53 protein-coding genes and 1 other RNA gene (2 of these 54 running past the window's edge) are annotated in these 57,671 nt (G+C 57.2%); 28 read left to right on the top strand and 26 right to left on the bottom strand.

What is annotated here, in order from left to right:
• From M2305_RS11285 to M2305_RS11355, 15 genes are all read left to right on the top strand, one after another.
• A protein-coding gene (locus tag M2305_RS11285) for a hypothetical protein (protein WP_202208726.1) crosses the window boundary here: on the top strand, positions 1–204 show its 3' portion. The gene continues 96 nt to the left of window position 1, outside the view; only the last 204 of its 300 coding nucleotides appear in the window; the start codon falls outside the window, past its left edge; it ends in the stop codon at positions 202–204.
• A gap of 7 nt (positions 205–211) precedes the next feature.
• Positions 212–1,948, top strand: coding sequence for a terminase large subunit (locus tag M2305_RS11290; RefSeq protein ID WP_264649394.1), 1,737 nt, complete (start codon positions 212–214; stop codon positions 1,946–1,948).
• Positions 1,945–3,267 carry a phage portal protein gene (locus M2305_RS11295; RefSeq protein WP_264649395.1) on the top strand — a complete coding sequence of 441 codons (1,323 nt, stop codon included), beginning with the start codon at positions 1,945–1,947 and terminating at the stop codon, positions 3,265–3,267. Before M2305_RS11290 ends, M2305_RS11295 begins: the two co-directional genes overlap by 4 nt.
• The gene (locus M2305_RS11300) at positions 3,260–4,078 is read left to right on the top strand and encodes an HK97 family phage prohead protease (RefSeq protein WP_264649396.1); all 819 of its coding nucleotides are present in this window, start codon (positions 3,260–3,262) and stop codon (positions 4,076–4,078) included. The genes M2305_RS11295 and M2305_RS11300 overlap by 8 nt, the downstream gene beginning before the upstream one ends.
• A gap of 65 nt (positions 4,079–4,143) precedes the next feature.
• A complete protein-coding gene (locus M2305_RS11305; protein ID WP_264649397.1) occupies positions 4,144–5,361 on the top strand; it encodes a phage major capsid protein in 1,218 nt (405 codons plus the stop codon).
• 20 nt (positions 5,362–5,381) lie between these two features.
• Complete coding sequence (locus tag M2305_RS11310) at positions 5,382–6,032, top strand: phage head-tail connector protein (RefSeq protein ID WP_264649398.1); 651 nt, start codon at positions 5,382–5,384, stop codon at positions 6,030–6,032.
• 53 nt (positions 6,033–6,085) lie between these two features.
• On the top strand, positions 6,086–6,361 hold the full coding sequence (locus M2305_RS11315; protein WP_264649399.1) for a hypothetical protein: 276 nt from the start codon (positions 6,086–6,088) through the stop codon (positions 6,359–6,361).
• Positions 6,358–6,771: a hypothetical protein gene (locus tag M2305_RS11320; RefSeq protein WP_264649400.1), complete on the top strand. Its 414-nt coding sequence runs from the start codon at positions 6,358–6,360 to the stop codon at positions 6,769–6,771. Before M2305_RS11315 ends, M2305_RS11320 begins: the two co-directional genes overlap by 4 nt.
• Before the next feature lie 24 nt (positions 6,772–6,795).
• Positions 6,796–7,800: a phage tail tube protein gene (locus tag M2305_RS11325; RefSeq protein ID WP_264649401.1), complete on the top strand. Its 1,005-nt coding sequence runs from the start codon at positions 6,796–6,798 to the stop codon at positions 7,798–7,800.
• A 12-nt stretch (positions 7,801–7,812) separates the two neighbouring features.
• Entirely contained in the window at positions 7,813–10,128 is a 2,316-nt protein-coding gene (locus M2305_RS16310) for an SGNH/GDSL hydrolase family protein (RefSeq protein WP_264649402.1), read from the top strand.
• On the top strand, positions 10,125–10,898 hold the full coding sequence (locus M2305_RS11335) for a hypothetical protein (protein WP_264649403.1): 774 nt from the start codon (positions 10,125–10,127) through the stop codon (positions 10,896–10,898). Before M2305_RS16310 ends, M2305_RS11335 begins: the two co-directional genes overlap by 4 nt.
• Positions 10,899–10,962: 64 nt before the next feature.
• Positions 10,963–11,919 carry a phage tail tube protein gene (locus M2305_RS11340; protein ID WP_264649404.1) on the top strand — a complete coding sequence of 319 codons (957 nt, stop codon included), beginning with the start codon at positions 10,963–10,965 and terminating at the stop codon, positions 11,917–11,919.
• Positions 11,920–12,014: 95 nt separating this feature from the next.
• A complete protein-coding gene (locus M2305_RS11345; protein ID WP_264649405.1) occupies positions 12,015–12,455 on the top strand; it encodes a hypothetical protein in 441 nt (146 codons plus the stop codon).
• Positions 12,456–12,637: 182 nt separating this feature from the next.
• Entirely contained in the window at positions 12,638–12,832 is a 195-nt protein-coding gene (locus M2305_RS11350; protein WP_143412277.1) for a hypothetical protein, read from the top strand.
• A 2-nt stretch (positions 12,833–12,834) separates the two neighbouring features.
• Positions 12,835–13,479, top strand: coding sequence for a hypothetical protein (locus M2305_RS11355; protein WP_264649406.1), 645 nt, complete (start codon positions 12,835–12,837; stop codon positions 13,477–13,479).
• Here the strand turns inward: M2305_RS11355 and M2305_RS11360 are convergent, their stop codons facing one another.
• The gene (locus M2305_RS11360; protein WP_211497107.1) at positions 13,480–13,710 is read right to left on the bottom strand and encodes a hypothetical protein; all 231 of its coding nucleotides are present in this window, start codon (positions 13,708–13,710) and stop codon (positions 13,480–13,482) included. It lies immediately after the preceding gene.
• 36 nt (positions 13,711–13,746) lie between these two features.
• On the opposite strand from M2305_RS11360, the gene M2305_RS11365 reads away from it, so the two are divergent.
• The 10 genes from M2305_RS11365 (at position 13,747) to M2305_RS11410 (ending at position 26,422) form a co-directional block, all read left to right on the top strand.
• Entirely contained in the window at positions 13,747–18,846 is a 5,100-nt protein-coding gene (locus M2305_RS11365) for a phage tail length tape measure family protein (RefSeq protein ID WP_264649407.1), read from the top strand.
• A complete protein-coding gene (locus M2305_RS11370; protein ID WP_264649408.1) occupies positions 18,846–20,468 on the top strand; it encodes a hypothetical protein in 1,623 nt (540 codons plus the stop codon). Before M2305_RS11365 ends, M2305_RS11370 begins: the two co-directional genes overlap by 1 nt.
• 4 nt (positions 20,469–20,472) lie before the next feature.
• Entirely contained in the window at positions 20,473–21,237 is a 765-nt protein-coding gene (locus M2305_RS11375; RefSeq protein WP_264649409.1) for a hypothetical protein, read from the top strand.
• Between the two features lies 1 nt (position 21,238).
• Positions 21,239–22,333, top strand: coding sequence for a hypothetical protein (locus M2305_RS11380; RefSeq protein ID WP_264649410.1), 1,095 nt, complete (start codon positions 21,239–21,241; stop codon positions 22,331–22,333).
• Positions 22,334–22,990: a hypothetical protein gene (locus M2305_RS11385; protein ID WP_264649411.1), complete on the top strand. Its 657-nt coding sequence runs from the start codon at positions 22,334–22,336 to the stop codon at positions 22,988–22,990.
• 66 nt (positions 22,991–23,056) lie between these two features.
• Complete coding sequence (locus M2305_RS11390) at positions 23,057–23,395, top strand: hypothetical protein (RefSeq protein WP_264649412.1); 339 nt, start codon at positions 23,057–23,059, stop codon at positions 23,393–23,395.
• 165 nt (positions 23,396–23,560) lie between these two features.
• A complete protein-coding gene (locus M2305_RS11395; protein ID WP_264649413.1) occupies positions 23,561–25,084 on the top strand; it encodes a P-loop ATPase, Sll1717 family in 1,524 nt (507 codons plus the stop codon).
• 101 nt (positions 25,085–25,185) lie between these two features.
• Positions 25,186–25,689, top strand: coding sequence for a lysozyme (locus M2305_RS11400; RefSeq protein ID WP_264649414.1), 504 nt, complete (start codon positions 25,186–25,188; stop codon positions 25,687–25,689).
• Positions 25,676–26,002: a hypothetical protein gene (locus M2305_RS11405; protein ID WP_264649415.1), complete on the top strand. Its 327-nt coding sequence runs from the start codon at positions 25,676–25,678 to the stop codon at positions 26,000–26,002. Before M2305_RS11400 ends, M2305_RS11405 begins: the two co-directional genes overlap by 14 nt.
• A 132-nt stretch (positions 26,003–26,134) precedes the next feature.
• Positions 26,135–26,422 (top strand): hypothetical protein, encoded by a 288-nt coding sequence (locus M2305_RS11410; protein WP_264649416.1) that lies wholly within the window; start codon positions 26,135–26,137, stop codon positions 26,420–26,422.
• On the opposite strand, the gene M2305_RS11415 is transcribed toward M2305_RS11410, so the two are convergent.
• Positions 26,407–26,550, bottom strand: a complete 144-nt coding sequence (locus M2305_RS11415; RefSeq protein ID WP_264649417.1) for a hypothetical protein — start codon at positions 26,548–26,550, stop codon at positions 26,407–26,409. The two genes, M2305_RS11410 and M2305_RS11415, sit on opposite strands and share 16 nt — an antisense overlap.
• Positions 26,551–26,932: 382 nt before the next feature.
• Here M2305_RS11415 and M2305_RS16395 point away from each other — a divergent pair, with 382 nt between their 5' ends.
• Positions 26,933–27,586 (top strand): hypothetical protein, encoded by a 654-nt coding sequence (locus M2305_RS16395; protein WP_264649418.1) that lies wholly within the window; start codon positions 26,933–26,935, stop codon positions 27,584–27,586.
• On the top strand, positions 27,583–28,653 hold the full coding sequence (locus M2305_RS16315; protein ID WP_264649419.1) for an ImmA/IrrE family metallo-endopeptidase: 1,071 nt from the start codon (positions 27,583–27,585) through the stop codon (positions 28,651–28,653). Before M2305_RS16395 ends, M2305_RS16315 begins: the two co-directional genes overlap by 4 nt.
• A gap of 327 nt (positions 28,654–28,980) precedes the next feature.
• On the opposite strand, the gene M2305_RS11430 is transcribed toward M2305_RS16315, so the two are convergent.
• The 24 genes from M2305_RS11430 to rnpB form a co-directional block, all read right to left on the bottom strand.
• Positions 28,981–29,391: an Ivy family c-type lysozyme inhibitor gene (locus M2305_RS11430; protein WP_211503927.1), complete on the bottom strand. Its 411-nt coding sequence runs from the start codon at positions 29,389–29,391 to the stop codon at positions 28,981–28,983.
• A 28-nt stretch (positions 29,392–29,419) separates the two neighbouring features.
• Positions 29,420–29,980 (bottom strand): isochorismatase family protein, encoded by a 561-nt coding sequence (locus M2305_RS11435; protein ID WP_264649420.1) that lies wholly within the window; start codon positions 29,978–29,980, stop codon positions 29,420–29,422.
• A gap of 95 nt (positions 29,981–30,075) precedes the next feature.
• A complete protein-coding gene (locus tag M2305_RS11440) occupies positions 30,076–31,419 on the bottom strand; it encodes a hemolysin family protein (RefSeq protein ID WP_046902044.1) in 1,344 nt (447 codons plus the stop codon).
• A gap of 86 nt (positions 31,420–31,505) precedes the next feature.
• A complete protein-coding gene (gene ligA / locus M2305_RS11445) occupies positions 31,506–33,542 on the bottom strand; it encodes an NAD-dependent DNA ligase LigA (protein WP_264649421.1) in 2,037 nt (678 codons plus the stop codon).
• On the bottom strand, positions 33,539–35,257 hold the full coding sequence (gene recN / locus M2305_RS11450; protein WP_211500632.1) for a DNA repair protein RecN: 1,719 nt from the start codon (positions 35,255–35,257) through the stop codon (positions 33,539–33,541). Before recN ends, ligA begins: the two co-directional genes overlap by 4 nt.
• A 45-nt stretch (positions 35,258–35,302) precedes the next feature.
• On the bottom strand, positions 35,303–36,196 hold the full coding sequence (locus M2305_RS11455; protein ID WP_046901363.1) for an outer membrane protein assembly factor BamD: 894 nt from the start codon (positions 36,194–36,196) through the stop codon (positions 35,303–35,305).
• 68 nt (positions 36,197–36,264) lie between these two features.
• A complete protein-coding gene (gene lpxC / locus M2305_RS11460; RefSeq protein ID WP_211497263.1) occupies positions 36,265–37,302 on the bottom strand; it encodes a UDP-3-O-acyl-N-acetylglucosamine deacetylase in 1,038 nt (345 codons plus the stop codon).
• 135 nt (positions 37,303–37,437) lie between these two features.
• Positions 37,438–38,982 carry a cell division protein FtsZ gene (ftsZ, locus tag M2305_RS11465; protein ID WP_264649422.1) on the bottom strand — a complete coding sequence of 515 codons (1,545 nt, stop codon included), beginning with the start codon at positions 38,980–38,982 and terminating at the stop codon, positions 37,438–37,440.
• A gap of 58 nt (positions 38,983–39,040) precedes the next feature.
• Positions 39,041–40,438: a cell division protein FtsA gene (ftsA, locus tag M2305_RS11470; protein WP_264649423.1), complete on the bottom strand. Its 1,398-nt coding sequence runs from the start codon at positions 40,436–40,438 to the stop codon at positions 39,041–39,043.
• Positions 40,435–41,379, bottom strand: coding sequence for a cell division protein FtsQ/DivIB (locus M2305_RS11475; protein WP_080951485.1), 945 nt, complete (start codon positions 41,377–41,379; stop codon positions 40,435–40,437). Before M2305_RS11475 ends, ftsA begins: the two co-directional genes overlap by 4 nt.
• Positions 41,379–42,290, bottom strand: a complete 912-nt coding sequence (locus M2305_RS11480; RefSeq protein ID WP_264649424.1) for a D-alanine--D-alanine ligase — start codon at positions 42,288–42,290, stop codon at positions 41,379–41,381. The genes M2305_RS11475 and M2305_RS11480 overlap by 1 nt, the downstream gene beginning before the upstream one ends.
• Positions 42,287–43,201: a UDP-N-acetylmuramate dehydrogenase gene (gene murB / locus M2305_RS11485; RefSeq protein WP_264649425.1), complete on the bottom strand. Its 915-nt coding sequence runs from the start codon at positions 43,199–43,201 to the stop codon at positions 42,287–42,289. Before murB ends, M2305_RS11480 begins: the two co-directional genes overlap by 4 nt.
• The gene (gene murC, locus M2305_RS11490; protein ID WP_046901369.1) at positions 43,198–44,634 is read right to left on the bottom strand and encodes a UDP-N-acetylmuramate--L-alanine ligase; all 1,437 of its coding nucleotides are present in this window, start codon (positions 44,632–44,634) and stop codon (positions 43,198–43,200) included. Before murC ends, murB begins: the two co-directional genes overlap by 4 nt.
• Before the next feature lie 40 nt (positions 44,635–44,674).
• A complete protein-coding gene (murG, locus tag M2305_RS11495; protein ID WP_264649426.1) occupies positions 44,675–45,772 on the bottom strand; it encodes an undecaprenyldiphospho-muramoylpentapeptide beta-N-acetylglucosaminyltransferase in 1,098 nt (365 codons plus the stop codon).
• The gene (locus tag M2305_RS11500) at positions 45,769–46,962 is read right to left on the bottom strand and encodes an FtsW/RodA/SpoVE family cell cycle protein (RefSeq protein WP_086633620.1); all 1,194 of its coding nucleotides are present in this window, start codon (positions 46,960–46,962) and stop codon (positions 45,769–45,771) included. Before M2305_RS11500 ends, murG begins: the two co-directional genes overlap by 4 nt.
• A 5-nt stretch (positions 46,963–46,967) precedes the next feature.
• Entirely contained in the window at positions 46,968–48,314 is a 1,347-nt protein-coding gene (gene murD / locus M2305_RS11505) for a UDP-N-acetylmuramoyl-L-alanine--D-glutamate ligase (RefSeq protein WP_046901372.1), read from the bottom strand.
• Complete coding sequence (mraY, locus tag M2305_RS11510; protein WP_264649427.1) at positions 48,311–49,402, bottom strand: phospho-N-acetylmuramoyl-pentapeptide-transferase; 1,092 nt, start codon at positions 49,400–49,402, stop codon at positions 48,311–48,313. Before mraY ends, murD begins: the two co-directional genes overlap by 4 nt.
• Positions 49,402–50,778 carry a UDP-N-acetylmuramoyl-tripeptide--D-alanyl-D-alanine ligase gene (locus M2305_RS11515; RefSeq protein WP_264649428.1) on the bottom strand — a complete coding sequence of 459 codons (1,377 nt, stop codon included), beginning with the start codon at positions 50,776–50,778 and terminating at the stop codon, positions 49,402–49,404. Before M2305_RS11515 ends, mraY begins: the two co-directional genes overlap by 1 nt.
• On the bottom strand, positions 50,775–52,226 hold the full coding sequence (locus M2305_RS11520; RefSeq protein ID WP_264649429.1) for a UDP-N-acetylmuramoyl-L-alanyl-D-glutamate--2,6-diaminopimelate ligase: 1,452 nt from the start codon (positions 52,224–52,226) through the stop codon (positions 50,775–50,777). Before M2305_RS11520 ends, M2305_RS11515 begins: the two co-directional genes overlap by 4 nt.
• A gap of 8 nt (positions 52,227–52,234) precedes the next feature.
• Positions 52,235–54,202, bottom strand: coding sequence for a peptidoglycan D,D-transpeptidase FtsI family protein (locus M2305_RS11525; RefSeq protein WP_264649430.1), 1,968 nt, complete (start codon positions 54,200–54,202; stop codon positions 52,235–52,237).
• A gap of 85 nt (positions 54,203–54,287) precedes the next feature.
• Positions 54,288–55,088: a cell division protein FtsL gene (gene ftsL / locus M2305_RS11530; RefSeq protein ID WP_264649431.1), complete on the bottom strand. Its 801-nt coding sequence runs from the start codon at positions 55,086–55,088 to the stop codon at positions 54,288–54,290.
• Entirely contained in the window at positions 55,085–56,056 is a 972-nt protein-coding gene (gene rsmH / locus M2305_RS11535; protein ID WP_264649432.1) for a 16S rRNA (cytosine(1402)-N(4))-methyltransferase RsmH, read from the bottom strand. The genes ftsL and rsmH overlap by 4 nt, the downstream gene beginning before the upstream one ends.
• Positions 56,053–56,523 carry a division/cell wall cluster transcriptional repressor MraZ gene (mraZ, locus tag M2305_RS11540; protein WP_046901379.1) on the bottom strand — a complete coding sequence of 157 codons (471 nt, stop codon included), beginning with the start codon at positions 56,521–56,523 and terminating at the stop codon, positions 56,053–56,055. The genes rsmH and mraZ overlap by 4 nt, the downstream gene beginning before the upstream one ends.
• 286 nt (positions 56,524–56,809) lie before the next feature.
• Positions 56,810–57,213, bottom strand: an RNA gene (rnpB, locus tag M2305_RS11545) — RNase P RNA component class A.
• Between the two features lie 75 nt (positions 57,214–57,288).
• Between rnpB and M2305_RS11550 the strand changes: the two genes are divergently transcribed.
• Positions 57,289–57,671, top strand: partial view of an alpha/beta hydrolase gene (locus M2305_RS11550; protein WP_264649433.1) — the 5' portion only. It continues 610 nt past the right edge of the window; the window shows 383 of its 993 coding nt (coding positions 1–383); it begins with the start codon at positions 57,289–57,291; the stop codon falls past the right edge of the window.

Here is a 57,671-nt window from a genome sequence, read left to right on the forward strand (position 1 = left end):
TTGAAGCCTCTCGATTTTTGGCTGGCTATCCTGCGTGATCCTAATGCGCCGTATGAAATGCGTGCCATGGCAGCCGATAAGGCAGGCCCCTTCATTCATGCAAAGCCAGCCCCTCGTCGTGATGATCAGGGCGACTTCGGCGATATGGCCTCTTCCGGCGATGACTGGTCGGGGGTCGTGCCTAGCGCGCCTATGAGGAACTAGAACCGTCATGCTGAACCTGAGCAGGCCTGACTGGGAACAGCGGATCCGCGCTGGCCAGTCACTGCTCCCTGACGTTCAACCCATCAATCCCGAGCTTGCCGCGAAAGCTGTCACGATCTTCGACAAGTTGAGGATCCCGGACGTCATCGGCCAACCGACTTTTGGTGAGGCTGCGGGCGACTGGTTCCGCGATATCGTCTCGCTCCTGCTTGGGTCTCTGGATCCAGCCACGAATGAGCGCCGGATCCGTGAGTTGTTCCTTCTGGTTCCCAAGAAGAACTCGAAGACGACGAACGGCGCGGGCCTGATGATGACGGCGGTCATGCTCAATAAGCGACCGAATGCCGAGTTTCTGATTGTCGCGCCAACGAAAGACATTGCGGATCTCGCCTTCAAACAGGCGTCCGGCATGGTCCGTGCGGACAGGGGTCTCCAGCGTCGGTTTCACATTCAGGATCATATCAAGTGCCTGACGTTCCGGCCTACCGGGGCAACCCTGCGGGTCAAGGCGTTCAGCCCAGACGTCATGACAGGCGTGAAGCCTGCCGGCGTGCTGGTCGACGAAGAACACATCATTGCCCTGAAGTCGGACGCCGAAAGCGTCATGGGTCAGATCCGGGGTGGCATGATCAGCCAGCCGGAAGCATTTCTGGCAATTATCACCACGCAAAGCGACAAGCCGCCGCGCGGTGTGTTTCGTGAAGACCTGCTCCAGGCGAGGGCCATCCGTGATGGAAAATCCCATCGTGAGGCAGACGATGGAACGCTGATTCCGGTTGGCAATGGTATCCTGCCGGTACTTTACGAGTTTCCGGACAAGATCCAGCAGCCTGCGAAGCTTCCGGGCGAACAGGCCCCATGGGAGCATGTTGATCTTTGGGGGATGGTTCTGCCCAACGCGGGCCGCTCTATCACGGTCAAGCGGCTTCAGGAAGAATACGAAAATGCCCGGTCAAAGGGCATTCAGGAACTGGCCCGGTGGGCATCGCAGCATCTGAATGTGGAAATCGGCCTAGCGCTCCGGAGTGACCGCTGGGTCGGTGCCGATTTCTGGCAAGGGGCAGGTGATCCCGATCTGACGCTCGCTGCTCTCATTGACCGGTCAGACGTTATCGCGGCCGGCATCGATGGCGGCGGTCTGGATGATCTTCTCTCGCTCGGCGTCGTGGGGCGTGACCGCGTGACACAGCAGTGGCTGCACTGGGGGAAAAACTGGGTCTTTGAGGGCATTCTTGAGCTTCGGAAGCGTGAAGCCTCCCAGCTCAAGGATTTTGAAGCTCAGGGCGATCTGGTTATCGTCAGCACGCCTGGCGATGACATCGAGCAGTTGGCGGATGTGCTGGAAACGGTGGATCTATCCGGCAAGCTTGCCCTGGTCGGTCTCGATCCGATGGGTGTGGGCTCTATCGTGGATGCCCTGGCGGTTCGTGGAATTGAAGCCCCGCGTGTCGTGGGTGTTTCCCAGGGCTGGACATTGTCTGGCTCTATCAAGACAGCAGAACGAAAGCTGGCGGACGGCACGCTGGTGCATGGCGCTCGTCCGATCATGGGCTGGGCCATCAGCAATGCCAAAATCGAGCCTCGCGGCAATGCCCAGATCATTACAAAACAGGCTGCCGGTTATCTCAAAATTGACCCCCTCATGGCGCTTCTGAACGCCGTGACGCTCATGTCCAAAAATCCCAGCCCTCCCGAAGGGGGGCGTATTGATGACTTCCTGAAAGGCGGAATGCTCAGCGCATGACACTGCGAACAGCCTTCACTGGTCTGCTGACCAAGGCAGCCAACGCCATGGCGCTGTCTGTCACAGGTGTCAGCCTGACAGATCTGCGGCTGGGCGCTTTCATGGCGGGTGGTCCCAGTCACTCCGGTCAGCTGGTCACGGTCGACAGTGCCATCCAGCTGGACACGGTCTGGGCCTGTATCCGGCTTCTGTCGGAAACCATCGCGTCGCTTCCTCTCAAGCTCTACCAACGTGAGACAGAAAACACGTCCAATGCGGCCAGATCGCATCCCTTGTTCTCGATCCTGTACGATAAACCCAATGCAGATATGACGGGTGTGGAATTCTGGGGCTGCATGATTGCCAGTCTGTTGGCCTGGGGAAACTGCTTTGCCCAGATCCAGCGAAATGTGGCAGGACAGATCATTGCCCTGAACCCCTTACGACCTGATCGGATAACAGTCCGTCGCGATCCAGAAACGGGCGGTCTGATCTACACTTACGCCTGGCAACAGCAATATCTGACGCTCGCGGAAGACCAGGTCTTTCACATCAAGGGGTTTTCGTTCGATGGTCTGATGGGTCTGTCGCCTATTACCGTAGGCCGGCAGAGCCTCGGGTCTGCCATGGCCGCAGAAGAAACTGCCGGTAAAACTTACCGAAATGGGCTTCTGACCCAGACATACATCAAGGCTCCAGCCTATCTGACCGACGAGCAGCGCCGTATGGCAAAGGCGTCCCTGCAGGACTATGCGGGAGCGATTAATGCCGGGAAAACGCCCCTTCTTGAAGGTGGCTGGAGCGTTGAAAATATCGGTCTAGACCCGGAAGATGCGCAGTTGCTTCAGACGCGTGCCTTCAACGTTCAGACCATTTGTCGGTGGTTTGGCGTCCAGCCAGTCATGATCGGCAGCATGGAGAAATCGACGGCCTGGGGATCTGGCCTGGAGCAGATGAACCTCTGGTTTCTGCAATATGGCCTGATGCCTTGGTTGGTCCGGATCGAACAGGCCATCTCCCGCTGTCTTCTTAGTCCAGGTGATCGCCTGACCTACTTTGCCAAGCACAATGTCGATGCCCTGCTGCGGGCTGATACGGCTGGCAGAACGGCGTTCTACATTGCCGGACGGCAGAACGGTTGGTTTACGGCTAATGAGGTCCGCGAAAAGGAAGAAATGGCTCCGATGCCAGGTGGTGATGTTCTGACCGTTCAGGCGCAGATGATCCCGCTGACCGACGTCGGAAAAAGCGCCATTCAGCCTACGCTGAAGCCCGTTCCGGGTGGTCAGCCGTCACTAGATCCGGCCGCGTCCGGCACAACAGGAGATCCAGATGTTTGATGGTGATTTCCTCGCCGCCCCATTCGAGGTCAAATTTGCCTCTTCGGGTGAGCCGGGGACATTCGAGGGGTACGGCAGCGTCTTTGGGAATGTTGATTCCCATGGCGATATCGTCATGCCGGGCGCATTCAGTCAGACACTGGCCGAACGCAAGGTGCAGGGTCGCACCATCGCCATGCACGTCATGCACGGGCTTTTCGGTGGTGATGGTCTGCCTGCTGGCGTCTGGACCGATGCGTCCGAAGACAGCAAGGGGCTGCACCTCAAAGGCAAGCTCTCCGGCATGGACACCGATTACGGCAAGCGTCTGCACGGTCTGGTCAAAGATGGTGCGCTTGGCGGCCTGTCTATTGGCTTCAGTGTTCCCCAAGGCGGGGCCGTCAAGGCTGCCCAGGGCAGCGGTGCCTCTCGCCAGATCAACCGGGTCAACCTTCATGAGGTGAGTCTGGTGGATGACCCATCCAACGCCGCGTCTCGGGTCACGGACATGAAGCGCCGCTTTGAACGGTGGGGACTGAAAACGGCCATGATCCCGGACAAGGCCACGGCATCAATCGCTGCTGCCATCGGGTTGCATCAGGCCAGCCTGAAAGGCGGTCATCCGCCAAGGCAGGAAGAATGCGACGCCATGCTTCAGCATCTTCAGGAAGCGCATGAAGCGCTGACGGGAGCGCCGCTGGCACTGACGAAGAAAGCACCGTTCTCGGATGATTTCCGGCGAGTGCTGGACACGCTGTCGGGGCTGGGGATGTCGTCTCCGTCTCTGGCTGGCTTTTCGCTTCCGGATCTAACCGGGGCTGCTGGTCTCTGACCAGAACCAACCGACCACTCTCCAATGCAAGGCACCTTCGGGTGCCTTTTTTATGGGCAAAATCGATGAACGAGAACGAATACAAGCAGGCTGTTTCTGATCTTACGAAGGCCACTGAACAGGTCAAATCCTTTGCCGAGACGGCCAAGACTGAACTGAAAAACCTCGGGGAGGTCACTAAGGAGACCAAGGCTAGCGCTGATAAGGCGCTGACCGAGATGAACGTTCTGGCAGCGCGCCTGACAGACCTGGAGCAGAAAGGCTCTCGGGGCCGTGGGAATGAAGGCGAGCAGGTTCTTTCCATCGGACAGCGCTTCGTCCAGTCCGATGAAGTCAAAGCCGCAATGGCGCGGTCTTCGAACTGGAAGGGGACTGTCCAGATCGAAGTGAAGAATATCACGTCTGCTAGCTCGACTGGTGCTTCTGGAACGACAGGTCTGGTCGTTGCGGATCGTCAGCCCCAGATCATCCAGGTTCCGAACCGTCAGCTTGTCATTCGTGACCTGTTGATGCCTGGGAATACCTCATCCGGTTCGATCGACTATGTTCAGGAAACCGGCTTTACGAATAATGCGGGCTTCGTAGCGGAAAATCCTTCCGCACCGAAACCTCAGTCCGACATCGCATTTGCTCTGCTAAATCTTCCGATCCGGACGGTTGCTCACTGGGTCATGGCCTCCAAGCAGATTCTGGCTGATGCTCCGATGCTTCAGAGCTATATTGATGGGCGGCTGCGGTACGGTCTCGCCTTCAAGGAAGACGATGCCCTCCTGAATGGTGACGGTTCGGGTGTCAGCATCAAGGGGCTAATGGCGTCTTCGACTGCCTACAAGCAGCCAGCGGGTGTCTTGGTGAAGAATGAGACGATGATTGATCGTCTGCGTCTGGCCATGCTTCAGACCACTCTGGCCGAATACCCTGCCACAGGTCACATCCTGAACCCGACGGATTGGGCCAGCATCACGCTGACGAAGGACGCGCAGCTTCGGTATGTGTTTGCCAATCCTCTCGGTCTGAACGGCGCCGTTCTCTGGGGGCTTCCGGTCGCGGAAAGCCTTGCCATGGGGCAGGGCAAGTTCATGACTGGTGCGTTCCGTCTTGCGGCGCAGATCTTTGATCGTGAAGACGCAACAGTGACGATTTCCACGGAAGACCGGGACAACTTCGTCAAGAACATGGTCACGGTTCTGGCCGAAGAGCGTCTTGCGCTGGCCATCTATCGTCCGGAAGCCCTGATTAACGGCAGTTTTTCTGATCTGACAGCAGCACCTGCTGGCGGCTGATCTGGCGACTGGAGACGATCATGACGACACTCCAGACGGATGGAGCAGCGGATCCGCTGCCATTCATAGCGCTGTCTGATTTCAAGGCGGCGTTATCCATCGCAGACAGTGACACATCTCAGGACAGCGCTCTGACCAATATGCTCCTGGCAGCGTCATCCGCTGTACAGAGTTATATTGGTCGCCAGATTACGGTGGCTGACTGGACTGATCGTATTCGGATCCAGCATGGGGACAGGCAACTGTCCCTTATTCTGGGCGTCCATCCAGTCCTGTCTGTCGCAGAGGTCTTTCTGGACGGACAGTCGCTGCCAGCTCCAACTGAGGGATGGGATTTCGATCCTCTTTGCGGGATCCTGTATCCTCCAGTCGGTCCGTGGTGGTGGCCTGGACGTTATTCTGTGTCTTACCGGGCAGGCTGGACCGTGCCGGGCATGAAAGGCGCAGACGATCAGCCGCTTCCGGTCACCATGCCGCCTGATATTCGGCAGGCTGTCCTGACTGCGGCACGCTCGTTCTACAGCGCGAAAGACCGTGACCCGCTTTTAAAGTCGGAAAGCGAGCAGGGGGTAGGTTCCACGTCCTGGGCGACGCCGGATGTATCGTCAGGTGGTCTGCCCCCTGATGCTGCAGCATTCCTCTCGCGTTATCTGCCATCGGGGTTTTCGTGATGGGCTATCAGACAGATCGCCGCCGTCGTCAGATCCGGCATAAGGGGCGGAGCATGACCCTGTCCCAGGGCGGTAGTCATGGCATGACTGTGGGTCTGATTGCCTATTCCGCGCCGCCGGCTACGGCTGCACTGGAAGCCGGTGTGTCGGTCATGCCGTTTGTGGCGGAAATCACGAACGATGAACTGGCCTCTGTCCAGTTCGGGAGACCTAAGAACGGCGATCGTCTCATGGATGGCGGTCGTACCTACACGCTGACAGATGCAACGGCCGTTTATGACGGCTCTGCAATCTGCGGCTGGAAACTCTTCGCATCGGGTGGAACATGACCAGTCCTGTCGTCTTCGACGATGCTTTCGCACGCGCAAAGGCCGCGGCTGCACCTCTTGGTCTGGAAGTCCTGGATATCTTTGATCAGGATCGGGAAGACCATATCCAGCCATGGGTCTATTTCGAAATTGCCAGCGCATCTGCCGATCGTCTTGGGCTAGGTGAAATCGTCGATGAGGAAACAGGGCAAGTCTGGCTGCATCTGATGGTTCCGCGTCTCAGTGGCTCGCGGGATGCCATCACCCTGCGCAAGGCGCTTTCTGTGGCCTTCCGTGTTCCGGTCTCTCCGCTGCCGATCGGTCTTTATTACGACGGCCAGGGGTTTGATCCCCCCAACGCTGACGACAAAGGCAACTGGTTCCGGTTCTCGCTGATGGTCGATTACCGATACCAGGACCGCGTCCTGTAACGCTTTCAGATCCAGAGGTCAGATATGGCATACACGGGACAGACGGCGGGCGTTCATGCCGGCGTCCAGTCCAACGACGTTGAGCTGTCGCTGGCTCTGGAGCTGGATTACGGACAATATTCCGGCGGAGCGTTCCAGCAGCTCCGTTTTACAAACGAAACCCTCCGGGAACAGAGTCAGCGGATCCGTCCACCAGAAATCATGGGACGCGGTGAAGTCTGTCCGGCTTTCACGTCGCAGATCTCAATTTCAGGAACCCTGACAGGCGCGTTCTCAATCGGGGGATATGACAGGCTGTTCGCTGCCATTCTCGGCTCAACCCCTCAGAACGGCAGCATGCTGAATGACAGACAGGTCCGCTCCTGGACGCTCTGTGCGCGGTATGGCGCGGGCTGGATCGTCCGTTACGGATGTGTCTGCACCAAAGTCCAGCTGACCCTGTCGCAGGGATCTTACGCGCAGGTCGCGTTTGATTTCACCTGTGCGGAACAGACCTACGTGACGCAGGATCCAGCCACATTGCGGCTGGAAGCGCCGGTGGGGGCTGTTCTCGATACGGCGGGAAACTTTGACGGCCTTCTGATCGACGGAATGCCAGTGGACGGAGCCGTGCGCAGCTTCAGTCTCACACTGGGGCGCGATGGATCCACGCCTGAATATGGCCTGGGTAAAGCTGGTCCCTGCGGTCAGAAGCCTGACGATTTAACGGCAACAGGCAGCGTCCAGATCTTCTTCAGGAGCTTTGACCTGTATCGCCGCTATCAGCGCGGGCTCTCTGGTCCTGTGGTGATCAGCGTCAATGACGGCAATGGAAATGCCTATGTGTTTTCGTTCCTGAACGCGACGCTTCAGAACCCCAGAATCAACGCGGGCGGCCGCAATACCTCAATTCTTGCCACCTTCGACATCGAGGGAAATCCGCTGCCAGGCGGCGGAACTTTTGCCCTGTCCCGACACACTGACCCGATCAGAAACATCAGTGTTTCAGGCGCGCCAGTGACATTTAATGGAACGGCTCTGAGGCCGTAGGAGTGATTGACCGTGGTTGAAATATCCACGTTGCCAGAAGAGCGGCTTCAGGCGGGAGACGCCATCCTCTTCGTGCGGATTGTTGGGGGTGTCGCGCAGGCTTACAAGCTCGATGGCGAATATGTTTCCAGCTTTTCAGATGTTGCCGGGCTTCGCGGCGTGGCTCAGGAAGCCATAGCGTCTTCTGAGGCGGCCCTGAATACGCTGGCAGGACTGACGGTTGACGGAAATTCCGCCAAAGTCCTGCTGACAGATGCACTCAAGGGAAATGCGCCTCTCAACTGGCGCGGCTATTGGGATGCCGCCCGAAACAGTCCGTCCCTGACCAGCGGCCAGGGCGCAGAAGGCGACCTTTATATCGTCTCCAGTGCCGGCACGACGGATCTGGATGGGCACGCGGCGTGGACGGCCGGGGATGCGGCATGGTTCACCAGCGGACAGTGGCAGTATTTCGCCCGTGCGGGCTGGGCTGCCGTCGCGCAGACCCTGACGGGCCTGTCCTCGGTCGCTGCGGGCCAGAGCACAATCCGCACTCCGGGGTCATCGCGGTGGTCCATTGCCTGGCTGGATGATCTCGGCGGAATCATCGCGGGCATTCTCGCAGACGGCTCCCCCCAGTTTCCAGGCACGTCTGCCCTGATCGGCCCCTCTGAGATTGTCACGTCCTCGCTGCCGGGTTCGGGTGTCCTGACCCTCGATCAAACCGGGGGCGTGGTGGATAACCGCTCCACTCTCGCATTCCCTGGCATTGTTGCAGATACGCGTGGGCCTGTTGCAGCGAACGTCACATGCCGTGCGCCTGGACATCTCGATGATGCGCGCGTCGGGTACGTTGCGAATGACCGCTGGCAGTTCCGTGGGCGGCATTACACCTGCCTGCGCAATGGTGCGGGCGGCGCGGTCTGGGATCTGACACCTGACGTTGCACCTGCCTGCCCTGGGGATGTGTTCGGAACCGACCTTGCCGGTGCCTGGGGCGTGGATGCGGTTGTTGCTGGCTTTACGGGGCCAGCCTTCGATGTCACCACGACAGCCGGGGGCGCTTCGGTTGTCACGACGGTGCCGATTGTCGCAGGCGGCAAACATGACGCCGGCATTCTCTCCCGTGCGCTGATCGCGCGTGACAGCGGGACAACGGCCGAAATCACCACGCTGTATGACCAGTCTGGAAACGGGCATCAGCTGACGGGCTCTTACGGATCAGCCCCGAAAATCGGTGTGGTCACGGTCAACGGCTTTACGGCCATCTCCTTTGATACGTCTGGCGCTTCGGCTGCACGGTCTTTGAAGAATACTGCGGTGTCTCTTGCGTCCGGCACATTCACGGCCCTGGCGTTTGGCCGATGGGCCGGAACGAACGCTGCATCAGATGAGCGCATTCAGCTTCTGACGGTCGGGTCCATTTCGACCATCAGCGGCATTAATGAAGATGGGAAGCTCGGCGTCTATGATGGCACGTCCTACGTTCAGGGCAGCCAGTATCAGCTGTGCAATCCATCCATGGTGGGGATCAGCGCGGCCGGGGGAACGTCGGTTTCAACGTGGGTGGGCGAAGCCTCCGCGCCTCTGACAGTCCCTGCCGGGGTGCTGTCCAAGACGCTGACAGGCTTTACGCTTGGCTCTTCCGGTCTGGGAAATGCCTGTAATGGCGTTCTGACGGGTGTGGTCCTGGCGAAACGTGCAGCCACAACGACCGACATTCAGCGCGCGAACCGATCGGCCGCGCTGCGCTGGAATTACACGCCGCAGGTCAAGCCGCGCCTGTTCTGCATTGGGGACAGCCGCACGGCGGGCTACATCAACGCAGACTGCCAGAACTGGCCAAGCATGATCGGGGATTATCTGGATCAGCCGCTGGAGGTGTTCAACCTTGCTGTTTCCGGTTCGCAGACAACAGACTTCATTCCCAACACGCAGCCGGGTCTCATCACTGAACTGAAAAAGGGCGGATACAACCTGGCGACCATCTGGCTGGGGATCAACGATTTCAGCCACGGTAAAGACAAGGCCGCAACGCTTCAGAATGTCCGGGCGATTGCCTCCGCTGTTCTCGCTGCCGGTGTCAAACACGTCTGGATCATTTCCGAGGCCAAGGTCGGGGATATGGACTGGTTCTGGCAGTATTTCCCGGCTGGCCAGCATCCGAACATCACGCTTCTGACGCCGTTCCTGAACGGGCTCCCGCTCTCGGTCAATGCTGCCGGAAACTTCGATGCTCTGGTCTGGCATGGGGACACCATCCACCCGTTTCCGTCGGGTGGGCGCACGCTGGCATCCCTTGCAGGCCGCGATATCAACGCTTTTATTGCACAGGATCTTGATCAGTGAGCTACGTTCAGACGCACACGATTGCAGGTCAGACGGCCAGCGGCCGGCTTGGCTATATTTTCCCGACCAGCCAGCAGCCTGTTTATGCCAGCCGGTTCTCGTCCCCGCTCGATAACCTGGCAGAAAGCGGCGTTCCTGCCGCTCCTTTTCTGTCGGTTCCAGCAGCGTCTGATGGGGAAGTGACCCTGGGGCGCAGTCTGCCGACGCCTGTGGCCATTCAGACGCCTGTTGCCCAGAGCGCTGACATGACTCTGCTCTTCGTTGCCCGTTTGCCAAACGCGCCGATGGATGGAGATGGCAATATCGGTGTCATGGGCGCAACCTTTTATAACTCAGCCAGCAAGGCGGCCTGGGCTGGCTTGTCGTTCGGCTTAGGAAGAAATTACGCCTATCTATACGTCGCCAACGAGGTGAACGACGCCATGTCGACTCAGTTTGGGGGCGCATCGCTGACGGATGCGCAGGCGCAAACTTGGGGATTGTACGCCGCACGGATCAGTTCGTCTGGCGGAAGCGGAATTACGGCGATAATTCAGGCGCTGACGGCCGGCACACAACAGGTTCAGAACTGGTCTGGCACGATGTACGCCAAGGATGGGGAAACCCCAACCGTCATGCTTGGCGCTGATTATCTCCCCCTGTTCGGAACAAAACAGCCCATCCAGATCAAGCGGAGCTTCCTGTGGAACATGACGCTGTCTGATGCGGAAGTGGACGCCATGGCCACGCTGATCCGTGCTGACCTGGCAGCCGAGGCGATTACCGTCTGATCCTCAATCCTTCTGACTGTTCACGTCACCGCCCTCTGAGGCGGTTTTTTTATGGATGAATCCCATGACGACTTATTCAGGATCCACGGCAGGTTTCCTGGCCGCTGCCCAAGCGAATGCGGCCGTTCTCGCTTTTGCGAAAGAGGACAATTATGCCGCCATTCCAGCGGCTGCGTTCCAGAAGACCCGTTTCACGGGCGAAAGTTTCAAGCCAACGGACAGCCGGCAGCGTCCGGATGAAATCAACGATCTGGCCGAAGCTGCGCAGGCTGTCACCACACAGGTTTCAGTCTCTGGCACACTGTCCGGTGCCCTGTCCGTCGGCACCTATGATGATCTTCTGGGGGCCGTGCTGTGTAATGACTGGGCCGAGGACGGCACGGTGCGCAATGGCAAGGTTTACAAGACCTGGTCCATTGTCGAAGCGATTGGCGAGAAATGGTTCGTCCGGCCGGGTGCCATCTGCACCAGCGCGCAGCTGACGTTCTCGCAGGGCTCCTTTGCGCAGGTCTCTTTTGACTTTACGGCCGCGCGCCAGGATCAGGCGGACGCAGATCCGGCCTCGGGCTATCTGGACGCGCCGACCGGCACGGTCCTGGACACAGTGGGGAATTTCGGTGGTGTCACGATCGATGGCACGACGCCGGACGGCTGCATCCGGACCCTGTCCATCAAGCTCGACCGGAACGGTAGCGGTGCAGACTATGGCAACGGTCATGCCGACGCCTGCGGTGTGCGCCATGGCGAGCTTGAAGCGTCTGGCCAGCTCCAGATGTTCTTCAAGTCCTACGCTGTCTATGAGCGGTATGCGTCCGGCAAGGGCGGTCCGATCGCTGTCACAGTCACTGACGGGACAGGAAACGGCTATGTGCTGACCTTCCTCAACGGCGTTCTGCTGAACCCGCAGATCAATGCCGGCAGCAAGAATACCTCCATCATGGCCACCTTCGACATCGAGGGAAATCCGGCGGCCGGTGGGGGCACCTTCCTGATTGCGAAGATCAAGCCGGCTGGCGGCTGATCCTTCCTTTTTGTTGTCCTGAATGACCGCCTCCGGGCGGTTTTTTTATGTCTCACGGGCTGACATCAGCCCTCAGATCAGAGTGAATCAATACCATGGCAAGACTGTCTTCCTTCACCCGCAATCAGTCCCGCGTTTCTGAAGGCGAGCGCATTGTCGTCGGCCCTGCCGGCGAACAATTTGGCATCACGACCCGTGGCTTTACGCCTGCCTATCGGGATACGTTCTATGCGCTCAAGGCTGAAGCCGCACGTCGTCTGAACCGCACGATCGTGCCAGGTGCAACGCTGTACACTCCAGACACGCTGCCGCCGTCCGAGGAAGACAAGGTCCAGGGCATTGCCATCTCCCGTGAATGCGTTCTCGGGGTGGACGGACTTCAAAAGGACGATGACGGCCCGGACATCACGGTGGATGAGTTCAAGGCCATGCTGGAAAGCGGCAATTATCCGGTTCTGGTCTTCCTGGCGATTTCTGCGGCGGGCCGGGTCGGTGACGAACGGGTGCAGCAGAACGAAGCTGCTGTGGGAAACTGATCAGCGCCCTGGAATGGGAGCTGGACTGGGGTGGGTTTGTCGGTGACGGAGAAAGTGCCGAAATCCGTGAGTTCCTGCTCGAACAGCGGGTTCTCCCCCATCCCTGGCTGAGTCGGCCGTGGCGTTGCTGGCATGAGCTGCAATATGACCGGCAATGGGTCGAAGACCTGGTCGGCGTGGGTATGGGCAAAATCCGGGGTATTGCCCGGCCTTTGCCCATCCAGTGGGTCACGATCGAAGCCTGGTGTGAGGCCAATGACCTTCCATCTGAAGAGCGGGTCTGGCTCCTGTTCCAGGTGCGCGCAATGGATGCCGTTTTTGTCCGGCACAGAAATGCAAAAATTACAGCAGAAGTCACCAGCTTCATGCGAGGGTAACGATGGCAAAACCGCGTTCCGTGGCCCGAAGTATTCGCCTGTTCGCGGATCGGACCCTCTCTCCGGCCGCGCTATCCGCAAAACTGGCGCAGATCGCTATCCAGGAGCGGGACGCACTGGTCAAGAGCGGAGAAGCGCCGCCGCACTGGACCACCACTGTGGATGGCCGTCTGGGCGCTCCGGAAACGTCTGTCCGGCCGGATGGCTTCATTCTCTACAAGTTCAATACCCTGGGGCTGGCCGTCAAAGCCGCGCTCCAGATCTGCAAAGACCGCTCTCCGGTACGGTCTGGAATTTATCGGAATACCTGGATCGCTGCCGTCGATGGCAAGCCCTGGCGCGGGGATCTGTCCGAGATCCCGGACAATGTGGAAATCATGATCGTGAATCCACAGCCCTATGCCCGGAAAATCGATACGGGTGCGATGAAGGGCATGAGCGTTCCGCCTGGCATTGTGGAAGCGGCCAGGCAGTACGTTCAACGCCAGTTTCCAACGGTCACCGCACAACGGGCCTTTGTGTCTATCCCGGCCGGCCTCTTCAACAATGCCCCTTATATCCTGCGACGCAGTCAGGGGCGTTCGAAGGACAGGGCGGCCGGAAAACCAATCACTTACCCGGCCTTAATTCTTACAAGAAGAAACTGATTACTTGTCGCAATCTATTGTCAGTTCTTTCCGAACGCCATCATTGTCTGTGCTGATGACTTTGTATCCCGTTGGGCACTCTTTATTTGCTCGTTCGTAGCAAATACGGAGCGGGGCAGCAGTTCCGCAGCCGATGATGTGATAAGCGCCGCCGCCCGGTTTTGGGACTGATGAGGCAGTCGTGCAGGCCGTCAGAGCTAACGGAAGGCCCAGTAAAAATTTCCAGTTCATCGCAATAACCTCTTAGTAAATCCAGGGGACGCTACCATGCCGACTGTAGAACAGCTTAAAGTCGCTTTTGACAGTCAAATCGCGTCCTCTGCCGCCGCCGATACTGACGCATTGAATAAGCTGGCCGATGGTATCGACCGTGTAGGCGATTCCGTCGAAGTCACAGACACGAAAATAACCCGATCCGGGAAAAGCGGTCCAGGATATGTCAGAAGCTGGGACGCGGTGACTAAATCCGCAACAGCCCTGACCAAAGCACAGACGGCGCTGAAGGACGCTGAAGACAAGCTGGCAGAAAGTGTGCGCCGTGGTGAGGTCACGCAGGAAGAGGCTGGCCGTGCGATTGACGCGCAGCGGGAGAAAGTCAGCAAGCTCGTGACTGCCCATGAAGAGGCTGTGGCTGCCACAAAGAAATCCACTGATGGCCTGAAAGAAACGTCGGAAACGGCTAAGGTCTCCAGCTATCAGCTGGGCATTCTGGCAGACGAAGCACACAAGTTTTTCGACCAGGTCGCCAGTGGAGGATCTGCTTTGAAAGCTGCCTTCTACCAGGTGCCGAACATGGTCCAGGTGGTCGGTGGCCTTGGCAATGCCGTCCAGCTGGTCGGCGGTTACATGAAGCTGGGTCTTGCTGCCGGTGCTCTCGCTGCGGGTGCTGCCATTTACAAGATGGGGGCTTATGCCGAGGCCGAGCAGGAACAGCTGGCCGGCCTATCGCAGCATCTGCGAGCCACACGGGATGACTACACCGCCATGGCGGCTTCCGCCGAGTCCGCGGCACGCAAGCTCTCATCCACCAGTGGCCTGTCTCTTGAAGACAGTCGGTCCGTTACAACCACATTTGCTGCCGTTCCGACCATTGATAGCTCAAGCCTTCAGAAGCTGTCTGCGGAAGCGCGGGATCTGGCAGAAGTCATGGGTGAAACGGTGCCAGAGGCGGCTAAAGAAATGGCGGCCGCCTTTACCGACCCGGCCAAAGCAGCTGAAGATTTTGCCAATAAGGGACTGCTTGGCGTTCATAGGGGGCTGGTCGACCAGATTTCAGATCTTCAGAATTCTGGAAACCGCCTTCAGGCTTGGCAACTGCTTATGCAGCAGGTCGGAACAGCTACGGCTGGCGCAGCAGAGCATGGCCTGACGCCTCTTCAAACGGCACTTCATGACCTGAGCACTGCCTTTTATGGCCCAATTGACGGCGCAAAATCTCTGGCTCAGTGGCTGGGCGATGGCATTGACGTTGCCGCGACAAAGGCCGTGCGCAGCCTGGCTGAAGTCCTGAACGGAATTAACAAGATCCGGACGTCAACGCTGAATGGCGACGATCTGAGTGGGATCACGCAAAAATCCAGCGTCTCATCTTCCTCCAGCCTCTCAGACATTATTGACAGTGTCGGGACGAAACTGAATGCGCCGTCTGATGTCATCTCGCTGGCACATCGGATGCAGCCCATTGAAAGTCCCGAGGGACAATACAAGAATGGCCGGGTTGTCGTCTCGTCTGCTGGTGCTGTTGGCGCCATGCAGGTCGAGCCTTCGAATGCAAACGGCAATGACCTGAATGATACAACCGGCAATGTGACTGCCAGTGAGCAGTACCTCATCAAGCTGTATCAGAAGTACAAGGGCAATCAGATCCTTGTGGCGATGGCGTACAACTGGGGGCCGGGCAATGTCGATGACTACCTGAGCAGAAAAACGAACACGGTCCCAAGTGGTGTCCTGGACTATGCGCAGTCAGTCACGGGCGGTCAGGCGTACAGCGCCACAACAGTCGCAGCCAAACGGACCTCAGTGGATGATGCGTTGGCCACGTCTAACGGGTCCACATCTGCGGCGTATCAGTCAGAGTCGCAGGAAATCGCGAAACTGACGCAGGCCCAGAAAGATCTGTCAGATCTTCGCAAGGCTGGTGTTTATACCGACGGGGAATACGCCACTCAGATGCAGGGGCTGACAGAACGTCTGGGCGTACACCGCGCAGCGCTGTTGAACCTGCGAGACCCGATGCAGGAACTCACGCATCAGCAGGGGCTGGCAGAGCAATCTGCTCATACCTATTCGGCAGCAGAACAGGCCATGGTCCAGGCTGACCAGGCAGCCGAACAGGCGGCGCAGAAACTGGGACAGGCGCATGCAACGGCGGCGCAGCTTCAGGCGGCTGAGGCCGGTCAGCAGGCTATTCTGACAGATCAGTTCAATAACTCTGTGGCGGCTGTTAATCGGCAGACAGCGGCGCAGATGGATCTGGTGGCAGGCTATGACGCCACAAAGGGGCCGCTTGCGCAGTATCTTAACGCTGAAGAGGCAGCCGAGAAGGCACGGGACACGTCCACCGAAGGCACAAAGGAACAATCGCGCCAGATCCTGATCTGGACGGGCGTACTCAACTCCGCAACAGCGGCCAAAGTGGACCTGGCATCCGCTGGGAAGCTGTATGGCCAAAGCCTCGATCTTGACTACATCAAGACGGAAACAGCGTTGCTCGGGCAGAATTCGGATGCGGTCTCGGTTCAGCTCGCCGTCCTGAAAGAACGTAATCAGATCTTGAAGGACGGAGGGAATGCGGAAAGCGAGGCTAACAAGAAGAATCTGGACAACGTTGCGGCGATCCAGTCGGCCACGAATGCCTATCAGCATCAGCAGGACACGCTGAACGAACTGACCAGTGACATCTCCTCCGCAGCGGACACGCTGTCGAGCAGCTTCACACAGGCCCTGGTCAACGCCTCAAATGGTGGGGTGACGTTCAAGTCTGCCATGCAGGGTGTGGAAAGCCAGCTGATCTCGATGATTGCCAAGCTGGCGCTGATCAATCCGCTCCTGAGTGCGATCGATGGCAAAAGCCGGACAACACTGGGGGACGTCTCTTCCATTCTGTCTGGTGCTTCCTCTTCTGGCGTTACCAGCACGAATGCGATCAGCGCTTACTCTGGCGGATGGGGTTGGAACCCTGTGAGTTCCGCCGGCTCTTCTGCTTCCTCTACTAGCTCTCTTGGCGGACTGGGCAGTTCAACGTCCTGGCTCTCCTCCGGGCTTAAAACCAATCTGTTTGGAACTGCTACGGTCGGAAACCTGCTCGGTGGTGTTGGTGGCGGGTTCGGGATCGGCTCTGCCCTGTCTGGGATTGGCGGTGGAACCAAGAGCAACGGAACGATTGGGAGTGCTGTTGGTGCGGCGGCTGGTGCAGCGGCCGGATCCTTCATTCCGGTTATCGGCACCATGCTGGGCGGCCTGATTGGCGGCGGTCTGGGCGGGCTCTTCGGTGGCATGTTTGGCCACAAGAAAAATCCGTACACGATCGACCAGGTCATGACGACGGACGGTCAGCTATCCTTGGGCAAGACCTGGAATCAGGCCCAGACCGACCAGATCACAGAGCAGCTGAAGAGCGATATTGCGTCCTTCAATTCTGTTCTGTCCTCTGCCGGCGTGACGATTGGCGGCGGTGATGGCGGCCTGCTCGGAACGGTTCGTGACGACAAGAACAACAAGGATGCGTTTTTGCAGTCTGTGTCGCTGACGGACCTCCTGAAACAGGCGACCTACAACACATCAGATGCGACATTCAATCAGGCGCTTCAGCAGGGCCTGCCGAGTAATGCGACCTCCGTGTCGGATTACGCGACAGCCATTCAGAACCTGAAGACCATGGCTGATACTGTCGATCAGCTCGGCGTTGCTGTCTCGAAGTTCAATTCGGACGGCACCGTCACGGTCGGGACTTTCACCCAGGTGACCGGGGATCTGAAAACAGCGCTGACGACGGCTCTGGGCGGGAAAACCCTGTCCACGTCCGATCTCCAGACGCAGATCTCGACTGTCACCACGTTCGTCAACACAACCATGCCGGATCTGCTCAAGGCCACTGTCTCCGGGCAGCAGTCCTGGGTGGACCAGATGGCGGCCTTGCGACAGACCTATGATGTCGCGGGCTCTCAGGCCGGCGCATACGGGCTGGACGGAACGCAGCTCAATGCAAAATACCAGTCTCTCTATGACGAAGGATTTGCAGAACAGCTGGACACGTTACGCGATTCAGACACGTCCGTGAGGGCGCGCTATCTGACGGCGACGGGTGACGATCAGGGGGCTGCCCTTCTGAATTTCGACACCAGTGCCGATCAGCAGCGCAAAGCCCTGGATAGCGCCTGGCAGTCGTTCCTGGGGGATGCCTATAAAAGCAATGACGAATACCTGGATGAGTCTGCGGATCTCGAAAAGGCTCTGGCCGCTGAACGGCTTCAGATTCAGGAGCAGTACAACGGCACCAGCCTGGCGCAGATGAAGCAGTATCAGGAGCAGGCGCAGCAGTCTCTGGGGTCGGTGTTCTCCAGCCTGGCAGACTATGCCCGTGGTCTGGATACCTCGGACGCATCCCCATTGTCCGCGCAGATGCAATATGCCGCTGCCAACGACAATCTCCAGTCCGACTACAAGGCGGCCATGGCGGGGGATTATGATGCCCTGTCACGGATCCAGTCGGATGCCAGCACGTTCCTGACGGCTTCAAAAACCTATCAGGGGTCCGGGACTGGCTATGCTGGCGATTTTTCCAGTGTGGCCAATATTCTGAAATCCCTGGGAAGTGCTGATACTGGCAGTCTGACCACGTCTCTGGTCCAGCAGCTTGTGCAGGGCCAGTCGGACACCACATCCGGCAGTGTCTCCACAACCGCGCTGTCTCAGGCTGCGGACAAGCTGACGGCGTCGGTCGGTGCGACAGCGTACCCTAACGGGTCTCAAACCCTGTCTGGAGCAGCCGCGCAGACAGATCAGGGGGCTGGCCTGGGTGCGGGCACTGTGTCCTCAATAGGTCTGTCTCAGGCGGCTGAGACGTTAATGTCCTCTATCGGACAGATGACGTTCTCCGGCATTGCTCAAAGCCCGTCCGGAACAACGGCGTCCGGCACGTCTCTGGCAAGCCCGGACGTCCAGACGCTTGTGACAAGCCTGTCTGGCACAGAGAGCAGCCTTCTGGATCTTCTGAATCAGCTGCTTCAGAAAGTTCAGGATCAGACCGCAGGAACGCAACAGGTGCCAGTCCAGCTGGACGCCATCATCAAGGTTCTGGAGACCATGCAGAAGGACCAGAAGCTGAAAGCTGCCACGGACGCCACGCGGCCGAGGGCAGCCTGATGCGGTTTCGCACAATTGAAATGGATATCGTTCTGCCGACTGTCATTCAGCCGGCAGCGGTTCCAGGCTGGGGTGATGCGCCTTGGGGCGCACTGACCCAGCTTTCTGACAATCCTGAATCTCTTGAAACCCTGCGCTATTCCGATGCGGGCTATGTGGACGAAAACCACGTCCCGTATCCGCCGTATGTGACCCAGGCACTCGATCTGACGCGGTCCCTGACCCTGTCAGCCGATGCCCTGGGCGGATCTTTCTCGATCGGAATCCTGACGCTGGCCAATCCGGATGGCGTTCTGGATGGCCTGCTCCAGACCCGCGTGAATGATCATCTGCCTGTGCGGATCCGTGAGGGCACGCGCCTGTGGGATGGCGCGCGCCAGATCTGGACAGACCCACCTTCAGCAGGCCTGAATCCGGTTTTTTCCGGATTGGGGAAAAACTGGCAGCCGGGTCTGAACAGCGTGTCGATTACGCTGCTCGATGCCACGTACTGGCTGGACGGCACCATGCCGGTTTCAATCTATGGCGGTACCGGCCGGCTGGATGGGGACAGCAATGTCTCCGGCCGGAATATCCCGCGTCTGCGGGGGCGGGTCTGCAATATCTCGCCTGTGCTGATCGACAGCGCCAATTATGTCTATCAGCTCTCGGACGGTCCGGTCTCCATCACGGCCCTGTATGAAGGCGGTTTTGGCGGTGGCATTGCGTTCGGGGGAATGGTCACGGATCTCTATGCCGTTTCTCCTGCTCCGGGCACCTATACGGTTCTGTCCAGCAGTGCGGGAACATGGATCCGCCTTGGGACGAAGCCCGTCTATGGCATCACCGTGGACGCCGTGGGCCGGTTCCGTTCCGGGGCCAGCCCTGAAAACGTCCTGGACGTCTTGCGCCAGCTTCTGATTGAGGACCTGGTCCTGCCGGCACCCTACATCGATGCTGCCTGGCCAGCCTTCTCTGACCTCGCGCCCTATTGGGGTGGGTGGTACTGGGATGGATCGGACAGTGTGACGGGACGCCAGGCTGTGACCACGCTTCTGTCTGGTCTCGGAATTTCCCTGGTGCCGACGCGGACCGGAACGCTGCGGCCGATCCGGCTGCGGGATCCGGCCGAGGCGGGCGCGCCGCTTCTGACCCTCACTACGGATCTGATCAGCGCGATCAGCCCTGTAGCTCTGGACAGTTCTCTTGATCCGCCAACCTGGCGCTGGCGTATTGGCTGGCAGCACGTCTTCACGGTTCAGACATCCGGCTCTGGCCTGCATCCGCAGGCCGCATCCGACCGGCAGTCCCTGATTGCCGAAAGCGACCGGGGTGCAGTGTGGTTTGATACCGCCATCAAGGCGTCCTGGCGGGTGCCTGGAGATCCGGCACTGATCACAACAGCCCTGGCCAATCAGGCAGACGCGCAGGCCATTGCAAACTGGCATGGCGCTGTCTGGGGCCGTCGCCGGCATCTCTGGGCTGTGGATGTTCCGCAATCCGCAGCGCTCGCCGTGGATCTCGGGGATCCTGTTCTGCTCCAGGCGCCTGTGCCTGGTGCGAAAACGGCCGTTCCGGGTGTGGTGATCAGCGAACACGTCAGCAGTTCCAGCACGACAACAACCCTCACGATACTGGTCTGACACAATGCAAAACTGTGGTTTTGGCTGGGAGAACCGCGTCCTGGACGCGGCGATCGCGGTTAGTGGTGAGGTGCCCGGTCTGCCGGGAACCAACCTGCGCAATCAGCACGGTGCGGCCAGTCTTGGCTGGCGGGTGCCCTCCACGGGGGGCACGCTGACGCTGACCCTGTCCGGATCTGCACCCGTTCGGGCGATCAGCCTGCACCGGACCAATCTGTCCGCAGCGGCAACCTGGCACATCGAACTGCGTGCGGGTGGAAACAGGACATATTCCTGGGATGGATCTGCGGCGGTGGCGGGTGGTCAATGCGTTCATGTTCTGCCTGCCGGCCTCTCGGCGGATACCATCACGCTCTGGGTGAATGATCCGAACAATCCGGACGGTTTTCTCTCAATCCCGTTGGCCTTTGTCGGTCCTCTCTGGCAGCCGGCGCGGAACTACTCCACGGACAGCACGGAAACCCTGACGGTCGGCCAGCAGAGCACGACCACGCTGTCAGGCGGTGAATTCGTGGATGCGCGCTATGTCCAGCGCGGCCTGTCGATCGCGCATCAGTCCTATGGCGATGCGGATGCAGCTGTCCTGCGACAGATCCAGCGGGCCGCCGCTACGGGCCAGAATATTCTCTTTATCCCGGATCCGGACAGCGACCCTCCAGCGCTGGCTGAAACCGCACTGTTCGGGCGGCTGTCTGGCGGGGATCTCTCCAATCCGTTCGGGCCGGCTGATCGCCATGCCCAGACCCTCACTCTGACGGAAAGGCTGTGACATGGCAGCGCCCCTGCTCCTGGACCTTGTCCTGGAGACCTCGACCACACCGGGAACCGCATCATTCGTTTTGAATGGGGCCGTTCAGGACCGACGCTCGTTTGCGGCCGCCGCGCCAGGCGGTGGGCAGGTGTTCTATTTTGCCGATGATGGCACGCAGGCGGAATGGGGTGTGGGTGTCCTGACAGTGGGCACACCGAACACGCTCAGTCGCCAGACCATCCGGGGCACGACGCAGAATTCCACGTCAGCCCTGAATTTCACCGGGACGGTCCGGGTGTATTCCTGGGTTCCAAGTTCCTATCTGCCGCTTCTGGATGGCAATGGCCTGCTGACAGTGGCGGGTCTGTCCACTGATGCAGCGGCAATCAAGGCGCTTGTCGTGTCAGGCAGTGCCCTGGTGCCGAATGTCAGTGACTGGGGCAGTCAGCAGTCCGTGCCTGCGATTCAGGCCGATGCCCGGTACCTGCGGAAATATGGTGACTCCGCCGCAGTGGCTCCGGACCTGCTCACGATCTATCTGGGCAATGGTCAGCTCGGGGCTTATGCAGGTGGAAACTGGCACACCTTCCAGCCCGCAGGCGATTATGCCACGAATGCCCGCGTCAATGACGTCGCCAGTAGTGCAGCCAACGCGGCCAGCTCTGCCAGCGCCAATGCAGAGACCCGAATTCTGCGTGCGGGCGACACAAGCCAAAACCAGACCGTCAATGGCTATCTGACGGTTCAGTATGGCGGAGGGAAATTCAGCTTCCAGCCAGACGGAAACGCCGTGGCCTATGACGGGTCGGGGAATGCCTTTTTCTCCGTGTCTTCGGGCACCATCAACTGGAACGGCCATGGCTTTGTCTTCACTGACGATCTGCCGCTCCCCAAGACGGACAAGATTGTCCGCATGATTGTCCGTGGGGTCGCGTCTCAAAGCCGCGTGACGTTCTCTTCCGGCTTCTCGGATACGCCGCAGGTGATGGCGCAGAACGCCAGTCCGAGCGACGCAAACTGCAAGGCAGTCAATGCCGATGCGGGTGGCTTCACGTTGTGGATCAACGGCGGCGGCACAACAGACATCACGGTATTTGCAATCGGACCCAAATAAATGACCACTGCTCTTGAGGCCATCAAGGCCGCTTATCCGGATCGCTATTATGCGGCCACGGATGGCACGACCGTCACGGGCGTTTATGACGCCTGGTCCGGCACCACGGAAGATCCGCAGGCCCGCATCAATGTGCTGGATCTGCCGGCTGCCTCCAGCCTGATCGTGCTGACGGCCGACCAGTTTTCTGACACGGTCGGGGCCAGCAACATCCCTGTCAGCAATGGCGCGCTGACCTATGGTGGGCGTTATGTCGCCTGTTACGACCACACGGCCGCGCAGCCGACTGCGATCCTAAGCTGGTTCGATCTGTGGACGCTTGGCTCTCATGCCAATCTCCCGGCCCTGGCCGACATGCATTTTCTGTCTGCGGCTGAATGGCAGGCTCTGGGCGGGGATTATGGCTACAAGGGAAACAAAGGTCTTCAGGACGGCAAAATTGTGGATTACACGCCGCCGCCCGCGCCCATTCCGCTGACACTCCAGGCCGAGACCGAAAAGACCTGGATCCAGCAACAGGCCAGCCTTGCCGCTGCCATGGGCGAGACCTTCACCGACGCCATGAAGGCTTACGTGAAAGCTGTCGCAGCGATTGCCAGCAGTACTGACACGACTAGCACGGCATTGCCCGCGCGGCCCGATCCAGTCATGGCCTGATCGCCAGCCCTTACACTTACGCCTGTTCTGACAGCTGCCTCCGGGCGGCTTTTTTATGGAAAAATCATGCCTGATACACAGACCTCCGCTCCAAGCCTGAATGCACCTGCAAGCAAGGACGAGGTGATCCGGATCCTGGAAGACCGGGTTCTCAAGCTGGAAACTCTTGTCTCTGCCCTTGGCGACAATCAGTCTGATCTGCGGGCTGAAATGCGCTCTGAGATCGCGTCCCTGCGCACTCAGATCAGCGATCTGAAGGAAGACCTGGAAGACGGGATTAAAGCGCTTGGATCCAAGGTTGACCGCGTCATGGGTGGTAAGGCCGTTGTCACGGCGCTTGTCACCTTGGCAACGTCAATCCTTGGATCTGGGGTGGTTCATTTGGTGGTTTCGATTGGAGGATGACGAATAAACTGATAATTTTCTGAATATATAGAAACGATATACGGTATATATAATAATTCAAGTAATTTTTAATTTCCTTGGGAAATATAAGTTAACCTTGGATTATGCTTGACTTATAAAATTTGTCGAGATTTCTATGTTGAAATAATTTGAAGGATTCGCTCAATGACGGTAGATGAAATTGACTTTGGGTCAGAAGATGCGCGAAATTTGCGCCTTAGAACTGATGAAGAAAAGAAAGTTTTTCTTTCAAGTTACGTTCTCCCGTCGAAATTTAAGCTAGAAGACTTCCTTGAAGGCTACAAATATTTTGTGTTTGGAGGTAAAGGAGCTGGAAAAACTGCCCTCCTGCAATATATAAGAATTCGAGCTGAAATAGATTTAGAAGCTGAGTCTATGTTCTTCTACTTCCAAAGCTCTTTTTCAAAAGATGAACTGAGAGCTTTTCTTGCCAACCACGCAAAAGAAAATGGCCAAGTTATAGATGATAGAGATTTATACGACGCTGATGAATCAGCTCTTTTTTGGCGATTATTTTTATTAGCTCAAGCAGCAAAACTTCTAAAAAAAGCGGGTATACAAGAAGGGGCTGCTGACGAATTCGCAAAACTTGTTGAATCGGCAAAACTTATTTCTCAAGCAAAGAATATAGGTAAAAAATATCCAAACCTTCAGAAATTTTCGGTAACCCTCTCTAAGAACCCTCAGTTTCAATTAGACGGCACTTTTGAGAACGCGACTGTAGGCGATCTTTCGATTTATCTACAGCTTTCAGAGGAAAAGCTCGAAGAAATTTATCTGGATCGTACGCCTCTGTTTATCTTCGTTGATGAGATGGAAGTATATTTGAAGGGAGACGAAACCGATGCGTTTCGTCTATCCGCTGTTGCCTCTTTAGTAAGAGCAGTACGGGACTTCAACGAGCGTTTCTACCACTCTCATATAAGAGTTATCGCAGCAATTCGTGATGCCGTCGTGGATCAAGTCTCCTCTGTACAAGGCGAAATTTACCGAATAATTCGCGACAATGGCGTGCAACTAGATTGGCCGGGAACGGTTCAAATGGGACTTCATCCGCTTGAAAAAATGATACTAGGGCGCATAGTTGCTCAAGATAAATCATTCGAAAAAAGTGGTAAGTCAGGAAATGATTCATCACTCTATGAAGCCTTAACTAAGTACTTTCCCGGCAATCATATATTAAGAAAATGTTTGAATTTAACGTGGTATAGACCAAGAGATGTAGCGCTTCTATTTGAAGAAGCTTCAACTATAGATAAAGGGAAAAGTCATTTTTCGCCTTATACCCTTTCTGATGGTGTTGTTAAAGCACTTGGAAAGCGATTATGGCAAGATGCTATATCTGGTCTTGCTGTAAAGTATAATCCTATGGAATTGAATGGTATTGATAGAATACTTAGGGGCGGAAATGAGTATTATAGCAAAAGCTCTCTGATTGCACGCATGGACGAACTAAGTGATATGTACGAAGATGTAGCAATACTCAGTGATAATAAATGGATAACAATTATAGAAGACCTGTATCAAGTTGGGGCGATATATTGTTCATCCGTTTCCAGTGGTAATAAGAATTTCTGCTTTAGAGGAGATGCTATGCCTAGTTTAAGTAAGGATTTTTCTATTGGCGTGCACAGAGTTCTTTTCAAGGAGTTATCTATAAGAACTTAGAGAATATAATTATTAATAACCTTTTCCATACTTTTTACAGTAATAAGTAATTATCCAATCACAGCCGCCCAACTGGGCGGCTTTTTTTATGGAAAAATCCCATGAATGAAACTGCCGTCGTGCTGGCCACGGCGCTCCTGAAGCTGCCCGGTTTCGAAGGATTCCGGTCAAAGCCTTATGTCTGCCCTGCCGGCTGCTGGACGATTGGTTATGGCAGTCGCTGGCTGAAATCCGGAAAGCCCGTCACAGCCAGAACGCCGCCCATCAGTGAAGCGGACGCAGCCAGCCTTCTGCTCCAGTCGGTCATGTCCTATGACGCGACCCTGTCGCGCCTGGTCAAGGTTCCGCTCTCGGATATCCAGCGGGCGGCACTGTTATCCTGGCAATACAATGTCGGCACGCCAGCCGTGGAAAGCTCCACGCTTCTGCGCAAGCTGAATGCTGGGGATTATGCCGGCGCGGCCAATGAGCTGCCACGCTGGAACAAGGCGACCGTGAAAGGCCATCTGGTCGAACTGGCCGGCCTGACCAATCGCCGCGCTTATGAACGGGATGTGTTCCTGGGCAAGCGGACAGTCATGGGAGCGAACCATGCAATGGTCTGATCTTCTCGGCTTGCTCCCGCCTCAGGTCCTGCTCTGGGGTGGCCTCTTTCTTGTTTTGACGTCGATGCTGCTGAATGTCTGCGGCTTTCTGCGATCTCGGATTGCGCCGCCGGCTCCCGGATCTCGGTGGGTCAGGCCCTATCAGCTTCTGAGCGTTCTGGCCTTCGAGCAGAAATATGCCGCCGCCATGTACAGGATCGGGCTCACGGCCGTCATGACGACGCGGGCTGAAGCACCGCTTTTGAAAAAGGCCGGCGCGGATAGTGGCGTGCAGATCCTCGACAGCAAAGGCAAGCCCAAAGCGCCCACCTGACTGAGCCCTTCAGCCGGTCCTGGCTCGATCATCCTCATACCTCAGATCTCCGAAGGAGGCAGCAAGTCTGCTGTCAGACCGTCGGATGCAACGCCGCCCATCGAGGCGGCTTTTTTTATGGAAGAAACACCAATGGCTTTTAACTCTGTGACGGCCCTTCAGAGTCTCGTGAACCAGTCCCTGGGTAAGGCTGACACGGCAACTGCCCAGCAGGTTGTCAGTGTCGGCGGTCTCGTCCTTCAGGGCGTTCTCGCGGCCAGTATCTCCCGTCTGGCGGGGCATGTGGACGTTAATGCGCTCGATGCCGCTCTGACCAAGACGCTGGAAGGGGCGACGGAACTCGAGCGCGTTCTGGCAGTCGGTCCGGTTACTCAGGCGCCCGCGGCGGAAGCTGCTGATCTCAATCAGCCTGCCCAGTGAATACGGCCAGCCTGGCGATTGTTGGTGTCATGCTCCTTGTGGGCGTGGCATCGGCCTTCGGGCTCTATCGAGCCGGGGGGAAATCGCAGAAAGCCGATACGGCTGACCAGAACGTGAAAGATGCGCAAGCTGCTCTCAATCGGGCCTCCGCTATGGCCCAAGCTGAAACACATAAGCCAACAACTGGAAGCGACGTTTTAGCGAGATTAAACAGAGGTAGCGCATGAAGTGGATTGTTCTTGGGCTCGCGCTGACAAGTTGCACTTCTGCCCGCTATGAGCCGTGTCCTACCCTCGTTTCTTATTCGAATACTGACCAAAAAGAATTGGCGAGTGAGATCCGAAAAAGCCCACAGCCGCAGATTATCCGCTGGATAGGTGACTATATCGGGCTGCGCGATCAGGTGCGCGTTTGTCAAAAGTAAACTGGTCGTAGACGCGACAGCAAGATATACCTTGCAAATGTCCCAAAATTCTTCATCATATGATGAGAAATTTTGGGACATGGCTGATGGAATTGAAATTTGCTCGAACTCTAGAAGAGCAGGATGCTCAGCTTACGCTCTGGGGACTGGCTCGTGATCCGATCATTGAGGCGGTGATCCATGCTCAGAGTTACTATACACAGAGCACGCTTCTCCATCCGAGAGGGTATCAGTTCATTTCCGCTTACGCAGAGTGTGGTAAGCGTTTGCGAGAAAATTTTATCCCACTAGGCTGGAAAAAATGCGATCTCAATAATCAAACGGCCATCCGTCACGAGGGCCTGATGTTACGCATCGCTCCGTGTAACTTCGACTCAGCTACGGCGGATGAAAGTCGACAGCCACGGAATATAAGTCAAAAGGGGTTTGCCGCCTCAGCCAATACCTCCGATAACGAGCAACTGTGTTTGTTCGGTGGTGGCTTGCCTAGAGTTGCACGTAATGCAGCTATTCCGATGCTCAAGGGCTACACGACCCTTATCCTCGCTATGAATTTCGAGGAAGATTTCCCCAAAGCGGAAGTTTCTCTCCCTACTAAATTTGAAAATGGGCGTTACACAACATTCATCAACCGTGTCCCATTGCTCGATGGACGTAGGCCGCGCAATGAGCCTATTGCACCGCACCAGACAAACGAAACGTTTGGTGAAGTTGAGATACCAATCAGGGAAGTGTCGTGAATATCAACCCAGAACGTCTGGATTTTGTGAGACAGCGCTTATTGTTAAACAAGAGTGAATTTGCTGAACGCCTTGAGGTTGATCGCAAAACATTGCAGCGCATTTATAAATTAGAATGTGATGCTAGTGATGAAATTGTTGCGAGGCTAATTAGTTTTTCCGGGTATTCGAAAGAGTTTTTCCACAAGTCGGACCCTGTCCTACCTAATGCCAACGGTGTTAGTTTTCGGTCCCTCAGGTCCCTCACGGCAAAATCACGAGATGCCGCTTTAGCTGCTGCAGGACTGGCTTTTGAGTTTGACGAGTGGGTTCGCAAGCAATTTGCCCTCCCGGAGCATGACCTGCCACAACTCGTTGATTATGGCCCAAGAGAAGCTGCGCGCGCTTTGCGTGCGCAATGGGGCATTGGTGTGCGTCCGATCGGAAACATGATCAATATTCTTGAGTCTCATGGTGTTCGAGTGTTCAGCCTTGTCGAAGAAACGCGACACTTAGATGCATACGCTTACTGGCATGATGACGCGCCATACGTATTTCTCAATACTTGCAAGACGGGTGAGCACAGCCGTTTCGACGCTGCGCATGAACTTGGTCATCTCGTGATGCACCGACACTCAGGTACAGCTAAACGGGATGCGGAGTTCGAAGCAAATACTTTTGCTTCAGAGTTTTTGATGCCTCAAGCCGACCTGATTGCCGAATGGACGCAACGACGTCTTTATACGGTGGCTGATCTTTCTAAGGCCAAGCAAAGATGGGGAGTCTCGGTAGCGGCTCTGAATTATGCACTACATAGCGCTGGACTGCTTACAGAATGGCAGAAGAACACAAATTTCATAGAACTTAGCAGACGGGGGCGCTCTAACGAACCCAACCCAATCCAGCACGAAACGTCCCAGATCTGGGCAAAAATACTATCAGCATTTTGGAAACGAGGAATGTCCTTAAGCCACATCGCGAATGAATTGTGTATTCCAGAAACTGAACTCTCCAGGCTGCTTTTCAATGTGGCAGCGCCTGCACGCCTGCCGGAAAGGCAGGCTCCGAAGCTTACATTGGTTTCCTGACAGAGTAAGATTCTACCAACTCTTGACCGTTACTATTTCTTTCAACCGCATTGTGTGGCGCGGGGATAACAGAGATCGGCAGGACTGCCCTAACCTCATTGAACGGCTCTTCAGATGGCATAAGGTTCGAAAAAGTATGGAATGTAGGTTTGCTGTTTGCAAACTGCATGAAGTTCAACGGTCTTGTTTTGCATTGTGAACGCAAACTTTCCCATTGAAAAATAAGGAAAACCGGACTCCTTCTAAGCTGTGGGTCGCTGGTTCGAATCCAGCAGGGCGCGCCAGCCTGCTTAACAGCAGCGCCGCGCGCCTAGCAAATTTCAAAAATTAGTTGGCAGAATTATTCTTGCTGTAGGCATCTCGAAGAACCTTTTCCACTGCTGGTTCTGGTGATCCGAGAAGTGTTTGCTTCAAGGCGCTGTTAGCCTTGATCGACAAAAGCCCCCATGCGCCTGAATGGTCGTCTGCCATTACAATTTCGAGTTGCTGCGCCGCACAGTCGTGGGGTTTGCACATGTGACCCAGTGCATAGCGTTTTCCATCCTGAGAAAAATATTCCACAGGCGTTGATGTGCCCTGTCCTGACACGACCCAGGCCGGCAAAGTGATCATGCTTTTATAGGCCTCCTTGAAGCCCGAACGGCTCAGGAGTTCCTGTGTCGTTGGGACTTCTGCAGACGCAAGTGAGGTGGAGAGTGCGATAAGGGGTAACATCGCTGCGAATAATTTCAGTTTCATATGTAGTGTTCTCTCCAGCCGATCTCGTTCAGTCAGACAAAGTGATTCCGTTACTCCTCAGTTTCTGGAGGAGGGCGCTTTGGTCCGCGTTGATGCCACGGCAGGCCTCAAGCGCGATGTCTGTTCTAAAGCCACAGCGCATGGCGTCCTCAGCAGTTGCCGCGACACAGAAATCAAGCGCCAGGCCACAGATCACAACATGGTTGATGGAAAGGCCGCTGAGGAGCGCATTCAGGCCGGTAGAGGTGACACGGTCATTGTCGAAGAACGCTGAGTAGCTATCCCGATTCTGCGCCATTCCTTTGTGAATGATATGGCTGATCGGGCTAAGATCGAGAGATTTTGGAAAATCAGCACCTGCCGACGCTGCAACACAATGTGCGGGCCAAGGTCCGCCTTGTTGCGTGAAAGAGCAGTGATTTGCGGGATGCCAGTCCTGAGTGGCAATCACGGCCCCAAAGCCCAGATGGGACAGGGTATTAACCTGAGCAATGATTTCATCGCCTCTCGGAACAGCCAAGGCTCCATGAGGCAAAAAATCATTCTGGACGTCGACGATAATCAGAGCTGAGTGCTGAAAATCAGGCAAAGGAGCAATCTTCCGAGGCTGAGGCAGGAACCATGTCCTGCAGAACGCATTGTGCGATCTTAATCAGCCGCCATGCCTGGAAGAAAGGTTTCCCGTTAGAGGCGTGTCACCAGAAGCTGGTTAATCCGGAAGCCTTCAACGTCCACAACTTCGAATCGGAAGCCTGAAGATTCGACGCTATCGGCCTTTCGGGCCATGCGACGCAGGCGATTCATCACGAAGCCACCAACGGTATCGAAATTCTGGGCATCGTCGAAAATCGGAATATCCAGTTCGCGAATAACGTCACCGATTGGTGCTGCTCCATCGATCAGCCAGGAGTTGGCATCGCGGCGGACAATGGCCTGCTCCTCAAATGGGCTGACCAGACCATCCATCAGAGCGCCCATGATGTCCTTGTAGGTGATAAGGCCTACGACTAGGCCATATTCATTCACGATCAGTGCAAAGCCTGCGGAATGAGCATCAAACTGCGCGAGAGTTTCCCACAGGTTCAGCGTGTCAGGCAGGGACAAGACATCCCGGCGCATCTTGAAGATCTGGCTGGCGACGGGCGTCAGGCTCTCCTTGGATTGCGGCTCATCCACAACCGCAACCAGAACGTCTTCTGCGCGAATAGACCCGATCACGCGATCCAGACCGCCATCGCAAAGGGGATAGCGGGAGTAGGGGCGCACGCGAACCTTGTCCCGTTGGCTCTCTGGTGTTTCCTGAACGTCCAGAAAGACGATCTCATCACGCGGGGTCATGGCGGACGTTACGGAGCGATCCTGAAGGCCCAGAACATTCTGAATCATCTGATGCTCCTGCTCCAGCAGGATACCAGAGGCTGTTCCTGCAGCGAGAATAGCGCGCAGATCTTCAGGCGTTACAGGCTCGACAGTGGCCGCGGCTGGGATTTTCATAACGCGCAGAAGCACATCCGATACGCGCGAAAAGACCCACACCGCAGGATACAGAACCTTCAGCGCCAAGGCAGGGAACCACCCAACCTTAAGAGCGATCCGATCCGGTGCATTCATCGCAATCCGCTTGGGAAGCAGATCCGCGAACAGGACGAAAAGTCCCGTAATAAGAATGAAGGAGCAGGCCGAGCCGCCCTTGGCCGAAAGAGACGGCGAAAAGCCCATGAGCTGAAAGCCGTCTGCGATGGGCTCGCTCAACATCGATTCGCTGATGATACCGCCAAGAACGCCAACGGCATTCAGGCAGATCTGCAGGACAGTAATGACCTGCCCGCTGTTGCGACGGAGCTTCAGAAAGGCAACGGCTCGTGGATCGCCGGCTTCTGCTTTCGAGCGAAGCCTGACGTCACGAGCTGCGGCGAAGGAAATCTCTGAAAGAGAGATCAGGATGGAGACCGCGATCAGGACGACGGTCGCGAGAAGGCCCAGCAGGAGAAGAACAATCATGTGCTGGGTGTAAGAAGAAACTTGCATGCAGGCGGCATCATACTCCGAAGACACCAGAACACGCCAATTATCTTCGGGTGGCAGCCATGCAGGTCCTCAATGTCTTAAAACTGTCAAATCCCTGCCAATGTTCTCCAACCGGCTTCATCAACAGTTTCGAGCCCCAGATCAGCAGCCTTCTTTGCTTTTGATCCGGCTTTTTCTCCCAGCACAACCAGAGACGTCTTTTTGGAAACACTATCGGTTACCTGTGCCCCAAGACGCTCCGCGATAGCTTTTGCTTCAGGGCGCGTCATTGTGGTCAGGGTGCCGGTGAAGACGATGGTTTTACCCGAGAGGTGGCCTTCGGACGGTGCTTCTTCTGCTTCAATTGTATGAAGTTGCTGCCGAAGATCATCAAGTGTTTCGACGTTGTGGGCTTCTGAAAAGAATGCGACCAGTTCGTCTGCAATCGCACCACCGACGCCCATGATGGAATCTAACGCTTCCCGCTCTTCACTGCCCGCGTTCGCGGCTACCATTGCGTCGCGCCAGGCTTCGAAGGTGCCGTAATGCCGCGCAAGCAACTGGGCGTTACGCTCCCCGATCCGGCGAATTCCAAGACCGAAGATGAGCCTCGCCAGAGATATAGTCCGTCGCTCATCAATCGCCTGTAGAAGATTCCTGACCGAGAGCTCTCCCCAGCCGTCTCGTTTCTGAAGTTCATCCTGATGTGCGCTCAGGCGAAAAATATCTCCTGGGCGCAGGACGTAGCCCGCGGCATGAAATTCTCGGATGCTGCGGTCTCCGAGGCCGTCAATGTCGAACGCGCCTCGTGACACCATGTGGATGAGGCGTTCCACAACCTGTGCCTCACAGGTCAGTCCGCCCGTACAGCGGCGCACTGCTTCTCCATGAACACGCTCAGCCAGTGATCCGCAGACCGGGCAGTGATCAGGGAAGACATATCGCGGGCTGCGTGGCTCATCGCTTTCCACAACGCTCAGAATTTGTGGAATGACGTCTCCGGCACGTTGAAGGCGAACCAGATCGCCATCACGAACGTCTTTACGGGCGATTTCGTCTTCGTTGTGCAGGGTTGCGCGCGAAACGATCACGCCACCAACATTGACGGGCTCCAGATGAGCCACAGGGGTCAACGCGCCAGTTCGTCCGACCTGAATTTCAATCCGCAGCAGCCGGGTGATGGCCTGTTCAGCCGGGAACTTCCAGGCGATGGCCCAGCGCGGTGCACGACCTGCAAACCCCAGCCGGTTCTGAAGGGCTATATCGTTCAGTTTGAAGACAATGCCATCGATATCATAATCGAGGCTGGAGCGATCGAGAGCGAGCCTGTCCACATACGCGGGGATATCCCGGGCATGTTCGATCAGTTCGGACAGGGGATTAACCGTGAAGCCCCAGCGTGTCAGGGCTTCAAGATATCCTGAATGGGTTTCGCTTACAGCGGACGATGCGTAACCCTGAGCGTAGGCGAACAGGGACAAGGGTCGGCTGCGTGTGATTTCCGGGTCTAGCTGCCGCAGAGATCCTGCTGCGGCATTTCGCGGATTGGCGAACGGTTTGATTCCGCGCTCTGCCTGTTGCTCATTCAGGGTTAGGAAGTTCTTCTTTGAGAGGAAAACTTCACCACGGATTTCTATGACATCTGGTGCATCATCAGGGAGAGTGTGCGGAATATCCTTGAGCGTCAGCAGATTGGCCGTGACGTCTTCACCCTCGATACCGTTTCCGCGCGTGACGCCCCGGACGAATTTTCGATTTTCATACGTCAGGTTGATAGAGAGGCCGTCAATTTTGGGCTCGGCGACAAATTGAAGGGCTTGAATGCCGTCGTCATCCAGTCCCAGAAAGCGACCGGCGCGGGAAACAAATCCTTCAAATCCGTCTGCACCAAAGACGTTATCCAGAGACAGCATCGGAACAAGGTGACGGTGCTTTCCAAAAGCCGAATCGGGAAGGGCGCCTACGCGATTGCTCGCTCCTCCCTCACGACGAAGCTCAGGGTTGGCGTCTTCCAGTTCCAGAAGCTCACGCCGGGCAGCATCATATTCTGCGTCAGAAACCTCCGGGTCGTCCTTGCCGTGATAGGCCTCGTCCCATCGGGTGAGCAGAGTCTCAAGTTCGGCGTGACGATCGGCAGAATTCATGCGGTCTGTTCCAGAAGGCTATCTGCGGCGCCGCGTGCCGCATCAGTAATGACGTCACCCGCAAGCATTCGTGCAATTTCTTCGCGGCGGGCTTCACGGGAAAGAGGCTCTGCAAGTGTTTCAGTGCGCTCGTTGCGGATGCGCTTGGCAATGCGCAGGTGATGGTCACCTCGCGCGGCAACCTGCGGGCTGTGCGTTACGACGAGGACCTGTACGTCCTGTGCGACCTTGTGCAGCCGGTCGCCGATTGATGATGCGGTTGCGCCGCCAACGCCAGAGTCCACCTCGTCAAAGACCAGTGTTCCCACATCAGAGCGCTGAGCCAGCACAACCTTCAGCGCCAGCATCAGACGCGATAGCTCACCGCCAGAGGCCACTTTGGCCAATGGACCGGGCGCCTGACCGGGGTTTGCTGCGATAAGAAAAGAGGATTGCTCCATGCCGCGGCTGTTCCATTGTTCGGGTGCGAGCGGGAGCAGCGAGACAATGAAACGGGCGCGTTCAAGCTTGACCGGCTTCAACTCACGGCTGACGGCCTGCTCAAGTTTCTGAGCAGAGTGTTCGCGCGCCTTGGACAGAGCTTTCGCGGCTTCTTCATAGGCCAGCCGCGCTTCTGTCAGAGCGATTTCAAGCCGTGACAGTTCGGCATTACCCGAATCGAGCGCAGCCAGACGGCTTTTCAGGGACGCGAGAAAGGACGGGAGTTCGGCGACCGAGACATTATGTTTTCTGGCTTCGGCCCGCAGGGAGAAAAGACGCTCTTCTGTCTCTTCCAGCAGCCGTGGATCGCTCTCCGTATCGGCAGCAAGACGCGTTAGCAGCATTTCTGCTTCTGCTAACGCTTCCTCAGCTTTTTCCAGCGCATCCAAAGCTTCCTGAGCCTGCGCCTGATGAGTGGAGGTGCTGCCCTCAGTTTCTGCAGAAGACGGCAGCAGCCGGACCAATGCCCTGCTGGCAGACCGCAAAGCTGCGGAAGGGTTTGATGAGCGTCGGTCACGCGGCGTCAGTTCAGAAAGGGCTGCGGCAACAGCCTCTCCGCGACGTTCGTCTTGCTGAAGACTGACACGGAGCGCGGCAAGCGACTCTTCTTCGCCTTCCTGAGGAGCCAAAGTCGAGAGGTCATCAACTGTCGCGCGCAGCCACTCTTCCTCGCGCGCAGCAGCATCCATTTCGGAGCGTGCCTTTGCGAGGGCTGTGCGGGCATTGGCCCATTGATGAAACGTTGTGGCGGTTCGCGCCAACAGGTCCCGTTTGACGCCAAAGGCATCCAGCAAATTCAGGTGAGTGCTCTGATCAGCGAGACCCATCTGCTCGTGCTGGCCCTGGATTTCTACGAGTTGAGACGCGATACGCCGCAGCAGGCTAATTCCAACCGGCTGATCCGAGACATAAGCGCGTGAGCGTCCATCAGGCGTGACGATACGGCGCAGCACCAGAGGCTCCGAAGCTTCCTCCAGTGCGATTCCCTGTTCACTTAGGAGAGTGAAAACAGGATGCCCGGACGGAACTTCAAAGATGGCAGCCACACTGGCTTGCGCTGCCCCGGAGCGGATCAGTCCAGCATTGGCACGGTCGCCGAGGGCAAGGCCAAGGCTATCGAGCAGGATGGATTTACCAGCACCGGTCTCGCCCGTCAGAACGGTGAGACCAGCGGCCAAGGTCAGATCGAGCTTTTCGATCAGAACGACGTCACGGATCGAGAGATGGGTCAGCATGACGGGAATGTTGTGTGTAGTGAGGCGTGTTTCAAACGCCTCACATCAGAATACGCTATGCCAGGCGCGGGAAAAGAATCCACGCGGCTTGCTGGACGTCTTGGTGGGCTGCTTGAACTCACTGGACAGCAGCTTGTTATCCCGCAGATTTGCATAGGCATAGCGGTACCACTGACTGTCTGGATAGTTGTAGCCCAGTACGGATGCCGTCTGTCTGGCCTGATCCTTGAGACCGAGAGCCAAATAGACTTCGACAAGACGCTCCAGCGCTTCAGCCACGTGGTTCGTGGTCTGGAAATCCTGCACGACACGCTGATAACGCGTCATTGCGGCTTCATAGTTGCGCTGCTGCTGATACCAGCGGCCAACCAGCATTTCCTTGCCTGCAAGATGATCACGGCACAGATCAATCTTCAGCTGGGCATCACGTGCGTACGCTGTCTGTGGGAAGCGGGTAATAACCTCTTCCAGAGCATCAAGGGCTTCAACCGTTCCCTGCTGGTCACGCTGCACGTCAGCGATTTGCTCATAATAGCAAAGCGCGCGCAGATAGAAGGCATAGGCCGCATCAGGGCTGGTCGGGTGGAGCTGGAGATAACGCTCAAGCTGCTGAACCGAAAGCGCATACTCACCTTGCAGGTAGTAGGCATAGCCTTCCATCAGCTCGGCATTTCCGGTGAAGCCGGAATACGGATAGTTCTGCTGAAGCAGCTCGAATTCGCCGCCCGCCAGTTCATATCGGCCGGAATGAAGAGCATCGATACCGTAGTTATACAGCGTCTCTGCGTCAGCAGCCTTTGGAATGACCGGCTTCTCATGCTTGTGAGAAAGCAATGAACAGCCTGACAGAAGCAGCAAACCGCTTACGGCCGCAGCCTTCAGAACAAGACCCCGTCCGTTCCAGGACACTTCGAAATGATGCTGAGTGCTGCTTGCCATACCTGCTCTTCCCGTGAAGCCCGTCTTATATCACGGGAATGCGGGGACGAAAGACCCGCCATTTAACCTTAGGCTGCGACGCGTGTGCGACGATGGCCGCGTGCCGAAACGGTAGGGGTCTCTGCTTCAAAACGCCAGTTTTTCTGATCTGAGAAAACGCTGCGCAGAAGCTCGTTATTGATCTTGTGACCAGACTTATGGCCGATAAATCCCGCTTTCAGACGATAGCCGCAGCAATAGAGATCACCGATAGCATCCAAAAGCTTATGCCGGGCAAATTCCCGTTCGATTTTCAGGCCCGCTGGATTAAGGATGGTCTTACCGTCCACTACAACAGCATTGTCGAGAGACCCGCCACGGGCGAGGCCGATACTTTGAAGATACTCAATGTCTTTGCGGTTCACAAAAGTACGGCAGAAAGACACTTCTTCCAGAAAACGCGCCGGATCAAGCTGCATGGCATAGCGCTGACACCCGATGGCTTCAGCATCAAAATTTAACGAAATTGCAAGAGAAAGACCGCGTTGAGCCGGGCGCAGCTCAGCAAAAGCGCCGTTGTCGCCCTCAACTCTAACGTTTCGAAGAATTTCAATAATTTTTCGTGGCGTATTCAGCGTTTTCTTGCCCGCGCATCGCAAGAGGAAGGCAAAGGCATCTGCCGAACCATCCAGAACAGGCAGTTCCGGCCCGCTGACTGAAATGAGCGCATTATCAATTTCCATGGCGTTAAGCGCCGCCATCAAATGCTCAATGGTCGCTACACGTAAAGAAGGATCGTCTTTGCATGCGACAACAGTCGAGAGTTTGGTGTCGATAATCCGGTCATAGAGAGCGGGAAACGAAGGAGAGCCGGGGTAATCGCTCCGCTGAAAGCGAATACCTGTATCCGCTTCGGCTGGAGAAATTTCCAGATCGACATCAAGGCCACTGTGAAGGGCGATGCCTCGGCAGGATATGGGAGAATGAAGGGTTGTCTGCAGGTTCTTCAAATCGGGACGCTCAGAGAAAAGAGGCGTCTGCGTGCTGTCAGACGCGCTGGAAAGTAGCGGGCGGACCTTTCGATCTGCTGGAACCGACTTTCCATGATGCGCTGGCGTAACCTGCATGAATCCCCCGACGATTTAGACTGGCTTATAATAAAACCCAGTCATCGCCGGAGTGCCATTCAATGATTGTTGCCGGATATTACCTGACTGCTTTCCTGCGATGCGCAAGATTTTGCAGGAAAGCAGTTCGCTTATTCAGCGACGGAGATAGGTGGGAATATCGAGCGTGGAATCATCGCTACCGTCAGACGGCGCTTGGTTATGGCGCTGGTCGGAGGGGTTATGATGATCCGTCTGCTGATATGCGTCACGGCTGTTCTGTTCCGTGCGCGGTGCTTGCGGGGCTACTTGCTGCGGAGCCGGACGGCTCCGGAAAGCGCCTGTCATAAGGCCGAAAATGCTGCGTGGGGCTTCTGGAGCTGGTGCACGTGGCGGCTCGGAAAACAGGCCAGCGCGCGGGGAGCGAGGTGCTGCATCGTCCTGCGGGGCTGCGACGTGCGGCTGCTGAGGGGCCGCATGTGGCGGTGGTGCAACCGGGCTCTCTGCTGCCGGTGGGGGCGATGCAGGCTGCTGTGACGCGTTCGGGTCAAGGTTGAAGTTCGGGCGTGGCGGCCCACCTGCGTAGGTTGATCCCGGCTGAAACGTCTGGGGTGCCTGGCGGCTTTGAGCAGACGTATCACGTGGAGCCGAGGCCGACGGGGCCTGCTGCGGAGGCGACGCAGGAGCGGTTTCTGTGTTGCCCGGATCATTTCTGGACTGGGTGTCGATGCCGGTCGCCACAACTGAAACGCGGATGCGCCCGTTCATGTTTTCATCGATCAGAGCACCAAAGATGATGTTGGCTTCTTCGGCAACTTCTTCACGAATACGGTCAGCAGCTGCGTTCACTTCGTAAAGTGTCAGATCTTCACCACCTGTGATGTTGATCAGCAGACCGCGGGCGCCAGCCATGGAGGCATCTTCAAGCAGTGGGTTGGAAATGGCGCGCTCGGCAGCGGCAACGGCGCGATCTTCACCGTCGTCTTCCGTGGTGGCTTCACCGGTGCCCATCATGGCTTTGCCCATCTCTTCCATCACGGCCTTCACGTCCGCAAAGTCGAGATTGATGAGGCCCGGAGAGACCATCAGGTCCGTAATGCCGCGAACACCCATGTTCAGGACGTTGTCAGCCATTTTAAAGGCTTCACGGAACGTCGTGTTCTGGTTCGCGGAATTGAACAGGTTCTGGTTCGGAATAACAATCAGGGTATCGACGTGCTTTTGAAGCTCGGCGATACCGGACTCAGCAGCCAGCGTGCGGCGGCGACCTTCAAAGTTGAAGGGCTTCGACACCACACCAACTGTCAGAACGCCGCGTTCACGGGCCATGCGCGCGATAACCGGGGCCGCACCCGTACCCGTACCACCGCCCATACCGGCTGTGATGAAGACCAGATTTGCCCCTTCGAGCTGACGCTCGATTTCCTGTGCAGCTTCTTCAGCAGCTTCGCGGCCGATTTCCGGCTTGGCGCCTGCGCCGAGACCGCGTGTCAGATGGGGGCCAAGCTGGACGCGGCGTTCAGCCTTGGAGTGGGCGAGCTGCTGCGCATCCGTGTTGGCAACAACGAACTCGACGCCCTTGAGCTCCGAATCGATCATGTTGTTGACGGCATTCGTGCCACCACCACCAACACCGACGACGGTAATGCGCGGGGCCAGTTCAACGTGAGAGTTCGGGGTCGGGGTAAGGTTCAAAGTCATGATCAGGTCCGGAACTGCGAGGAAGCAACGGAAAAAAGGGCGTTATTTTCTGTGTAGCTCATCCACGGTCGCGGATGAACCCCACGAGACGTTTCAGAAGGCTGCCAGATCGAGGTTCCGGGGTTGAAATGTCCCCAAAGTCCCGATCTGCGCCCGCTGCCCAGGCCAGAAGCCCCGCAGCGGTGGAAAAACCGGCCGAAGCTGCAGCAGTCTCCGGCAGGCCATGAACGTTCAGCGGTTTGCCCATGCGAACCGGCCGGGCAAGAATGCGTGTTGCGACAGGCACAATGCCTTCCATCAGGGAAGCTCCGCCTGTCAGAACAACACGCCCGTTGGCGAGACGTCCCAGACCTGCATTGTCCAGAGCATGGCGCACAAGTTCAAGTGTCTCTTCAACGCGAGGCTGAATAACGGAGATCACTTTCGAGCGTGGAATACGGGCCAAACGGTCCCGGCCTTCTCCAATGAGGGGCACGGAGAGGATTTCGCGTTGATCGTCGGACCCGAGCTGTGCCGCACCATACATGGTTTTCAGGCGCTCTGCAGTTTCCAGAGACGTCGAAAGAACGCCCGCAATATCACGGGTAACATGAAGGCCACCAACAGGGATTTGTGCCGTATGGATCAGTCGGCCTTCACAGAAAACTGCGAGAGAGGTGGTTCCGCCTCCCATTTCCACGACGGTAACGCCCAGATCACGTTCTTCGTCAGCCAGCACGGCAACGCCAGAGGCAAAGGGGCTGGAAACCAGTCCGTCGAGTTTGAGCTCTGAATGCTGAAGAACGGTATCCAGTGTGCGGAGAGCACTGGAGTTCATGTCAACAACGTGCAGTTTCGTCGCCAGTTGTTCACACTGATGGCCACGCGGATCAGCAATACCAGGCATGGAGTCAACGACATACCCGATGGGAAGGGTATGGATGACGTCCCGACCTTCTGACCATGCACGAGCCTGCCCGTCCGTGATCAGGCGCTGAACATCGCCATCCGTCACTTCACGGCCACCAATGGGCATGTGGGCATCGATCAGGCGGCTTCGGGGATGACCACAGGACAGATTGACGACCAGCGAGTCCATGCGTCGCTCTGCGGCTTCCTCTGCCTGACCAACGGTGGCGCGAATGGCAGCTTCGGTTTCACGAATATCGACGATCGATCCAGATCGAATGCCGTGAGAGCGCCGCCAGCCATAACCCAGAACCTGAATGGAACCATCCGGCTCACCCTTGCCAATGAGGCAGGTCATTTTCGTTGTGCCGATATCCAGCGCACCGAAAACGCCATTGCGCCAGACGCGAGGTTTGGATGTCTCTTCCGGAGGCAGCGGCAGGATTTCACGTGATGCGCGGTTCAGCGCAACTTCGCGTTCGCCCCCCACAGGGATCAGGGACCGGCCCCGCAGACCACCCCGGCGGCGAAAGGCCGGAAGATCGGACGTTGGTGTAAGATCGGTCATGGCTGCTGTGTCGTCTGGCTGCTGTCAGAAGGAGGGGCGGGTGAGTCTGTTTTGGGCGCGTCAGGAGGAGGTGTGGGCGCGGGTGTCTGATGAATGACCATGCGATCTGGAAGGCGCATGTCAATCGAGACGACAGGACGATCCAGCAGGTTCATGCTTGTCTGGTATTGCGCGAGACGTGCAAACGCTGCGGCCTCTTCGCCTTCGGGGAGCATGACAGTTGTCCCGTCTTTCAGGGTCACATTCCAGCGCCTGTTTCCCACACGAATGAGAGCCGTCACACGGGATTTGACATCGGGCTGTTTGGCTAAAGCGTCAATGACGACGGACGCGGCAGTATTGGCACCATCGCCAACGACAAGCGGTAGCTGAAGGAATGCCTGAGCATTCTTGCCTGTCATGCCCTGATCGGGAACTTCTTCGCCGGCCTGATTAATGAGCGAAAAATGTCCATGTGTTTGCCAGACGGCGATGGGTGTACGTTCGGTCAGGTTAATGATGATCGTATCCGGCATCCGCCGCTCGACGGTCGCATGATCAACGAAGGGAAGTTCATCAATGCGCTGGCGTGCGGCTTCGACAGAAAAACCAAAAATTGGGTGACCAGTGCTCGTTCCCAGTGCTTCGTAAATTGATGCTTCGCTGGTCATGCCGCGACCATTGATGATGACGTGCCGAATAGGCAGCGGCTCCATAGCCACAAGTTTGGCTCTTAGCGGAGCAAAACGCTCCTCCGACGCTGCGTCATACAGGAGGCGCGCTCCTACTCCTCCCAGTCCGACCACGACAAGGAATACGATTCCTGGGCGAATCAGTTTCCGTTGACGGCGCAGGAACAGTTTCGTCCGTGACGGCCGGTCCTCGTAAGGCGGCATCGGCGCCGGGCGGAAAGCTGGGTCACGTCGGAAATCGGGTTCCTGAGGGCGGGAGTCCCTGCGCATCAGCGGGTCAGTGCCTCCTGAACCAGCCAGTCACAAAGATCCGGATAGGAGATACCGCAATACGCAGCCTGTTCCGGGAGCAGTGAGGTTGGGGTCATACCGGGCTGCGTGTTAACCTCGAGAACGATCAGAGTGTCTGTCTCGTCATCGTAGCGGAAATCCGTTCTGCTGGCGCCAGAACATCCCAGAATCTGATGAGCACGCAGAGCATAATCCAGTGCACGCTCGGTCACGCTTTCTGGCAGCTCTGCCGGGACGACGTGCCTGGAGCCACCAGCTTTGTACTTTGCTTCGAAATCGTAGAATGCAGCCGTTTCGGCAGGCAGGATGTCGGTTACGGCGAGAGCGCGGTCACCCATCACGCCCGCAGTCAATTCACGGCCAGGCACGAAGGCTTCAACAAGAGCTTCTTTGCCGAAGCGCCAGTTCTTTGCGATTTCGGCACGACGGTTGTCACCCTGGCGGATAATTTCAACGCCGACCGACGATCCTTCTGCAACGGGCTTCACAACGTACGGAACGGGCAGCGGGTCTGCTTCTGCCAGTTCTTCAGGCGTGATGACACGGCCTTCCGCAATGGGAAGTCCCGCTGCCGCGAGCAGCATACGGGTTGCTCCCTTGTCCATTGCGACAGCAGAGGCGCGGATACCAGAGTGTGTGTACGGAAGTCCCATCCATTCCAGCACACCCTGAATGGCGCCATCTTCGCCTTTGGGGCCATGTAATGCATTGAAGACGACGTCCGGGGCGGCCTCTTTTAGAGCCTGGATCGTGACGGCAATATCGGCGCCGACATCGACTGGCGTTACTTCATGCCCCTTCTCGCGCAGGGCGGAGATGGCTGCATTGCCACTGACAAGGCTGACAGGTCGCTCGCTGGACGTACCGCCATATAAAACTGCGACCTTCATACTGTCTTCTCTCCTACGTCACGACGACCAATGCGTCTGATCTCCCAGTGCAGGTCAATTCCGCTGTGGTCCAGAACTTTCTTGCGAACAGTTTCCCCAAGCGTTTCAAGCTGTTCGCTACTGGCATCACCAATGTTCAGCAGGAAGTTGCAATGCTTCTCACTGACCTGAGCGCCACCCAGCGTCAGGCCACGGCAACCTGCTTCATCAATCAGCGCCCAGGCTTTGTGACCGTCTGGGTTACGAAACGTTGAGCCACCAGTGCGGGCACGAACAGGCTGGGACGCTTCGCGAGAGGCACGAATTTCTGCAAGGCGTTCCCGAATGGCATCTGGCGCGTTCGGTGTGCCACGCAGTCTGGCCCGAATGACAATAGCACCTTCCGGCAAAGCCGAATGACGGTACGCAAAGCCCAGTTCTTCACAGGTGAGGCGACGCAACTCGCCATCTGACGTGAGAATATCCACCCAATCGAGAACGGCATTGATGTCCGAACCATAAGCGCCAGCATTCATGCGCACAGCGCCGCCGATGGACCCGGGAATGCCGACAAGAAATTCCAGTCCAGCCAGGCCTGCAGCGGCACTGTGCTCGGCCACCGTAACATCCAGAGCTGCGGCGCCCACTACCAGGCCGTCAGTCTGGACTTCAATGTCCGAGAAACCACGGGCCAGCCGGACCACCACGCCTTCAATACCACCATCGCGGATGATGACATTTGAGCATGCGCCCAAAACTGTCAGGGACATGCCAACGGGGCGGTTCCGCAGCAGGTCAGCCAGATCATCGGCGTCTTCTGGCACGAACAGCCAGTCAGCCGGGCCGCCAGTACGGAACCAGGCGCGGGCTCCCAGCGGTGCATTGGCGGTCAGACGTCCGCGAAGGCCCTGAACTGGAAAGTTGTCGCTCATACAGCGCTTTCCGGCGCCGGGCTCTTGGTGTTCAGAGCTTCCAGTTCTTGCGGAAGGGTCTGAGCCCACTGGGTAATTGTGCCAGCACCGAGGCAGACGACGTAGTCGCCAGGCTTTGCAATTGCATTCACCATTTCAGGAAGAAGCTCAGGTGAGGGCAATGGCACAACAGACCGATGTCCACGATCCCGCAGGCCTTCAACCAGAGCATCACGATCTGCGCCTTCAATCGGGCTTTCACCAGCTGCATACACGTCAGCCACGATAACGGTGTCAGCATCGTTCATGCAGGTGCAGAATTCGCCGAACAGGCCTTTCAGGCGGGAATAGCGATGCGGCTGCACCACGGCGATGACGTTCTTTGCGCCTGCCTGACGGGCAGCTTTCAGGACAGCCGCAATCTCGACCGGATGGTGACCATAATCGTCAATGATTGACACGCCATTGAATTCACCCGTCCGCGTGAAACGACGCTTCACGCCCTTGAAGGACGCAAGGCCGGAGGCGATGACGGAATCACTGATTTCCATTTCCAGCGCCACCGCGATGGCTGCCAGAGAGTTCAGAACGTTATGATGCCCCAGCATTGGCAGGCGGAACGGACCGGCGCGACGCGTGCGGTTGCGGGCGCGGTTCGTGACCACAACCTCGAATGTTGCGCCACGCTTGTCCATCACGACCTTCTCAGCACGAACATCGGCTTGCGGGCTGAAACCGTAGGTGATGATGCGGTGATCGGACAGGCGCGGGATCATCTGCTGAACCTGAGGGTGATCTACGCACAGCACCGCAAAGCCATAGAACGGAATGTTGGAGACGAACTGGTCATAGCCCGCCTGCATGGCTTCTTCCGTACCCCAGTGATCCAGATGCTCGGGATCCATGTTCGTGATGACCGCAATGACCGCAGGTAAACGAAGGAATGATCCGTCGCTTTCGTCGGCCTCAACAACCATCCAGTCACCGGAGCCCATACGGGTGTTGGTGCCGTATGCCTCGATGATGCCACCATTGATGACGGTCGGGTCCAGCTTCGCATGCTCCAGAACACACGCCACAAGGCTTGTCGTCGTGGTCTTGCCGTGTGTGCCGCCGATCGCGACAGACCAGCGCAGTCGCATCAGTTCTGCCAGCATTTCCGCACGACGAACGACCGGGATCAGCTTTGCCCGCGCCGCAACAACCTCAGGGTTGTCTTTCTTGACGGCGGTAGAGGTCACGACAACCTGGGCGTCACCCAGATTGGAGGCATCATGTCCGATGTGGATCTGGATGCCAGCGTGTCGTAGACGCTGAACATTCGAGCTTTCCGCAATATCTGAACCCTGAACCCGGTAGCCCAGCATGTGCAGGACTTCTGCAATGCCGGACATCCCGATACCGCCGATACCGACGAAATGAATGGTTCCGATGTTCAGGGGCAGGGCGCGCATGGGGCAGGTACTCTTGAGGTAATAGGGTAAAAAGAGATGATCAGGACCGAAGGCCAGCTTCGATCAGGTCTGCTACCTTTGCGGCAGCATGAGGGCGAGCAAACCGGCGTGCAGCTTCGGCCGCAGCGGACAGACGCTCAGGATGGGTAATCAGGTCAGCGACAAGAGCTGTGAGAGCCGCAGATGTGAAATCCGGCTGACGAACCATCCAGGCCGCTCCCGCATCCTGTAACGCTTTTCCATTCGCGCCCTGTTCGTCAGAGGCGGCGATGGGCAAGGGCACTAGAATGGATGGCAGTCCGGCCATGGCCAGTTCCGCGACAGAAGATCCACCTGCGCGACCAATAACCAGGTGTGCTGATTTCAGTCGCTCGGGAACGTCGTTGAAAAAAGGCTCAACCTCAACCGCAATACCAGCATCTTCATAGATGGCACGAACGCGATCAGTGTCTTCTGCACGAACCTGTTGCGTGACATGCAGACGTGTGCGGAAGCCAACCGGCAGGGCAGCCAGAGCCTGTGGCACAATATCTGATAATACGCGGGCACCGAGAGAGCCACCCCAGACCAGGAGCCGAACAGTCTCTGTCGGTGCGGTATAGGGTTGCCCGAACAGGGCTTCGATCCCGGCCCGAACAGGCATACCCGTCAGAGTGATGCGGGCGCCCTGCGGGAGGCGCGCAACGCTGTCATAAGACGTAGCGATGAGCGGAGAAAAGCGCGACAGAAAGGCATTTGCCTGCCCGAGAACCGCGTTTCCTTCGTGAATAACCATTTCCGGACGCTGCGATTTTGGCAACATGCGAGAGGCCAGAAGCGGCGGAATGGATGGATATCCGCCAAACCCGACAACAGCGGCCGCATCAAGTGTTTTAAGAATCCGGCGTGCTTCGAGCATGCCTCGGAAAAGTGCGGTGATACCCCGCACTTTTCCCCCAAGGCCTTTGCCAGCCACGCCCGCGCCGTCCAGCACGTACTGCGGCCGATCTTTGAACAGACCAGTCTCACGCCGTCCATGCCTGGCGTCCGTCATGAGAACAAGGTCATGCCCACGTTCTGCCAGGACGGTTGCAACAGCTTCAGCCGGGAAAAAATGCCCTCCGGTTCCACCGGCAGCAACGACAATCGGACGTTTCATGGGGTGTTTCTCTCAAGAAGGGAACCGGGGGTGTAAGGGGTGGCGACACGCTGGGCAATCTTGCCCGGACCAACGTGATGGCGCGTCAGGGCAAGGACCATTCCCATGGTCAGAGCAATGGACATGGCCGAACTTCCACCATACGAAATGAATGGCAGCGTCATGCCCTTCGTTGGGATGAGGTGAAGTGTTGACCCCATGTTGACGAACGCCTGTAGTCCGAACCCTGTTACTAGCCCTGCCGCGGAGACGATCACAAAAGGATCTTCTTCCCGCATAAGTTTCAGCAGGGTGCGCAGGACAATAATGCCGAACACGGTGATAATGCCGAAGCAAAGCAACAGACCGTACTCTTCGCCAGCAACGGCGAAAACAAAGTCGGCATGAGCATCAGGCAGCAGATCCTTGACGCGTCCTTCACCTGGCCCACGTCCGAGCAAACCCCCATTTCCGAAAGCGCGAAGCGCCGTGTCGATCTGATAGTGATCGCCAACGTCCGGATGCAGGAACCGCTCAACACGGGAGCGCACGTGCGGGAACATGACGAACGCCATGCCGAACGCACCAATCATGCCTGCAACACAAAGCCCAACCCAATACAGACGCAGTCCGTCGACGAAAAGCTGCGTCATGAAAACCATGGTGATGACGGACAACATTCCAATGTCTGGCTGGGACTTGAGGAGTGCCAGAATGACGCCAAAGCATGCGAATGCGATCAGCATTCCGGGGAACGCTATGTTCCCCCGCAAAACGACCGTCCGGCGTGCGGAGAGCAGCCAGCCCGTCATGACGGCAAAGCAGGGTTTGAGAAATTCTGAAGGCTGCACGGACATCATGGGCAGGGCGATCCAGCGGCGCGCGCCTTTGATCTCCATCCCGTGCACCAGTGTCATGGCTGTGGCGGCGAGGGCAAGAATACCCCCGATAAAGGCCAGCTTTTTGACGCCCGCTCGCGAAAGATAAGACACACCAAGCACGATCGCCCCAGCCAGTGCCAGGAAGATCACCTGCTTGAGGATGAACATGTTGCGGGACGCGCCAATTCTCGAAGCCACGGCAGGGCTGGCCGCGAGCATCAGCACGTAACCCAGGCCGATCAGAATTCCGACACAGGCGAGCGTGACCCGGTCGGTATTGCGCCACCAGCGGGCGATTGCCGATGAATCGACACGGGAGGAGCCCGCCATGACCGTCAACCTTCCTGTTCTGCTTTGAGCATTTCGCCCGAATGGCCTGATTTCACAATATTATCGCAAATCTGGAGAAAGTGTGACCCACGATCCTCAAAACTGCGAAACTGATCAAAACTTGCACAGGCCGGAGACAGAAGAACGGTTCTGACCCCATCCGTAACGGCTGCGTCAAACGCTGCGGGAACTGCGCGACCCAGCGTGTCACACATCGTGTAGGGAACGCCATTGGCTTGAAGTGTTGCAGCAAGAACAGAGGCATCTCGGCCAATGAGGAACGCGTGGGCAATGCGGTCAAACCACGGGACAAGCATCTCGATGCCTCCCGCCTTAGCCGTTCCCCCCGCAATCCACATCACACGGTCGTAGGACCCAAGCGCCTTGGACGCAGCTTCGGCATTAGTTGCTTTGCTATCGTTGATGAACGCCACACCATCCCGCTCGGCTACCTTTTGCAGCCGATGTTCCAGACCGGGAAATGACGCTAATCCATCACGAATAGCCGTATCGCTCAAACCAAGATGCTTTGCCATCGCCCAAGCCGCGGCGACGTTCTGACGGTTGTGCCGTCCGGGGAGTGCCGGGCCGTCGAAGGATGGAACCGCATCCGGCGCCAGCGTCGTGACGGGAATTCCTCGTGACGAAATTTTCTCCGCGATCGTCAGGCACCATGGATCGTCTTCTCCGATGGCCGCCAGATCTTCAGACGTCATGTTGTCGAAGATATGCGCTTTCGCTGCCGCATAGCCATCCATGTCTCCATGACGATCAAGATGGTCCGGTGTAATGTTTAGCAGGCAGGCAGTCGCAGCGTGGAACTGATCCAGCCGTTCCAGCATGTATGACGACATCTCAATAACGTAAACGCCGGTATCAGCCAGAAGAGGCAGTGCCAGAGACGCAGTGCCCAGATTGCCGCCCGCGACACAGGGAACCCCAGCGGATTGCAGCAGATGCGCCAGCAGGGCTGTCGTTGTGGATTTTCCGTTAGTACCAGTTATGGCTGCAAAACGCGCTTTAGATCCGGCTTTGCGAACATTGCGATAAAGCAGTTCTGCATCTGACAGGATCTGCACATTCTGAGCGCGAGCCAGTTCGGCCACGGGATGCGGCTTAGGCAGAATATGCGGAATACCAGGAGACAGGACGAGCGCTGTCATGCCGGACAGGTCTGTCAGTGGCGCAAGTGTCAATCGCTCATGAGGGGGCAGAGACGGGGCATTATCATCCCATGCCTGAACCTCGGCACCCATGTTCAGCAACGCGCTGACTACAGCCGCACCGTTACGACCAAGACCGCAAACCACATAGCGCTCGCCTGCGAGAAGATCTGTCGGAAAGCCTGTCATCTCAATTTCAGCGTGGCCAGACCACACAGCCCCAGAACGATGGAGACAATCCAGAATCGTACGACGATCTTCGGTTCCTGCCACCCCTTCTTTTCAAAGTGATGGTGCAACGGTGCCATGAGGAACACGCGCCGACCTGTACGCTTGAACCAGAAAATCTGGATCACGACGGAGAGCGTTTCTGCGACGAACACGCCGCCAACAATGCACAGAACAAGCTCATGCTTGACGGCGACGGCAACGGCCCCAAGTGCGCCGCCGAGGGACAGGGAGCCTGTATCACCCATAAAAACGGCAGCCGGGGGCGCATTGAACCACAGGAAGCCAAGCCCCGCTCCAATCAGGGCGGCGCAGAACACAGCCAGTTCTCCGGTGCCCGGAACAGGATGAAGCTGGAGGTAATCAGCAAAAACATGATTGCCGACGAGATAGGCAATCAGAGCAAAGACGAGCGCTGCAATTACGACTGGAACAATCGCCAGACCATCCAGGCCATCGGTGAAGTTCACGGCATTGCCGAAGCCTGTGATCGTAATCATGGCAAAAAGTGGGAAGGCATAACCGAGCGGAAGGAGGATATCCTTCACGAAGGGGAACGCGACGGCATTACGGAGTTCCGGCGGCGTCAGATGCTGGAGCCAGATACCTGCAATGAGAGAGGCTGCAAACTCACATCCCAGTCGTACACGCTTGGACACACCTTTCGTATTACGGCGGGAGAGCTTCAGATAGTCGTCTGCAAAGCCAACGGCACCGAATGCGGCAGTCGTGAGCATAACGGCCCAGACGAAACCGTTTGTTAGGTCTGCCCACAACAGCGTCGCGGAGAACAGCGCGATCAGGATCAGCATCCCGCCCATCGTTGGCGTGCCAGCCTTTTCCATAATATGCCGTTCCGGACCAAGCGTGCGGATAGGTTGCCCCTCACGCTGGATCCGTTTGAGCTGCGCAATGAACGGGTTGCCAAGCGCCAGCGAGATCACCAGCGCCGTCAGGCACGCACAACCCGAGCGGAACGTCAGATAATGGAAGAGGTTGAAGAACCCGCCATGCGATGAGGCATGAGAGGCGACGAGATTGAACAGCATCAGGCAGAGACCGGGTTGGAAGCGTTATCGAGGGCCGCAATGACATCGCGCATCCGGCTGCCCAAACTGCCTTTGACAAGCAGAAGGTCACCGGGGCGGAGAGCATCACACAGAAAGGGGGCGAGGGAAGACGCGTCCGGGGCATAACCACCCCGCACGGTTTCGGGAAGAGCTTCGTAAAGCGCGTGCATGTGGGTGCCACAGCAGAAAGCCAGTGCATCTGCTGCGATTACGGCATCCGCGAGAGAACGATGTTCTGCCTCTGCGAATTCGCCAAGCTCACGGATGTCTCCCAGAGCGACCACGCGCCGTTTGGCTGGAAGAAGCGAGAGAGTCTCTAGCGCCGAACGAATGCTGGTCGTGGAGGCATTGTAGCTTTCATCAAGCAACTGCACCCCGTTCAGCACAGTACGTATCTGTCCGCGGCCTGCTCCTGGAACAAACCCGGTCAACGCTTTAGCCGCATCCTGCACATTTTCGCCAAGGGCTGCGACAGCTCCGAGAGCCAGCGCGGCATTTCGCGCCAGATGTCGGCCGGGAGCTGTTAATCTGACGGACACGCTCGGAGCATTAGGGAATGTCAGGGTAAAAGTGCTGCCTTCCGCGGTGCAGACCAGGTTTTCTAACCGGACTTGGGCGGAAGCAGAGAAGCCGCTTAACCAAAGAGATGTATGGTCAGGAAGAGCTGCCTGAAACAGGTCTTGCCCCACAGCATCGTCTGGAGCAATGGCCGTCCCGTGTGGTGGTAATGCACTGAAGAGCTGGGATTTTTCACGCGCGATTTCTTCCACGCTTCCCATGTGGCCCAGATGTGCTGTTCCGATAGTGGTAATGATCCCGACGTCCGGACGAACCTGCGCAGCCAAGGGGGCAATTTCCCCCACATGGTTCATGCCAATCTCACTCACGCAAAAACGCGCGTCGCGGGGGAGGCGCGCTAAGGTGAGAGGGACGCCCCAGTGATTATTGTATGAGGCAATGGCAGCATGTGTCGGCCCGAGCGCAGAAAGTGCGGTGCGGAGCATGTCTTTCGTCGTGGTCTTGCCAACGCTGCCAGTAATCGCAACGACTTTCCCGTCGAACCGCGCCCGTGCGAAGCGTCCCAGTGCTTCCAGACCCGCCATCGTATCGGCAACGATCAGAAGGCGTGGATCCGTCAAGCCTCTGGTGTCATGCACCATTACACACGCGGCCCCGGCGTCGAGAGCTTGCGTAATGTGAGCGTGGCCATCACTGGCATCGCCCTTAATTGCGATGAAAAGGTCGCCGGATTTCAGTGTCCGCGTATCAATGGAAATTCCGGTGACGGAAACGTCGGCTTCAAGGCGGCCATTTGTCGCATCACGAAGCTCTTCGGATGTCCAGAGAACGCTCATGCTGCACCTGCGAGTTCACGGATAACGCTGCGGTCATCGAACGGAAGAACGGTTTGACCAACAATCTGTCCCTGCTCATGACCCTTGCCGGCAACAACCAGAATGTCCCCGGGCTGAAGCGCGTCCAATCCTGCGGCGATCGCAGACCTCCGGTCCCCGATTTCATGTGCTTCCGGGCAGGCCGCATGAATGGCGGAACGAATACTCTGCGGATCTTCCGTGCGCGGATTATCGTCTGTGACAATCGCCAGGTCTGCCATGCGCGCTGCAACTTCGCCCATCAATGGGCGCTTGCCACGATCGCGATCTCCGCCCGCACCAAACACGACGACCAGCCGTCCCTGAGTGTGTGGACGGAGGCTGGCGAGAACGCGTTCCAGTGCATCCGGCGTGTGGGCATAATCGACGTAGGCGGCTGCTCCATTGGAGAGTTCAGCTGCGCGCTCACATCGTCCGCGGACACCGGTCAATTGCGGCAGGTATTCGACAACGCTTCGTGCTTCGCTTTCATCCTGCCAGCACATTGCAGCTGCCAGCATGGCATTATCAGCCTGGAACAGGCCAGGTAATGCCAAAGTCATTTCCGGAAGCTCTTCTCCATAGAGGGAAAGCCGAACGATCTGACCGGTCGGTGTGGGCGTAGTTTCAAGGAGGCGTAGGGCCGTGCCTGTCTTGCCCACTGTACGAAGTGTCATACCGCGCTGGGCTGCTAATGCCTTCAGGGCGTTGAATGTCTCCGGATCCATATCCGCATTGACCGCAGCGATGCCGTCTGCCGGCAGAAGGTCTTCAAAGAGACGCAGCTTGGCTTCACGGTAAGCTGAGATGGTGCCGTGGTAATCCAGATGGTCGCGCGTCAGATTTGAGAAGCCCGCTGCGTTCAGTGTCACGCCATCAAGGCGATGCTGTTCCAGTCCGTGTGAGGATGCTTCAAGCGCAACATGATCAACACCATACTGTGCCAGAGAGGTAAGCGTTTTAGCCAAAGACACGGGATCGGGCGTTGTGAGCGACGGTGGGGGCGGGACATCAACGTTCGCAACCAGTCCGAGCGTTCCAAGGCTGGCGGCCTTGAAGCCCTGAAGCGTCCAGATCTGGCGGAGAAACTCCGCCGTGCTGCTTTTGCCGTTTGTTCCCGTGACCGCGGCAATACAGGTCGGCTGCGGACCAGCAAGAGTTACAGCAGTCAACGCGAGCAGGCGCTTGGCATCAGGGGTGAGCAGAACGGGGATATCCGCTTGCGCCGGATGATCAGCAATAACGGCAGCCGCACCATTCGCGACCGCTTGTGGGATGAAAGCTGCTCCGTCCTGTTTTGCGCCACGGAGAGCGAAAAACAGCGTGCCCGGCCGGACCTGTCTGCTGTCTGCTGTGACCGCGCAGATTTCAGGGTCAACGGAAGGCGACAGAACGGAACCATTCTGCCGGAGGAGTTCAGAGAGACGCATGGGCAGGCTCAGTGCTGTGTCTTGGGAGTGTGCGCCTGATTGCGCGGATCCCCAGGGTCGTTACCAGGGCCAAGGGCACGATAGCCCGCTGGCACGGACGGATTCATGGGGATGGCGAGAGATGCATCAATGGCGTCCTTGTTGGCCGTATCCGGGAACTGGTTCAGGATAGGTCCAACACGGGAAATGATTTTCTTGACGGTCGGCGCTGCGTTCCATGCGGCAGTGGTCCAGCCATGTGTGGCCGCAGTTCCCTGTGGGCTATCGAGCATGACATACACCGCGTAATGCGGATTGTTCATCGGGAAAACACTGGTAAAGGCCGAAACGTTGACGTGTTTCAGGTATCCACCATGAGCACCGATTTTTTCAGCCGTGCCTGTTTTGCCACCCACGTAATAGCCCGGAACTTCAGCCGATTTGCCGCTTCCCAGAGTAACGTCAAGACGCAGCAGTTTGCGTAGCAGGGCAGACGTCTTCTCCGACAGAACCCGCGTTCCGACAGGTGTCTGTGCGCCAATGTCATCGCCGCTATCTGCCTCGTCGGGCTTGTAAACAACAGGACGCACCTTGGCATCAGGTGTCTGGCTTTCGTCCTGCTGATCACGGGCCACCAGTGTGGGCTTTAAAAGAATACCGCCATTCACAGTGGCCGCCGTGCCACGGACAATGGCCAGCGGAGGCTCAGCCACACCATGGCCGAAGCCGACAGTCATGACAGTGGAGAGGCCCCAGTTTTTTGATGCAGGCACAAGGGGGCGTCCGGCTTCCGGAAGCTCTACCGGGACGCGGTTGAAGAAGCCCATGCTCCGCAGCCAGTCCTGCTGACGCTGGGCGCCGACGTCCAGCGCAATATGAGCCGCAGCCGGGTTGGATGAATAGGCCAGCACACCCGGCAGAGACAGCCATGGTGCAAAGTGATCAGTCTTCATATCGCGGATGGTGAAGCGGCCGACACGAATGGGAATGGTCGAAAACCGATCCCAGATATGAACCACACCAAGCTGAAGACCCATTGCGGCTGTCTGGAGCTTGAATGTCGAGCCAGGCTCGTACATGCCTGTCACGGCACGGTTGAAGCGCGCGTCGTTCGGTGCGTGGTTGAAATCATTGGCGTCATAGTCAGGGAGGCTGACCATGGCCAGAATTTCACCCGTTCGAACATCCATGACAATGGCCGAAGCACCAATGGCCGAGAACTCGTCCTTGGCTGCCATCAACTCATCATGCGCGACAGCCTGAACGCGAACGTCCAAAGACAGGCGTAGAGGCGTGCGATCCGAGTTCAGGCGCTGATCAAAAAATCGCTCCACGCCAGCAATGCCATGATCATCGATATCCACGCTGCCCATGATCTGAGCGGCAGTCCGGCCAAGCGGATAATGACGGCGCTCACCGGCTTCAAAATAAATACCGGGAATACCAAGATTATTGATCGCGATTTCCTGCACAGGGGAAATATCACGAGCGATGTAAACGAACTGCTTCTTCAGTGAAAGACGACGAACAGTTTCGGCTTCATCCAGCTTGGGCAGAACGGTTTTAAGCTTCTTTGTCGCGTCCTCTGGATCAATCAGTTCCATCGGGTTGGCATAAACCTGCGCGACGGGAAGAGACAGCGCCAGGGCCTGCCCATTACGATCGGTAATGGTGGCCCGTTTGACTGTAGGCAGGACAAAATCGCCTGCCATTTCACCACGTGGATCGCTTTTCGGAATTTCTGGAACCTGAGGTGCAATCTGGCGCTTCTCGGGCTCCATAGGCATCAGCACCGTTGCGAACGTGGCTTTGAGGGCAACTGCGCCATAAATGGCTAGAAAACCCATGCCAACGCCCAGAAGGCGACTATGCATCTGATCCAGATTAAGGCGGCGGGAAGGCGTTCGCATTGCCGTCTGTGAGTCGCGCCGCTCTGCCCGTTTGCCCGGGCGCGCTGCGCGACGCGAACCTGATGGGGGTGGCACGTCCTGGGGCATCGTGCGGCGTTGCGTCCTGTCTAAGGTGCTCGCCCGAAGCTATCCGGAAAATACTGAACGAGCAGTTAATAAAGAAGAGAGGGTCTCAGTTAGCCAACGGAACTGGCGGGGGCAATGCGTCTTCGTCATTTCCCAGCGCAGAGCTGGCATGATGGTGCGGGCGGGGGCGCTCTTCTGCAACGCGGGTCAAGGACGCCTCACGAACCTGATGGACAGGTTGCGTATGCCACGCCGCTGCGACCAGCGGTGCCGGGCGTGCGCCATGATAGCTCACAAGACGAACAGTTGGCGTCACGTCCGAACGGGTTGTCGCACTGACATGCGGCGTCACAGGGCGAGCAGAGGCCAGATCCATGTCTGGGGAATGGACAATCCGGTCAGCATGAGGGTGCGCAACATGCGTCGTGACGGCACGGGCTGTCATGACATGAGGTGTGGGAGCTGCAGGCGTGGCTGAAGCAATAACCGGAGCATGCTGAACAGGCGCAACTGGGTGAACAACCGGAGGAGCCGGGAGCGGAAGATGTGCCTCGGTCGCCGCACGGTTGACGACTTCGTGCAGGCTTTCTCGCGGATCTGTTGGAACAGGGCGCGAGCCTGGGTTTGGAAGGCGTGCCTCAAGACTTGCCATGCGGATGAACTGATCCGGCGCCATAGGGTGAAGGTCGGGAAGAAAGCGCGCTGCCAGAGTGTTCAGACGATCCGGCTGGTTCAACAGAGCCCATTCCGTGCGCATCATGGCTGTCTGCGCGCGGACTTTCTGCGTTTCCTGTACGACCTTGGTGATCTTCTGGTCGAGGACCGTCGTCTCATGCTTCTTGGTGTAGAGAAACAGGCCAGACCCTGCGGCGAGAACAGCGCAGGCGATGGTGAAGGGCCGGATCATGCTCGGTTTCCTGAGGCGGACGGTTGTGGGGCGGAATTACGAACCAGGGCGCGCAACCGGGCGCTGCGTGCTCTGGGGTTATCCCGCGCTTCCTCTTCCGTGGCAGGCAGGGGGCGGGAATACAGGAGAGAAAAAGCCGAAGGCTCTTTCCGGACAGGCGCCGGGTCATAGCGGGACGGATTGGCAGTACGACCTGCCAGTTCCGCCATGGCGCGCTTGGCCAGACGATCTTCAAGGGAATGGAAGGTCACAACAACGAACACGCCGCCTGGAGCCAGAAGGCGAGGGGCTGCTTCCAGCGCGCGTTCCAGTTCGCCCAGCTCGTCGTTCACAGCAATCCGGAGGCCCTGAAAGCTGCGTGTAGCGGGATCGATCTTGGAACGGTCTTTGGGGACGCAGGACCGAACGATATGGGCGAGACGGCCTGTAGTCGTAATAGGTTCTTCCGCGCGGGCTGCCACAATGGCGCGTGCGATGCGACGGGACAGCTTCTCTTCGCCATAACGATAAAGAACATCCGCCAGATCACCTTCCTTCATGGAATTCACCAGATCGGCAGCAGAAGGGCCTTCGCCCCCCATGCGCATATCCAGCGGGCCATCATTACGGAAAGAAAAGCCGCGTTCAGCCTGATCAATCTGGAAGGAAGAAACGCCGAGATCCAGAACGATGCCGTCAAACGGTCCGTCCTGGCCGACAAGCGCTTCCATATCTCCGAATGTTCCCTGATGCATGAACAGTCGACCATTGGCCTGCTCGGCCATGGCTTCACCACGGGCAATCGCAGTCGGGTCACGGTCAATGCCGTGCAGGGTGCAATCTGCGCTGTTGAGTATGGCACGGGCGTAACCGCCGCCCCCAAATGTTCCATCCAGATACCGGCCGCCTTCACGCGGGGAAAGTGCTTCGAGCACCTCCTTTAGCATGACGGGAACATGTCCTTGATGGACGAGCGTGATTGCGTTCATGCCGCATCTCCGGTGGCCGGTTTGCGGCTGCTGGTAAGTTCTTTTGCCCGTGCGCGGGCCTGGTGACGACGCTCTGCTGCTGCTGCCGGATTCCAAATCTGGAAAACGCGACCCAGTCCCATGAAGGACACTTCGTCGCTTAACGATGCATGGGCGCGCAGAACATCAGGAAGAATGATCCGGCCTTCCTTGTCGCTGTCGAGCGGATACGCATCTGCGTAAAGGCTGGCAGCTAGATCTTCGTGGTCTTCAGAGAACGGATCGTATTCGTCCAGAGGCTGCGCCAGAGAGGCGAAAGCGGCGGACGTCCAGGCTTCGATGCACGGATGAAGATGTGAGGGCCGAAGAATGACCAGCGCTTCGCCAGGCTGAGCCTGCGTTCTGAGAGCGGATCGGAAGGGGGCCGGAATGGAAACACGTCCCTTGGCGTCAAAGCGGTTCTGATGTGTGCCGAGGAACATGCTCATTGATGATGTGCCTCCCTTCACTTCAGGACTTGCGCAAGGTGATCAGGTATTTCTCTGTTCTTTCTTGGGATACCATGGGATTTCATGGGACGTCAAACATATATCTGCGAAAAACCGCAGAAAACTGCGGCTATTTTCATAGTGGAAATTGTGACGCGATTTTTTGCTGTTTGTTAGGAATTATCAGGGATAATCGCACGGCGAGATCTATACCTGCCGTTATTTGTTCCCTTTATGTTCTCATGGCGTAGCTTTTGAGAATTACTGGAGAACGTTTTTCATCAGAGGTGCCAGACGGCCTGTAAGCCGGGTTCTGTCCGCCAAAGGCGGGACGATCATTCCTCTGGGACATGCATCGCTGCATGCCTCACGCAACCAACCCGAACGACGGAGTGAGACGCTCCCGGCTGCCTTGCGACAGCCTGCCGTTCCTATTCGGTTTTGCTCCCGGTAGGGTTTACCGTGACCGACGCCGTTGCCGGCATCGCGGTGTGCTTTTACCACACCGTTTCGCCCTTACCCGCGACGTATTCCAAGAAGGAACAGTCCGGCGGGCGGTCTGTTTTCTGTGGCACTGTCCCTAGGGTCGCCCCCGCCGGCTGTTAGCCGGTACCGTTGTCCCATGGAGCCCGGACTTTCCTCCATGACGGGGATCCTCATCCCAATCACAGCGACCGTCCAGCCGTCTGGCGGTGCGGACCTTGCGCCGGGAGCGTTTGCGGGTCAAGGGCAGACTTTGTTCTGGTTTCGCTGCATGATGCTGGAATGAAACCAGTATTTGCCCTGAGGCTGTTTCTTGCATGGCTCGCATGGCAGGCTCGTCGCCGAGGTATTGTACGTCCGGCAGTGCCTGTTGAGGTGGTTCCAGAGATCCCCGGTCCGGCCCCATCGCCGGATGTGCTGAAGCAGATCCGGAAGATCACCGGGCGCCCCAGCTTTCCACAATGCCTTTCATCGCTGCGGATACGCAAATGGGTAGACATCAGCGTTCCGGGCGGCGAAGGCCTGCGACCTGCACGCCTGTATCGGCCAAGAGGGACCGTATCGGGCGTGGTGCTGTTCCTGCACGGTGGCGGATTCGTACATTGCGATACGACATCACATCACGGAATCTGTTGCCGCCTGGCTGCGTCTTCAGGTGCGATGGT

The sequence above is a fragment of the Gluconobacter cerinus genome (assembly GCF_025961355.1).
In the GTDB taxonomy this organism is placed as follows: Bacteria; Pseudomonadota; Alphaproteobacteria; order Acetobacterales; family Acetobacteraceae; genus Gluconobacter; species Gluconobacter cerinus.

Excerpts from the sequence above, each read along its gene's own strand:
- M2305_RS11290 (WP_264649394.1), top strand. The coding sequence starts at position 212 with ATGCTGAACCTGAGCAGGCCTGACTGGGAACAGCGGATCCGCGCTGGC.
- M2305_RS11295 (WP_264649395.1), top strand. The coding sequence starts at position 1,945 with ATGACACTGCGAACAGCCTTCACTGGTCTGCTGACCAAGGCAGCCAAC.
- M2305_RS11300 (WP_264649396.1), top strand. The coding sequence starts at position 3,260 with ATGTTTGATGGTGATTTCCTCGCCGCCCCATTCGAGGTCAAATTTGCC.
- M2305_RS11305 (WP_264649397.1), top strand. The coding sequence starts at position 4,144 with ATGAACGAGAACGAATACAAGCAGGCTGTTTCTGATCTTACGAAGGCC.
- M2305_RS11310 (WP_264649398.1), top strand. The coding sequence starts at position 5,382 with ATGACGACACTCCAGACGGATGGAGCAGCGGATCCGCTGCCATTCATA.
- M2305_RS11315 (WP_264649399.1), top strand. The coding sequence starts at position 6,086 with ATGACCCTGTCCCAGGGCGGTAGTCATGGCATGACTGTGGGTCTGATT.
- M2305_RS11320 (WP_264649400.1), top strand. The coding sequence starts at position 6,358 with ATGACCAGTCCTGTCGTCTTCGACGATGCTTTCGCACGCGCAAAGGCC.
- M2305_RS11325 (WP_264649401.1), top strand. The coding sequence starts at position 6,796 with ATGGCATACACGGGACAGACGGCGGGCGTTCATGCCGGCGTCCAGTCC.
- M2305_RS11340 (WP_264649404.1), top strand. The coding sequence starts at position 10,963 with ATGACGACTTATTCAGGATCCACGGCAGGTTTCCTGGCCGCTGCCCAA.
- M2305_RS11345 (WP_264649405.1), top strand. The coding sequence starts at position 12,015 with ATGGCAAGACTGTCTTCCTTCACCCGCAATCAGTCCCGCGTTTCTGAA.
- M2305_RS11350 (WP_143412277.1), top strand. The coding sequence starts at position 12,638 with ATGGGCAAAATCCGGGGTATTGCCCGGCCTTTGCCCATCCAGTGGGTC.
- M2305_RS11355 (WP_264649406.1), top strand. The coding sequence starts at position 12,835 with ATGGCAAAACCGCGTTCCGTGGCCCGAAGTATTCGCCTGTTCGCGGAT.
- M2305_RS11360 (WP_211497107.1), bottom strand. The coding sequence starts at position 13,710 with ATGAACTGGAAATTTTTACTGGGCCTTCCGTTAGCTCTGACGGCCTGC.
- M2305_RS11365 (WP_264649407.1), top strand. The coding sequence starts at position 13,747 with ATGCCGACTGTAGAACAGCTTAAAGTCGCTTTTGACAGTCAAATCGCG.
- M2305_RS11370 (WP_264649408.1), top strand. The coding sequence starts at position 18,846 with ATGCGGTTTCGCACAATTGAAATGGATATCGTTCTGCCGACTGTCATT.
- M2305_RS11375 (WP_264649409.1), top strand. The coding sequence starts at position 20,473 with ATGCAAAACTGTGGTTTTGGCTGGGAGAACCGCGTCCTGGACGCGGCG.
- M2305_RS11380 (WP_264649410.1), top strand. The coding sequence starts at position 21,239 with ATGGCAGCGCCCCTGCTCCTGGACCTTGTCCTGGAGACCTCGACCACA.
- M2305_RS11385 (WP_264649411.1), top strand. The coding sequence starts at position 22,334 with ATGACCACTGCTCTTGAGGCCATCAAGGCCGCTTATCCGGATCGCTAT.
- M2305_RS11390 (WP_264649412.1), top strand. The coding sequence starts at position 23,057 with ATGCCTGATACACAGACCTCCGCTCCAAGCCTGAATGCACCTGCAAGC.
- M2305_RS11395 (WP_264649413.1), top strand. The coding sequence starts at position 23,561 with ATGACGGTAGATGAAATTGACTTTGGGTCAGAAGATGCGCGAAATTTG.
- M2305_RS11400 (WP_264649414.1), top strand. The coding sequence starts at position 25,186 with ATGAATGAAACTGCCGTCGTGCTGGCCACGGCGCTCCTGAAGCTGCCC.
- M2305_RS11405 (WP_264649415.1), top strand. The coding sequence starts at position 25,676 with ATGCAATGGTCTGATCTTCTCGGCTTGCTCCCGCCTCAGGTCCTGCTC.
- M2305_RS11410 (WP_264649416.1), top strand. The coding sequence starts at position 26,135 with ATGGCTTTTAACTCTGTGACGGCCCTTCAGAGTCTCGTGAACCAGTCC.
- M2305_RS16395 (WP_264649418.1), top strand. The coding sequence starts at position 26,933 with ATGGAATTGAAATTTGCTCGAACTCTAGAAGAGCAGGATGCTCAGCTT.
- M2305_RS11430 (WP_211503927.1), bottom strand. The coding sequence starts at position 29,391 with ATGAAACTGAAATTATTCGCAGCGATGTTACCCCTTATCGCACTCTCC.
- M2305_RS11440 (WP_046902044.1), bottom strand. The coding sequence starts at position 31,419 with ATGCAAGTTTCTTCTTACACCCAGCACATGATTGTTCTTCTCCTGCTG.
- ligA (WP_264649421.1), bottom strand. The coding sequence starts at position 33,542 with ATGAATTCTGCCGATCGTCACGCCGAACTTGAGACTCTGCTCACCCGA.
- recN (WP_211500632.1), bottom strand. The coding sequence starts at position 35,257 with ATGCTGACCCATCTCTCGATCCGTGACGTCGTTCTGATCGAAAAGCTC.
- M2305_RS11455 (WP_046901363.1), bottom strand. The coding sequence starts at position 36,196 with ATGGCAAGCAGCACTCAGCATCATTTCGAAGTGTCCTGGAACGGACGG.
- lpxC (WP_211497263.1), bottom strand. The coding sequence starts at position 37,302 with ATGCAGGTTACGCCAGCGCATCATGGAAAGTCGGTTCCAGCAGATCGA.
- ftsZ (WP_264649422.1), bottom strand. The coding sequence starts at position 38,982 with ATGACTTTGAACCTTACCCCGACCCCGAACTCTCACGTTGAACTGGCC.
- ftsA (WP_264649423.1), bottom strand. The coding sequence starts at position 40,438 with ATGACCGATCTTACACCAACGTCCGATCTTCCGGCCTTTCGCCGCCGG.
- M2305_RS11475 (WP_080951485.1), bottom strand. The coding sequence starts at position 41,379 with ATGCGCAGGGACTCCCGCCCTCAGGAACCCGATTTCCGACGTGACCCA.
- M2305_RS11480 (WP_264649424.1), bottom strand. The coding sequence starts at position 42,290 with ATGAAGGTCGCAGTTTTATATGGCGGTACGTCCAGCGAGCGACCTGTC.
- murB (WP_264649425.1), bottom strand. The coding sequence starts at position 43,201 with ATGAGCGACAACTTTCCAGTTCAGGGCCTTCGCGGACGTCTGACCGCC.
- murC (WP_046901369.1), bottom strand. The coding sequence starts at position 44,634 with ATGCGCGCCCTGCCCCTGAACATCGGAACCATTCATTTCGTCGGTATC.
- murG (WP_264649426.1), bottom strand. The coding sequence starts at position 45,772 with ATGAAACGTCCGATTGTCGTTGCTGCCGGTGGAACCGGAGGGCATTTT.
- M2305_RS11500 (WP_086633620.1), bottom strand. The coding sequence starts at position 46,962 with ATGGCGGGCTCCTCCCGTGTCGATTCATCGGCAATCGCCCGCTGGTGG.
- murD (WP_046901372.1), bottom strand. The coding sequence starts at position 48,314 with ATGACAGGCTTTCCGACAGATCTTCTCGCAGGCGAGCGCTATGTGGTT.
- mraY (WP_264649427.1), bottom strand. The coding sequence starts at position 49,402 with ATGCTGTTCAATCTCGTCGCCTCTCATGCCTCATCGCATGGCGGGTTC.
- M2305_RS11515 (WP_264649428.1), bottom strand. The coding sequence starts at position 50,778 with ATGAGCGTTCTCTGGACATCCGAAGAGCTTCGTGATGCGACAAATGGC.
- M2305_RS11520 (WP_264649429.1), bottom strand. The coding sequence starts at position 52,226 with ATGCGTCTCTCTGAACTCCTCCGGCAGAATGGTTCCGTTCTGTCGCCT.
- M2305_RS11525 (WP_264649430.1), bottom strand. The coding sequence starts at position 54,202 with ATGCCCCAGGACGTGCCACCCCCATCAGGTTCGCGTCGCGCAGCGCGC.
- ftsL (WP_264649431.1), bottom strand. The coding sequence starts at position 55,088 with ATGATCCGGCCCTTCACCATCGCCTGCGCTGTTCTCGCCGCAGGGTCT.
- rsmH (WP_264649432.1), bottom strand. The coding sequence starts at position 56,056 with ATGAACGCAATCACGCTCGTCCATCAAGGACATGTTCCCGTCATGCTA.
- mraZ (WP_046901379.1), bottom strand. The coding sequence starts at position 56,523 with ATGAGCATGTTCCTCGGCACACATCAGAACCGCTTTGACGCCAAGGGA.